General features: G+C 68.7%; 33 protein-coding genes and 1 riboswitch (1 of these 34 running past the window's edge). Of the genes, 21 read left to right on the forward strand and 12 right to left on the reverse strand.

Features of this window, described 5'->3' with window-relative positions:
* On the forward strand, window positions 1–823 hold the 3' portion of the coding sequence (locus tag ACTIL2_RS02265; RefSeq protein ID WP_442335828.1) for a zf-HC2 domain-containing protein. It extends 14 nt beyond the left edge of the window; the window shows 823 of its 837 coding nt (coding positions 15–837); its start codon lies beyond the left edge, outside the window; it ends in the stop codon at window positions 821–823.
* A gap of 32 nt (window positions 824–855) precedes the next feature.
* Here the strand turns inward: ACTIL2_RS02265 and ACTIL2_RS02270 are convergent, their stop codons facing one another.
* Complete coding sequence (locus tag ACTIL2_RS02270; RefSeq protein WP_442335829.1) at window positions 856–2,457, reverse strand: dolichyl-phosphate-mannose--protein mannosyltransferase; 1,602 nt, start codon at window positions 2,455–2,457, stop codon at window positions 856–858.
* Window positions 2,458–2,508: 51 nt separating this feature from the next.
* Between ACTIL2_RS02270 and rsmI the strand changes: the two genes are divergently transcribed.
* From rsmI to ACTIL2_RS02315, 9 genes are all read left to right on the forward strand, one after another.
* On the forward strand, window positions 2,509–3,423 hold the full coding sequence (gene rsmI / locus ACTIL2_RS02275) for a 16S rRNA (cytidine(1402)-2'-O)-methyltransferase (RefSeq protein WP_442335830.1): 915 nt from the start codon (window positions 2,509–2,511) through the stop codon (window positions 3,421–3,423).
* Between the two features lie 30 nt (window positions 3,424–3,453).
* Window positions 3,454–5,277, forward strand: a complete 1,824-nt coding sequence (locus ACTIL2_RS02280) for a BCCT family transporter (protein ID WP_442335831.1) — start codon at window positions 3,454–3,456, stop codon at window positions 5,275–5,277.
* Window positions 5,278–5,325: 48 nt separating this feature from the next.
* The gene (gene metG, locus ACTIL2_RS02285) at window positions 5,326–7,161 is read left to right on the forward strand and encodes a methionine--tRNA ligase (protein ID WP_442335832.1); all 1,836 of its coding nucleotides are present in this window, start codon (window positions 5,326–5,328) and stop codon (window positions 7,159–7,161) included.
* Window positions 7,162–7,174: 13 nt separating this feature from the next.
* Complete coding sequence (locus ACTIL2_RS02290; protein ID WP_442335833.1) at window positions 7,175–7,381, forward strand: PLDc N-terminal domain-containing protein; 207 nt, start codon at window positions 7,175–7,177, stop codon at window positions 7,379–7,381.
* 28 nt (window positions 7,382–7,409) lie between these two features.
* Window positions 7,410–8,273 (forward strand): TatD family hydrolase, encoded by an 864-nt coding sequence (locus ACTIL2_RS02295; protein ID WP_442335834.1) that lies wholly within the window; start codon window positions 7,410–7,412, stop codon window positions 8,271–8,273.
* A gap of 202 nt (window positions 8,274–8,475) precedes the next feature.
* Window positions 8,476–9,648: a transglycosylase family protein gene (locus ACTIL2_RS02300; protein ID WP_442335835.1), complete on the forward strand. Its 1,173-nt coding sequence runs from the start codon at window positions 8,476–8,478 to the stop codon at window positions 9,646–9,648.
* A 151-nt stretch (window positions 9,649–9,799) separates the two neighbouring features.
* Window positions 9,800–10,783 (forward strand): 16S rRNA (adenine(1518)-N(6)/adenine(1519)-N(6))-dimethyltransferase RsmA, encoded by a 984-nt coding sequence (gene rsmA / locus ACTIL2_RS02305; RefSeq protein ID WP_442335836.1) that lies wholly within the window; start codon window positions 9,800–9,802, stop codon window positions 10,781–10,783.
* Window positions 10,780–11,919: a 4-(cytidine 5'-diphospho)-2-C-methyl-D-erythritol kinase gene (locus tag ACTIL2_RS02310; RefSeq protein WP_442335837.1), complete on the forward strand. Its 1,140-nt coding sequence runs from the start codon at window positions 10,780–10,782 to the stop codon at window positions 11,917–11,919. The genes rsmA and ACTIL2_RS02310 overlap by 4 nt, the downstream gene beginning before the upstream one ends.
* A gap of 21 nt (window positions 11,920–11,940) precedes the next feature.
* Window positions 11,941–13,863 carry an ABC-F family ATP-binding cassette domain-containing protein gene (locus ACTIL2_RS02315; RefSeq protein WP_442335838.1) on the forward strand — a complete coding sequence of 641 codons (1,923 nt, stop codon included), beginning with the start codon at window positions 11,941–11,943 and terminating at the stop codon, window positions 13,861–13,863.
* A 10-nt stretch (window positions 13,864–13,873) separates the two neighbouring features.
* Here ACTIL2_RS02315 and ACTIL2_RS02320 read toward each other — a convergent pair whose 3' ends face one another.
* Entirely contained in the window at window positions 13,874–14,524 is a 651-nt protein-coding gene (locus tag ACTIL2_RS02320) for a TetR/AcrR family transcriptional regulator (RefSeq protein ID WP_442335839.1), read from the reverse strand.
* 103 nt (window positions 14,525–14,627) lie between these two features.
* Here ACTIL2_RS02320 and ACTIL2_RS02325 point away from each other — a divergent pair, with 103 nt between their 5' ends.
* The 4 genes from ACTIL2_RS02325 (at window position 14,628) to ACTIL2_RS02340 (ending at window position 19,291) form a co-directional block, all read left to right on the forward strand.
* Window positions 14,628–15,503 (forward strand): alpha/beta fold hydrolase, encoded by an 876-nt coding sequence (locus ACTIL2_RS02325; protein ID WP_442335840.1) that lies wholly within the window; start codon window positions 14,628–14,630, stop codon window positions 15,501–15,503.
* Window positions 15,504–15,613: 110 nt separating this feature from the next.
* The gene (locus tag ACTIL2_RS02330; protein ID WP_442335841.1) at window positions 15,614–17,476 is read left to right on the forward strand and encodes an alpha/beta hydrolase; all 1,863 of its coding nucleotides are present in this window, start codon (window positions 15,614–15,616) and stop codon (window positions 17,474–17,476) included.
* Between the two features lie 17 nt (window positions 17,477–17,493).
* Window positions 17,494–17,817: a putative quinol monooxygenase gene (locus ACTIL2_RS02335; RefSeq protein ID WP_442335842.1), complete on the forward strand. Its 324-nt coding sequence runs from the start codon at window positions 17,494–17,496 to the stop codon at window positions 17,815–17,817.
* 31 nt (window positions 17,818–17,848) lie between these two features.
* Window positions 17,849–19,291: an L-serine ammonia-lyase gene (locus tag ACTIL2_RS02340; protein ID WP_442335843.1), complete on the forward strand. Its 1,443-nt coding sequence runs from the start codon at window positions 17,849–17,851 to the stop codon at window positions 19,289–19,291.
* 54 nt (window positions 19,292–19,345) lie between these two features.
* Here the strand turns inward: ACTIL2_RS02340 and ACTIL2_RS02345 are convergent, their stop codons facing one another.
* Both ACTIL2_RS02345 and ACTIL2_RS02350 read right to left on the reverse strand, forming a co-directional pair.
* Window positions 19,346–20,716, reverse strand: a complete 1,371-nt coding sequence (locus tag ACTIL2_RS02345; protein ID WP_442335844.1) for a flavin reductase family protein — start codon at window positions 20,714–20,716, stop codon at window positions 19,346–19,348.
* Window positions 20,713–22,026: an aromatic ring-hydroxylating oxygenase subunit alpha gene (locus ACTIL2_RS02350; RefSeq protein WP_442335845.1), complete on the reverse strand. Its 1,314-nt coding sequence runs from the start codon at window positions 22,024–22,026 to the stop codon at window positions 20,713–20,715. The genes ACTIL2_RS02345 and ACTIL2_RS02350 overlap by 4 nt, the downstream gene beginning before the upstream one ends.
* A gap of 73 nt (window positions 22,027–22,099) precedes the next feature.
* Here ACTIL2_RS02350 and ACTIL2_RS02355 point away from each other — a divergent pair, with 73 nt between their 5' ends.
* Window positions 22,100–23,083, forward strand: a complete 984-nt coding sequence (locus ACTIL2_RS02355; RefSeq protein ID WP_442335846.1) for a LysR family transcriptional regulator — start codon at window positions 22,100–22,102, stop codon at window positions 23,081–23,083.
* Here the strand turns inward: ACTIL2_RS02355 and ACTIL2_RS02360 are convergent.
* A complete protein-coding gene (locus ACTIL2_RS02360) occupies window positions 23,037–25,673 on the reverse strand; it encodes a GcvT family protein (protein WP_442335847.1) in 2,637 nt (878 codons plus the stop codon). The genes ACTIL2_RS02355 and ACTIL2_RS02360 overlap by 47 nt on opposite strands.
* Before the next feature lie 62 nt (window positions 25,674–25,735).
* On the opposite strand from ACTIL2_RS02360, the gene ACTIL2_RS02365 reads away from it, so the two are divergent.
* Window positions 25,736–26,479 carry an IclR family transcriptional regulator gene (locus tag ACTIL2_RS02365; protein ID WP_442335848.1) on the forward strand — a complete coding sequence of 248 codons (744 nt, stop codon included), beginning with the start codon at window positions 25,736–25,738 and terminating at the stop codon, window positions 26,477–26,479.
* Window positions 26,480–26,502: 23 nt separating this feature from the next.
* Here the strand turns inward: ACTIL2_RS02365 and solA are convergent, their stop codons facing one another.
* Both solA and ACTIL2_RS02375 read right to left on the reverse strand, forming a co-directional pair.
* Window positions 26,503–27,675 (reverse strand): N-methyl-L-tryptophan oxidase, encoded by a 1,173-nt coding sequence (gene solA / locus ACTIL2_RS02370; RefSeq protein WP_442335849.1) that lies wholly within the window; start codon window positions 27,673–27,675, stop codon window positions 26,503–26,505.
* 147 nt (window positions 27,676–27,822) lie between these two features.
* A complete protein-coding gene (locus tag ACTIL2_RS02375; RefSeq protein WP_442335850.1) occupies window positions 27,823–29,310 on the reverse strand; it encodes a DUF222 domain-containing protein in 1,488 nt (495 codons plus the stop codon).
* A gap of 170 nt (window positions 29,311–29,480) precedes the next feature.
* Between ACTIL2_RS02375 and ppk2 the strand changes: the two genes are divergently transcribed.
* Entirely contained in the window at window positions 29,481–30,392 is a 912-nt protein-coding gene (gene ppk2 / locus ACTIL2_RS02380; RefSeq protein WP_442335851.1) for a polyphosphate kinase 2, read from the forward strand.
* A gap of 29 nt (window positions 30,393–30,421) precedes the next feature.
* Here the strand turns inward: ppk2 and ACTIL2_RS02385 are convergent, their stop codons facing one another.
* Window positions 30,422–32,296: an AMP-dependent synthetase/ligase gene (locus tag ACTIL2_RS02385; RefSeq protein WP_442335852.1), complete on the reverse strand. Its 1,875-nt coding sequence runs from the start codon at window positions 32,294–32,296 to the stop codon at window positions 30,422–30,424.
* A gap of 182 nt (window positions 32,297–32,478) precedes the next feature.
* On the opposite strand from ACTIL2_RS02385, the gene ACTIL2_RS02390 reads away from it, so the two are divergent.
* On the forward strand, window positions 32,479–33,600 hold the full coding sequence (locus tag ACTIL2_RS02390) for a 3-hydroxyisobutyryl-CoA hydrolase (RefSeq protein WP_442335853.1): 1,122 nt from the start codon (window positions 32,479–32,481) through the stop codon (window positions 33,598–33,600).
* A gap of 74 nt (window positions 33,601–33,674) precedes the next feature.
* On the opposite strand, the gene ACTIL2_RS02395 is transcribed toward ACTIL2_RS02390, so the two are convergent.
* A complete protein-coding gene (locus ACTIL2_RS02395; RefSeq protein WP_442335854.1) occupies window positions 33,675–34,496 on the reverse strand; it encodes a nicotinamide mononucleotide transporter family protein in 822 nt (273 codons plus the stop codon).
* Between the two features lie 9 nt (window positions 34,497–34,505).
* Window positions 34,506–34,638: riboswitch (FMN riboswitch) on the reverse strand.
* 60 nt (window positions 34,639–34,698) lie between these two features.
* On the opposite strand from ACTIL2_RS02395, the gene ACTIL2_RS02400 reads away from it, so the two are divergent.
* Window positions 34,699–35,520: a DUF1648 domain-containing protein gene (locus ACTIL2_RS02400; protein WP_442335855.1), complete on the forward strand. Its 822-nt coding sequence runs from the start codon at window positions 34,699–34,701 to the stop codon at window positions 35,518–35,520.
* Window positions 35,521–35,639: 119 nt separating this feature from the next.
* Here the strand turns inward: ACTIL2_RS02400 and ACTIL2_RS02405 are convergent, their stop codons facing one another.
* Window positions 35,640–36,305 (reverse strand): TetR/AcrR family transcriptional regulator, encoded by a 666-nt coding sequence (locus ACTIL2_RS02405; RefSeq protein ID WP_442335856.1) that lies wholly within the window; start codon window positions 36,303–36,305, stop codon window positions 35,640–35,642.
* A complete protein-coding gene (locus tag ACTIL2_RS02410; protein WP_442335857.1) occupies window positions 36,298–38,766 on the reverse strand; it encodes an MMPL family transporter in 2,469 nt (822 codons plus the stop codon). Before ACTIL2_RS02410 ends, ACTIL2_RS02405 begins: the two co-directional genes overlap by 8 nt.
* A 151-nt stretch (window positions 38,767–38,917) precedes the next feature.
* Here ACTIL2_RS02410 and ACTIL2_RS02415 point away from each other — a divergent pair, with 151 nt between their 5' ends.
* Both ACTIL2_RS02415 and ACTIL2_RS02420 read left to right on the forward strand, forming a co-directional pair.
* Window positions 38,918–39,610 carry a hypothetical protein gene (locus ACTIL2_RS02415; protein WP_442335858.1) on the forward strand — a complete coding sequence of 231 codons (693 nt, stop codon included), beginning with the start codon at window positions 38,918–38,920 and terminating at the stop codon, window positions 39,608–39,610.
* A gap of 12 nt (window positions 39,611–39,622) precedes the next feature.
* Complete coding sequence (locus ACTIL2_RS02420) at window positions 39,623–40,699, forward strand: enterochelin esterase domain-containing protein (RefSeq protein WP_442335859.1); 1,077 nt, start codon at window positions 39,623–39,625, stop codon at window positions 40,697–40,699.
* Here ACTIL2_RS02420 and ACTIL2_RS02425 read toward each other — a convergent pair.
* The coding region (locus ACTIL2_RS02425; RefSeq protein ID WP_442335860.1) for a GTP-binding protein at window positions 40,696–42,098 on the reverse strand (1,403 nt) is incomplete at its 5' end. The two genes, ACTIL2_RS02420 and ACTIL2_RS02425, sit on opposite strands and share 4 nt — an antisense overlap.

The following is a 42,098-nucleotide window of genomic DNA, read 5'->3' on the forward strand; positions in this document are numbered from 1 at the left end:
CGGACGCAACGGCAACGGCGGCCACGGGGACATTCACGGGGACGTCCGCGCGGCACTGTCCGCCCGGCTCGACAGGGAACCGTCGCCCACCGGGATCGACGACGACACCGTCGACGCGCACCTGGCCGCCTGCGGGGACTGCCAGGAGTGGTTCGCGGCCGCCAGTGACCTGAACCGGCGGCTGCGGATGAGTCTCGCCGTCGACGGGGGGACGGAAGAACCGTCCGACGGCCACGCGCTGGCCGAGCACATGGCCCGCATCGCGGACGAGACCCCGCAGCTGTCACACCGGCTGCGCAACAGGTCCCTGCCGCTGATCGCCAGCAGGATCGCCCTGGTGGTCATCGCCGTCTGCTACATCGTCTGGTCGGTCCTGCTGCTGACCGGGGTGGGTGGCGGTGGCGGGTCCGACAGTGGACCGGGCGGGGCGGTGGGCAATGCCGACGACCCCGACCTCGCCGGCCTGGCGGTGGATGCCGCCTCGGTCCGCTTCGCACTCGCCGCAGGCCTGCTGTGGGGAGCGGCGCGGCCCCGTTCCGCACCCGGGCTGCTCCCGGTGTTCCTGGCCCTGTGGGGTTTCGGCGCCGGGTTCGCGACCCGTGACGTTGTGCTGGGGATCGTCGGGGGAGGGGTGGACGTCCCCGCACTCCTCGGCCTGCTCCTGCACCTGGCGGCGTGCGCGGCGCTGATCGGGGTCTGGCTCGCCAGGAACCACGCCGTGGCACCGCTGCGGCAGTCGCTGCGTGTGCTGTCGGCCCGTCCGGTCGCCTACAGTCCAGGCGACGTGGAGCGGAACTCGTCCTGGCGCTCCGGGGACCACTGACCGGGATCCGTCTCAGGTGTGGGGACGGTCCGTCACGTCCACCCGGGTAGCCACATGCGCCAGCGCCATTCGTCGACGGTGATCGGCATGGCGGTGAAGATGGGCAGGAAGAACAGGAACATCCACACCACAAGCACCAGGTAGCCGGCCGAGATGAGCATGCCCGTCTTCGTGAGCAGCAGCGTCCGGAAGCGCCGTCCCGCGGAGGCACCGGGGCCGTCCCGGCCCTCGGAACCGTCGGAGGGTCCGGTGCCGCGGCGCAGCGCCCACCCGGACACCTGTCCGATGACGAGGGCGATCCCGATGATGAGGAAGGGCGCGAGGTTGGTGGCGTAGAACAGGTACATCTGCCGGTCGACGTTGAGCAGCCACGGCAGGAAACCGGCGAGGTAGCCGACCACCGGCACCAGCCACCGCATGTCACGGCGCCGGATCAGCCGCCACAGCCCCCACAGCAGCACGGGCACGGTGAGCCACCAGATCACCGGAGTCCCCAGCAGCAGGACGACCTGCTTGTTGCCCTCGGCGTCGTCGGAGGAGTGGTAGAGCAGGGCACGGGTGGTCGCCAGCCATTCCCACGGCTTCGACTCCCACGGGTGGTTGTGCCCGTTGGAGTTGGTCAGCTCCTCGTGGAAGCCCAGGACGGACACGTGGTAGTAGATGAAGTTCAGCCAGGAGTCCGGCAGCAGGCCCAGGCCCCATCCGCTGATCTGGTCGTTGCCGGACTCGATCTCGTGCCGGAAGACCCCGGTCTCCGACGCGAACCACGAGCGCCATGACAGCAGGTACACGACGGCGGGGACGATGACCAGGGAAGCGAAGGCCGGCACGCAGTCCCGGGCGAACGTCCCGAGGAACGGACGGCGCACCCCGTAACGGCGGCGGCGCCACCAGTCGACGCCCACGACGGCGAGTCCGAAGAAGGCGATGTAGTACAGACCCGACCACTTCACCGCGCTCGCGCACCCGAGGGCGACGCCGGCGGCGAACCTCCACCACCGGTAGCCGACCCGCGGGCCGAGGTCGAAGTCCCCGATGCGTCCCCCGGCGGCGATGCGGCCGAAGCGCCCCTCCATCTGACCGTGGTCCCGGATCAGGAGGTAGACCGCCAGGACGATGAAGAACACCTGGAAGTGGTCCAGCATCGCCGAACGCCCGGTGACGAACAGGATGCCGTCGCACAGGGCGATGACGCCCGCGGCCATACCCACCCAGTCCGAGCCGGTGAGACGGCGGGCGATCATCGCGGTCAGCAGAATGACACCGACCGCCAGGAGCGCGACGACGATGCGCCAACCCCAGGGGGTGTTGCCGAACACGGCCATGCCGAGCGCCTCGAGGTGCTTGGCCAGGGGAGGGTGCACGATCAGGCCGAAGCCGGGGTTGTCCTCGATTCCGCCGACCAGGAGTCCGCCGCCGCCGTCCGTGCCCCGCAGCACCTGCCAGGACTGCGGCACGTAGTGCTTCTCGTCGAAGACCGGCACGCCGTTGTCGGTGGGGTGGGACAGGAAGAGCAGGCGGCTGAGCAGACCCAGGACACCGAGTGTGCCGAGGATCCACCACCACCGGCGGGGGCGGGCGGCAGCTGTGCCGGAGCCGGGGGTGGCGCCCGGGAGCAGCGTCTGGAGTGTCACAACCGGCCATCCTATACGGCGCGGGCGGGGCACAGGTAGAGTCTGCAGGCCATGCACGAAAGCAATTCACCGGCACCCTTCGGCGACCTGGCGGCACGTGCGGCGGCGACCCGACCGAGCCCGGCCGGGGGGATCATCCTGGCGGCGACGCCGCTGGGGAATCCGCTGGACGCCTCGGTCCGTCTGATCGACGCCCTGTCCAGCGCCGATGTCATCGCCGCGGAGGACACCCGCCGGACGCGCACCCTGGCGGACACCCTCGGTGTGGCGATCACCGGACGGGTGGTGTCCAACTTCGACCACAACGAGGCCGACCGCGCCGCGGGGCTCGTGGAGCAGGCGGCGTCGGGGGCACGGGTGCTGGTGGTGACCGACGCAGGCATGCCGTCGGTCTCGGACCCCGGGTTCCCGCTGGTCCAGGCCGCCCAGGACGCCGGCGTCCCGGTCACCTGCCTGCCCGGCCCGTCGGCGGTGCCGACCGCGCTGGCGCTGTCCGGGGTCGGTGTCGGCCACTTCGCCTTCGACGGTTTCGCCCCGCGCAAGGACGGGGCCCGCCGGCAGTGGCTGGAACAGGTGCGGGATTCCCACCGGGCGGTGAGCTTCTTCGAGTCGCCGCACCGGATCGCCGCCACCCTGGCGACCGCCGCGGAGGTGTGCGGTGCCGACAGGGAGGCCGCGGTCTGCCGTGAACTGACGAAAACCCACGAGGAGGTCGTCCGCGGCCCCCTGGGTGAACTGGCCGACTGGGCGAAGGACGGGGTGCGCGGGGAGATCACCGTGGTCGTCTCGGCGTCGCCGGGGCCCGACGGTGGAGTCGACACCGACCCCGCCGACCTGGTCGGGGAGGTCGAGCGGAAGGTGGGGGACGGCCAACGGCTCAAGGACGCCTGCCGGGAGGTCGCCGCGCACCGCGCGGTGTCCCGCCGTGACCTCTATGAGGCGGTTCTGGACGCCCGGGGCAGGTAAGCGGGAACCAACTGTGGCACAGTAGACCGCATGTCTGTTTCTGAAGAGAATTACCGAGCTGACGATACTGACCCGTCGTCGCCGCCCGCTGATCCACATGACGCAGATCAGAGTGACGGGCTCACGCCGGAGGAGGTCGAGGGCCTCAACGATCCGGAGTTGAACCAGGAGAAGGTCGCTCCGGTCGCCATCGAGAGCATGCTGCCCCCGCCCGCGGAGGACGAGAACGCGAAGGTCGACAAGGCCGTCGTCTGGTTCGCGGCACTGATCGTCGGTGCCGTGGTGGTCTGGGCGCTCGCTTTCCCCGACAACTTCGAGAGCTTCTCGAGCGCCGCCCTGGACTTCGTGGTCGCAGACTTCGGCTGGGTGTACATCATCGCCGGCTCGATCTTCGTGTTCTTCATCCTCTGGGTGGCCCTGAGCAAGTACGGCCGCATCAGGCTGGGGCAGGACGACGAGCGCCCCGAGTTCAACGCCGCGAGCTGGATCGCCATGCTCTTCGCCGCCGGCATGGGCATCGGCCTGATGTTCTACGGTGTCGCCGAACCGCTCACCTTCTACGAGAACGGTGTTCCGGGCGAAGCCTCGCAGAGCGTTCCGGTGTCCATGTCCACCGCACTGTTCCACTGGACACTGCATCCCTGGGCGATCTACGCGATCGTCGGCCTCGCGATCGCCTACGGCACCTTCCGCCTGGGCCGCAAGCAGCTGATGAGCTCGGCCTTCATTCCCCTGATCGGCGTGCGCCGTGCTGAGGGCTGGCTGGGCAAGCTCATCGACGTCCTGTCGATCTTCGCCACGGTCTTCGGTACCGCCGCGTCCCTGGGCCTGGGTACCCTGCAGATCGCCGCAGGCATGAACGCCACCGACATGGTGCACGACCCGGGCACCGGCTGGCTGCTGCTGATCATCGGTGTGCTCGGTGTGGCCTACCTGATCTCCGCCTTCTCCGGCGTGAGCAAGGGCATCCAGTACCTGTCGAACTTCAACATGGTCCTGGCCGCGATCCTGGCGCTGTTCGTCCTGGTCGTGGGGCCGACGGTGGTCATCATGAACACCGTCCCGACGTCCGCGGGCAACTACCTGCAGGAGTTCTTCGGCATGGCCGGCCGCACGGCCGACTCCGCACCGGGCATGGCCGAGTGGCTGAGCGGCAACACCCTGTTCTACTGGGCCTGGTGGATCTCCTGGTCCCCGTTCGTGGGCACCTTCATCGCCCGTATCTCCCGTGGCCGTACGGTCCGCGAGTTCATCCTGGTGATCATGCTGGTCCCGACCGCGGTGTCGATCGTCTGGTTCTCCATCTTCGGTGGCAGCGCCATCCACGAGCAGGACGGCGGCACGGAGATCTTCGGCGACGGTACCTCGGAGAACATGCTGTTCAACCTGCTCCAGGAGCTGCCGATGGGTGCGATCAGCTCGATCATCGCCATGATCCTGCTGGTCACCTTCTTCATCACCTCGGGGGACTCGGCATCGACCGTGATGGGCACCATGAGCCAGAACGGCAAGCTGGTGGCCGACCGCAAGATCACCGTCCTGTGGGGTCTGATGACCGCCCTGATCGCGGTGGTCCTGCTGGTGACCGGCGGTTCGGACGCCCTGGACAGCCTGCAGACGGTGACGATCATCGCCGCCAGCCCGTTCGTGATCCTGATCCTGTTCCTGTGTGTGTCGATCCAGCGCGGTCTGTCGCGGGACCCGATGTTCCTGGACGAGAAGCAGCAGCGTGCCTTCGCCCTGAGGCTGGCACGTGAACGCCGCTACCAGGAGACCGCGGAAGCGCGGCAGGCCAGGGAGCAGCGTAAGCAGGAGAAGAAGAGCACGAAGCCGGAGAAGGCCAAGAAGAAGTAGCCGCCCCCTGTCGCGCGGCGTGTCCGTGCCATGGCCTAGTCTGTTGGCATGTCGAAACACGTCCTCACCGCTGTTGCCTGGCCGTACGCCAACGGCCCCCGTCACATCGGACACGTTGCCGGGTTCGGCGTCCCCTCGGACGTCTTCGCCCGGTACCAGCGAATGTCGGGCAACAAGGTGCTGATGATCTCCGGGACCGATGAGCACGGCACGCCGCTGCTCGTCCAGGCGGAGAAGGAGGGGGTCGGCGTCCAGGAGCTCGCCGACCGGTACAACCGCATCATCGTCGAGGACCTGGCGGGGCTGGGGCTGTCCTACGACCTGTTCACCCGCACCACCACCCGCAACCACTACGCCGTGGTGCAGGAACTGTTCCGCGGTCTCAACGACAACGGCTACATGGTGCGGCAGACGACCACCGGCGCGATCAGCCCCTCCACCGGCCGCACCCTGCCGGACCGTTTCATCGAGGGCACCTGCCCGATCTGCGGTGCGACCGACGCCCGCGGCGACCAGTGCGACAACTGCGGCAACCAGCTCGACCCCGCCGACCTCATCGACCCGCGGTCGAAGATCAACGGGGAAGCCCCGGACTTCGTGGACACCGAGCACTTCATGCTCGACCTGCCGGCGTTGGCCGAGGCTCTCGGCACATGGCTGCAGACCCGTGACGGCTGGCGCCCCAACGTCCTGAAGTTCTCGCTGAACCTGCTCAAGGACATGCGGCCGCGGGCGATGAGCCGTGACATCGACTGGGGTGTCCCGGTGCCGATCGAGGGCTGGCAGGACAACAACGCCAAGAAGCTCTACGTCTGGTTCGACGCGGTCGTCGGCTACCTCTCCGCGTCCATCGAGTGGGCGTTCCGCACGGGACAGCCGGACGCGTGGCGCGAGTGGTGGAATGAGCCGGAGACGCTGTCCTACTACTTCATGGGCAAGGACAACATCACCTTCCACTCCCAGATCTGGCCCGGCGAGCTGCTCGGCTACGCCGGCAAGGGCTCGAAGGGAGGGGAGACCGGTGAGCTGGGCGAGCTGAACCTGCCGCACGAGGTCGTGTCCTCGGAGTTCCTGACGATGTCCGGCTCGAAGTTCTCCTCCTCCAAGGGCGTGGTCATCTACGTCCGCGACTTCCTGGAGACCTTCGGTCCGGACGCGCTGCGCTACTTCATCGCGGTCGCCGGCCCGGAGAACATGGACACCGACTTCACCTGGGACGAGTTCGTCCGCCGGATCAACACCGAACTCGCCAACGGCTGGGGCAACCTGGTCAACCGCACGGTGTCGATGGCGCACAGGAACTTCGGCGAGATCCCGACCCCGGGCGAGTTCACGGAGGAGGACACGGACCTGCTGGAGGACGCCGCCGCGGCGTTCGCACGGGTCGCGGACAACCTGGAGCACTCCCGCTTCAAGGCGGGAATCGCCGAGGCGATGCGGATCGTGGACCGCGGCAACCAGTACATCGCCGCGCAGGAGCCGTGGAAGCTGGCGAAGGACGAGTCTCAGCGCGAGCGCCTGGCGACCGTCCTGTTCACCGCCCTGCAGGTGGTGTCGGACGCGAACACGCTGCTGACCCCCTACCTGCCGTTCTCCGCGCAGCAGGTCTTCGAGACCCTCGGTGGCACCGGTGTGTGGGCCGCACAGCCGAAGGTCGTTGAGGTCACCGACGATTCCCCGCGCACACCCGTCGGTACCGGCGTCCCGGAGGCGGGGCGCAGCTACCCGGTGATCATGGGCGACTACGACGCGCAGCAGGCCCATTGGGGGCGAACCGAACTGTCCCCGGGCACCGCGCTGACCAAGCCCTCCCCGTTGTTCACCAAGCTCGACCCGGAGCTGGCGGAGACCGGCCCGGAGTGGGCACGCGTCGACCCGGAGTAGGCCCGGAGCAGTCATGGACGTCCTAGGCGCCTCCCTCGTCATCATCCTCCTCGCCGCCGTGGCGGTGGCCTGGCTGGTGCTGATCATCGCCGCCCTGAACAGCATCTTCCGGCACCGCCGGTTGTCGGGCACCGCCAAGGCGGTCTGGACGCTGCTGGTGTTCGCCTTCCCCATCCTGGGCCCCTGCGCCTGGTTCATCTGGGGCCGCGAGGGGAGCTGACGGGGAGGCCCCGGCTACCCTGGCGCACATGTCGAAGAAGAAGCCGCGTCCCACCCCTGTCCCTCCCGAGCCCCTGCCCGAGCTCTTCGACGCGCACACCCACCTCGCGTCCTGCGGGGCAACCGGACCGGGAAAGGTCGCGGAGGTCATGGACCGGGCCGGGGCCGTCGGCGTGGGGCAGGTGTGCACCGTCGGGGACGATCTCGCGGAGTCCGTCCAGGCGCTGGACGCCGCCCACGCCGATCCCCGCGTGTTCGCGGCGTGCGCCGTCCACCCCACGAGGGCCGGGGAGGTCTTCGTGGACGGGGTGCAGGACAGGCTGCGGGAACTGGTCGCCGACCCGCGGTGCGTGGCGGTGGGGGAGACCGGCCTGGACACCTACTGGATCCGGCACGATCCGGAACGCACCGCCCCGCTGGATGTGCAGGAACGGGCGCTGCGCTGGCACATGGAGCTCGCCGCCGAGGTGGGCAAGCCCCTGATGATCCACAACCGGGAGGCGGACGCCGACCTGATGCGCGTCCTGGCTGATGCCCCGGAGTCGGTGACCGTGATGCTGCACTGCTTCTCCTCGCCGCTGGAGGTGGCGCAGGAGGCGATCCGGCGGGGCTACTACCTGAGCTTCTGCGGCAATGTGACCTTCAAGCGAAATGGGGAGCTCCGGGAGGCCGCACGCATCTGCCCGTCCGACCGGATCCTCGTGGAGACCGATGCACCGTTCATGACCCCGGAGCCCTTCCGCGGCGCGCGGAACGAGCCGGCCTTCGTGGGGTACACGGCACGCTGCGTGGCGGACGCCCGGGGGATGGACCCGTCGGAGCTGGGGGCACTGGTGACGGAGAACGCCCGGCGGCTCTACGGGATCCCGGCTCCACGGCAGGGGCGTGTGTGACGGGTGTGTGTCCTGTCACCGCATGTGACCGGCAATTGTGATCGTCGCGACATTTTCGGGGAAATTTGCCCGAAGACTTGGACGTGACCGTCTCGTTACCGTATCGTGATCAAAGTTACGAAACCGAGACAGTCTGAGAGTTCAGGCTTTCAGACATCGAGTGGGCGGCCACAGTCCAGAGCCGCCGGAGGTAAAAGAGCGAGTGTCCCCCAAGAACAAGTCCAACCTGCACCGCATCAACACCACGAATTCCGTGCCTCTGCGCATGGCGACAGGTGGCATGCTCGCCGTGCTGGTTGTCGGCGGTACCGTCGTGGCGACGAACCACAAGGACGTCACCCTCGACGTCAACGGCGAACGCATCGAGACCAGCGCATGGTCCGGTGACATCCGTTCCCTGCTCGAGGACAATGACGTCGAGTTCTTCGACGAGGACATGATCACCCCCGGCCTCGACGAGAGCGTGGACAACAACTCCGACGTCACCGTGCGGTCCGCCCGCCAGGTGGCCGTCACCATCGACGGCCAGGCCAAGGACGTCGACACCAACTCGCTGACCGTCTCCGAGCTCCTCGACGAACTGGGCTACGACGACAACGCCCTCGGCGTCTCCGCGGCCCAGGGCTCCTCCATCCCGGAGGACGGCATGGAGCTCGACATCACCACCCCGCGCGAGTTCACCCTGAAGGACGGCGCAGCCAACCACGACGAGCCGGCCCGGCTGACCATGGCCGCCAGCACCGTCGGCGAGATGCTTGAGGCGCGCGGCACCCCGCTCGGCAAGGATGACGTCGTCACCCCGCCCGCCGATGCCCCGCTGGAACAGGGCACCCACGTCGAGATCCACCGGGTGACCACCGACGAGCAGACCGAGGAGCGTCCGCTCGAGCCGAAGGAGACCGTCCGCGAGGACCCGGAGATGTCCGAGGGCGACGAAGAGGTCGTCGAGGAGGGCTCCGCCGGACGCGAGCGGGTGACCTTCCGGGTCACCGAGACCAACGGCGAGGAGACCGACCGCGAGATCATCGACCGCGAGGAGCTCGAGCCCGCCAGCGAGCGCATCGTCGTCCGGGGCACCAAGAAGGAGACCGGCGGATCCGGCGGATCCGACGCCCCCAGCGTGTCCGACGGTTCCGTCTGGGACGAGCTCGTCCAGTGCGAGGCCACCGGCGACTGGTCCGCCAACACCGGCAACGGCTTCTCCGGCGGCCTGCAGTTCACCCCGTCCACCTGGGCTGCCTTCGGCGGCACCGAGTACGCACCCGAGGCACACATGGCCTCCCGCGAGGAGCAGATCTCCGTGGCGGAGAAGGTCCAGGGCGCACAGGGCTGGGGCGCATGGCCGGCCTGCACCTCCAAGATGGGGCTGAGCTAGGCACGCAGTCGCCCGCACAGGGCGCGGACAGACCCCAGCCGGTGGAACCACGCAAGGTTTCCACCGGCTGGGGTCTTTCCCATGGGCGGGTGGGTCACGGTGGACGTGAGGTTTCGCTGCCGGGACGGTCGGGCGACTATCCTGGTCAATCGTGAACAATGACACGGGTACGAGCAGCACCGGCACCGGCAGCGCCGACGGCACCGACGTTCGGCTGCTCGGCCCCGGCGAGATCCGGCAGCTGGCGGCTGAGCTGGACGTCACGCCGACGAAGAAGCTCGGGCAGAACTTCGTCATCGATCCCAACACGGTCCGCCGCATCGTCTCGGCCGCCGAGATCACCCGGGACGACCACGTCATCGAGGTGGGCCCGGGGCTCGGCTCGCTGACCCTGGCGCTGCTGGAGAGGGCCGGGGACGTCACCGCCGTCGAGATCGACCCCCGCCTGGCCGGGCGCCTCGAACGCACCGTGGCGGAGTTCGCCCCGGCGACCTCGGAGAATCTGACGGTGGTGACCGCGGATGCCCTGGCACTGACCCCGGACGACACTGCCGCGGCAGGGGCTGAACCACCCACCGCCCTGGTGGCGAACCTGCCGTACAACGTGTCGGTCCCCGTCCTGCTGCACCTGCTGGAGGTCTTCCCGAGCATCACCCGCGTCCTGGTGATGGTGCAGCTCGAGGTCGCCGACCGGCTCGCCGCGCCCTCCGGCAGCCGGGTTTACGGCGTGCCCAGCGTGAAGGCCGGATTCCACGGCCGTGTGCGCAGGGCAGGGACGATCGGGAAGAACGTCTTCTGGCCCGCCCCGAAGATCGACTCGGGCCTGGTCCGGATCGACCGGTGGGACGACACCGACCGGCCCTGGCAGGGCGTCCTGGAGACCTGGGGGGCGGACGCGTTGCGCCGCGAGGTCTTCGCCGTGACCGATGCGGCGTTCCTGCAGCGCCGCAAGACCCTGCGCGCGGCACTGTCCGGGTACTTCGGTTGCGGGCCGGGTGCCGAGGAGGTCCTGGTGGCGGCCGGAATCGACCCGAGGGAACGGGGGGAGAAGCTGGACAGCGCGTCCTTCGTCGACCTCGCCGTCGCAGCCCTGGAGTCCCGTCGCGGCCGGCAGGCGCAGGAGCCGGCACCGTGACCGCCGCCGACACCGATGCCGTGCAGGATGCCTCGGCCGGGAGGGCGGTGACCGCCACCGCACCGGGCAAGGTGAATCTGCACCTGTCGGTCAGCGACGCCGGCGGTTCCGGCGGCAGGGACGACGGCTACCACGACCTGGAGACCGTCTTCCACGCCCTCGACCTCATCGAGACCGTCACCCTGCAGGTCGCCGGGTCTGTGCCGCCGGAGACCGCGGACGCCGCGGGGCCGTCCGGGATCCCGGACGCGGCGGACCTGGTCACCGGTGTCACCGTCACCGGCCGCGACTCCGGCAGGGTGCCCACCGGGGACCGGCAGACGGACAACCTGGCGGTCCGGGCCGTGCTGGCCGTCATGGAGCGTTACCGGAGGCACGCCCCGGGGTCGAAGCTGCCGCGGCTGGCGGTCACGATCGACAAGGGGGTACCCGTCGCCGGCGGGATGGCCGGTGGTTCGGCGGACGCCGCGGCCACCCTCGTCGCTGCCCGCGAGCTCCTCCACGGCCGGGGGGCGGCGGCCGCGGGGTTCGCCCTGGCGCCGCGTCCCGGTGACGGGGAGTTGTCGGCCATGGCCGCCGACCTGGGGGCGGACGTGCCCTTCTGCCTGGAGGGTGGCACCGCCCTGGGCCGCGGCAGGGGCGAGCAGCTGCTCCCGGTCATGGTCCGCGGCACCTACCACTGGGCGCTGGTGATGGATTCGCGTGGACTGTCTACGGCCGATGTCTTCGCCCGGCTCGACGAGCAGCGGGCGGCGGCCGCGCGTGGTGAGCGTCCCGATGTCCGTGCGGGCGGTCCCGAGGACGTCCAGCGCGCCCTGCTCTCCGGTGACCCGGAGGTGCTCGCTGTGCACCTGGGCACCGGTGGTGGGGGTGGCACCGGTGCAGTCAACGACCTGCAGGCACCCGCGATCAGTCTCAGCCCGGACCTGCGGCGTACCCTGGCTGCGGGACGGGATGCCGGTGCACTCGCGTGCCTGGTGTCCGGGTCCGGACCCACGGTGGCGATGCTGTGCCGGGACCGTGGGCATGCCGTGGACGTTGCGACGTCACTCGCGGCCGAGGGCGTCGGAGGACGCGCCGTCTCCACGGCGACCGCCGCCTCCTACCCGCACGGTGCACAGATTCTCGAACAGTAGATAGGACACGAACCACCCACCATGGCCGACACCAACCTGGTCAACTTCGAGAACGTCGACAAGTCCTACGGACTCAAGACCCTGCTGGACGGGGTGAGCCTCGGCGTGAACTCCGGCGACCGCATCGGCGTCGTCGGGCTCAACGGCGGCGGGAAGTCCACGCTGCTGCGTATCCTCTCCGGTGCCGACACCCCCGATTCCGGGCGGGTCTCCCGCAACAACGGGCTCCGCCTTGCGCGGGTCTCCCAGGACAGCGATCTCGTCGGCGAGACCGTCGGCACGTCCGTCCTGGCACCACTGGGGCTGGAGACCTACGAATGGGCCTCGGACCCCCGGGTGCGCGAGGTGCTCCATGGACTGGGGGTGACCGAGCTCGGGGGAACGGGCGGCAGTGGCCTCGACACCCCGGTGGCGGGACTGTCCGGCGGTGAGCGCCGTCGCGTGGGGCTGGCAGCCGCACTCGTCCGGGACCTCGACCTGCTCATCCTCGACGAGCCGACGAACCACCTCGACGTCGAGGGCGTCCAGTGGCTCGCCGCCCACCTGCTGTCGCGGCGCTGCGCGCTCGTCGTCGTCACACACGACCGCTGGTTCCTGGACACCGTGGCCAACCACACCTGGGAGGTCCACGACGGTGTCGTCGACGTCTACGAGGGCGGCTACAACGACTGGACGTTCGCCCGTGCCGAGCGTTCCCGGCAGGCCGACGCCGCCGAGCAGCGCCGCCAGAACCTCGCCCGCAAGGAGCTGGCCTGGCTGCGCCGGGGAGCTCCGGCGAGGACCTCGAAGCCGCGCTACCGTATCGAGGCGGCCGAGTCGCTGATCAAGGACGTGCCCGCGCCCCGCGACAGTGTGGAGCTGATGCGGTTCGCCACCCGCCGGCTGGGTAAGAAGGTCATCGAGCTGGAGGACGCCACGGTCACCACGCCGGGCGGTGAGGACGCCCGCGTGCTGGTCGAGGACCTGACCTGGCGGTTGAACCCGGGTGAGCGCATCGGCCTGGTCGGGGTCAACGGCTCCGGCAAGACCACACTGCTGCGTGCCCTGGCCGGGGAGTACCCGCTGGCCGCGGGCAGACGGGTCGAGGGGCGCACCGTCCAGATCGGCTGGCTGCGCCAGGAACTCGACGACCTTGACCCGTCGCGGCGGCTGCTGGACGCGGTGGAGGATGTGGCGAGCCGGGTGCAGATCGGTGACAGGGAACTCTCCGCGTCCCAGTTGGCCGAGCGGCTCGGCTTCTCACCGAAACGCCAGCGCACCCCGGTCGGGGACCTGTCCGGTGGCGAGCGCCGCCGGCTGCAGCTGACGCGGGTACTGATGGCTGAGCCCAATGTCCTGCTGCTCGACGAGCCGACCAACGACCTGGACATCGACACCCTGCAGGAGCTGGAGAGTCTGCTGGACGGCTGGGCGGGCACGATGGTCGTGATCTCGCACGACCGTTACCTGGTGGAGCGCATCTGTGACTCAACCTGGGCGTTGTTCGGCGACGGTCGGCTGACCAACCTGCCCGGCGGTATCCAGCAGTACCTGGACACACGGGCGGAGCTGGCGGCGTCGGGACAGAAGCATGCGGGGAACCTGGACCTGGGCGGCTCCACCGGCGGTGCCGGCGGAGGCGATGCACCGGCGTCGTCGGCACCGTCGGCATCAGGGACGCCTGCGGGGGCAGCCACCGTGCCGGCGTCCCCCGGGCTCTCCGCGCAGGAGGACCGGGCACTGGGCAAGGAAATGGGCGCACTGGAGCGCAAGATATCCAAACTCGACTCGACCATCGGGGACCTGAACCGGAGGATGGCGGACGCGGCCGCTCCGGCGGACGGCAACGTGGACACCGCACTGCTCGCCGACCTCGACCGGAAACTGTCCGCGGCCAGGGAGGAGCACGGGGAGCTCGAGATGTCCTGGCTGGAGGTCGCGGAGCGCCGGGAGGACGGGAGCTGACGGGGACCGGCTAGGGGAGCAGGAGACAGAGCAGCCGTTCGACGACAACCCGTGCGTCGCGCGGGGTGAGATGCTCCGCCAGGACGGACTGTGTGAGGCCGACAAGGGTACTGAGCAGTAGTTCGGCGTCGAGGCGGTGGTCCGCGGCGTCACCCGGGGGCGCAGCAGGGGACGCGTCCGGGGAATCGGGGGGCACTGCCGAGCGTGCGTTCCCGAGCTGGTGGGAGATGACGTCGACGAGAAGCCGTGGCGCGGAGGAGGGTCCGTCCCCTTCCGCGCTGTCGCCGTTGAGGGAGGCGGACTGGAAGGCGTTCAGGACGAGCGCGTCGGAGCGACGGTCGTCGTCGAGGGGGAGGACTGCGTACGCCACGGTCTCCAGGACCGCTTTCGGTGACTCCTGCACTGTCTCCCCGTTCCGGTCGTCCCCGTCGTCGGACCCCGGGCGGAAGCGGGCAGCGGCCGATTCGATGACCGCACGGTGCGTCGCCTGGAGCAGGGCGTCCTTGTTCCCGAAGTAGTACTGGACGAGCCGGACCGAGATCCCCGCTTCGGCGGCGACGGCCTGGAAGGTCGTGGCGCCCAGTCCGTCCCGGACGATGACCCGTCGTGTCGCATCCGTGATCGTGGTGCGTCGCTCGCTGTGGTCCACCTGCCGTGGCATAGCCGGGCCTCCTTTGTCCGTGGGGTTGACGGGTATCCGTCGTGTTGGTACGTTCATATCATAGTTATGGTATGGACATACCATAAAAATGACAGGAGGAATCGTGGCACAGCAGAGAATCGGGGACTTCACCGGTGACCGGGCCCGCGCGACGTACCGGCAGGCGTACGCCAGGCTCGCTGAACGATGGCCCGTGGAGGCCGAGGAACTGACGGTGGACACCTCGTACGGGCCGACGCATGTCCGGCGGTCGGGATCCGGGACGAAGACGCCCCTGGTCCTGATGCACGGACTGAACGGCAGTGGGCTGAGCTGGCACAGTACTGTCGGCGAGTTGGCGCGCGACCGGGTCGTCTACGCCCCCGACGTGATCGGAACGGCCGGGAAGAGCCGCCAGACGGCCCCGATGGAATCCGGCGACGACTACGCGGCATGGGGTGCCGAGCTGCTGGAGGGTATCGGTCACGAACGGGTCCATCTGTTCGGCTACTCCGAGGGATCGTGGTTCTCCGCCCTGACCGCCGGGCGGGCGGTCGACCGGGTGGCGAGCGTGACCCTGGGGGAGGGGATCACGACCTTCGTCCCCGCGTCGAAGAAGGTCGTCAGGAAAATGATCACGACGGCGATGTGGCCGACCCGGCGGAACTTCGCCCGGCTGGACGAATGGCTCACCCCCGGTGCCGAACTCACCGCCGAGGACAAGGACCTGGCGAAGGCCGCAATGAAGTACCGGCGACGGTCACCGTGGCCGTCGCCGCTCAGTGACACCCAGCTCCGGGCCATCACGGCACCGGTGCTCGCGATCTTCGGCGAGCAGACCCGGCTGGGGGACCCGCATGCCGCGGCTGCCCGGATCAACGACCTCATTCCCCGCGCGACCGTCGAGATGGTTCCGGACGGCGGGCACAGCGTGCTCTGGCAGTACCCCGGTGTGGTGCTGCCGATGATCGGGGGCTTCATCGACCGGGAGGACGGCTGAAAAGGCGTCTGGGGACGCCGGTGCGTCCGACCCCGTTGATACACTCTGGTGCAGCGCTGTGGTGACACAGCACAGGAGAGCGCAGCACAGGAGAGACGGGCGGAGGACACGTGGCAGCGGAACAGCAGGGTCAGCAGATCCGCGCGGCCGCCGGGGAGCGGGACGGTGCCTCCCCCCGGGTCATCCGCCAGCGCGACGGGGTGATCGTGCGTCAGCCGCATCCGGAGCGGCGCCACTTCCTCCGGCGTCTGCTGGAGCCCAGCCCCTGGGGCCTGATCTTCGGGGCGATGATGTTCGCCCTGTCGCTGACACCGTCGCTGCTGCCGCGTGACTGGTTGTTCCAGGGTGTCGCCGCGGGACTGTCGGCGGCGACCGGACACCTGATCGGTGTGCTGCTGGAGTGGGTCTGGCTGCTGTGGATCCGCGACCTCGTCGAACCGGTGATCGTGTCCGTGACGAGGGGGAGGAAGGTTCCCGCGAAATGGCGGCCGTGGCTGCGGATCATCCTGCTGTCGGTGATCGTCGTGGCACTGGTGGTCTGGGTGCTGATCGCCGTGCGGTGGCAGCAGCAGATCGCCGACATCATGGGCGACCAGGCGTACACCGCCGCACAGTTCCTGCTGGTCCTGCCCGTCGGTCTGGTGCTCTGGGCGTTGCTCTACCTGCTGGGCAACACCGTGGGACGGCTGACCACCCTGCTCGCGCGGGCCGTGCCCGGCCAGCACACCCGCTACGGCCTCAAGCTCATCCTGTCCTGGGGTGCGGTCGGGTTGGTCACGGTCGTCGCCGCCGACCAGCTGCTGCCGGGCACCATTGTGCGGGTCAGCGAGAACGTCTTCTCCGTGCGCGACGAGGAGATCCGTCCCGACCTGGTCAAACCCCACGTCAGTGAACGCAGTGGCGGGCCCGGCTCACCGAACGAGTGGGAGGACCTCGGGGCGTACGGCACCAGGTTCACCGCACTGGGGATGTACCGGGACGAACTCGAGGAGTTGACGGGACGTCCCGCCCGCGAACCGGTCCGCGTCTACGCCGGGCTGAACAACGGCGACAACGACCGCGAGCGTGCGCTCAACGTCGTCGATGAGCTCGAACGCACCGATGCGCAGGACCGCGAGGCGCTGATGATCGCGCCGACGACGGGCACCGGGTGGGTCAACCCGACCGCCGCGCAGGCCTTCGAGCTGATGTTCGGCGGTGACACCGCCATCGCCGCCGACCAGTACTCCTACCTGCCCAGTGCGGTGCAGTTCATTTCCGACCGCGACCAGGTCCGCGAGGCGGGCAAGGAACTGGTGACCGCGGTCGTCGACTGGTGGCACACCCTGCCGGAGGACGACCGGCCGAGGATCTACGTCTACGGCGAATCCCTCGGCACCTCCGCCGGCGAGGGTGCGTTCTCGGGGATCCGCGACATCGCGTCCTCGGTCGACGGGGTGCTGTGGCTCGGGCCGCCGAACAGCAATGAGCTCTGGAGTGACCTGGTCACCCGCCGCGATCCGGGGACCAGGGAGGTCGATCCGGAGTACTCCGGCGGGATGATGACCAGGTTCGCCGAGAACGAGGAGGACATCCAGGAGTGGATCGACGACCCGGAGGCGCAGGGCACGGCGTGGAACTCCCCGCGGGTGCTGTACGTCCAGCACCCGTCCGACCCGGTGGTGTGGTGGTCGCCGGACCTGCTGTTCCGTGAGCCGGACTGGTTGAAGGAGACGCCCGGATTCGACCGCTCACCCGAGATGCGCTGGATGCCGTTCATCACGTTCTGGCAGGTCACCCTCGACCTTCCGCGTGCCGGTAATGTGCCGGACGGCCACGGTCACAACTACGGCACGACCGTGCTCGACGGTCTGGTCGCCGTCGCCGGCGAGGACCGGTTCTCGGTGGCGGACGTGGAACGCATGCGTGTGCAGCTCGAAACCGCGATGGAGGACCAGGGCCCGGAGAAGGAGGTCGGCGTCGACAACGAGTGACGACTAGCATGGTCCCCATGATTCTCATCAATGTCCGCTTCCGTCCGCTGCCCGAGTACGTCGAGAACTTCCGGGAGGTTGTGGCTGATTTCACCGACGCCTGCCGTGCGGAGGACGGGAACCTGTGTTTCGATTGGTTCCGCGGCACCGACGATCCGTCCGAGTACTTCCTCGTCGAGGCGTTCGAGGACGGTACCGACGGGACGCACGTCCAGAGCGACCACTTCAAGGCGGCCTGCGAACTTCTTCCCACGGTGCTGAAGGAGACACCGCAGATCATCAACACCTCCATCCCCGGTAAGACGGAATGGGACCGGATGGCGGAGTTCTCCGTGGACTAGCCGCCCGGGACACACCTGAAATGAGGTCACGTTGACCGTCAGTGTTTTCGACCTGTTCTCCATAGGCGTCGGACCGTCGAGTTCGCACACGGTCGGGCCAATGCGCGCCGGCCTGGCGTTCGCCGCGGACCTCCATGAACGGTGGACCGGCAGCAGGTACGGCGTCGCGGATCAGGACCCTGCGCCGTCCGGGACCCTCGCCGACGGTGCGGTCAGCCGTGGCACGGGGGTCACGGTCATCCTCTACGGCTCACTGGCCGCGACCGGAGTGGGGCACGGGACGCTGGGGGCCTGCCTGATGGGTCTGGACGGGGCGGACCCCTCCACAGTGGACCCCGACTTCATGGTCGACCGCCTCAACCGGATCCGCCGCGACCGGACGGTCAACCTCTACGGCGACCGGACCATGCCCGTCATCTGCGGGTTCGAGGACATCATCCTGCGTCCCGCGGTGAGGCGTACCATCCACACGAATGCGGTGACCTTCTCCGCCCTGGACCCCGACGGCACCGAGTTCAAACGGACCTACTACTCCATCGGCGGCGGATTCATCCGCACCGCCGAGCAGGAACCGGTGATCGGGAAGCTCACGGGGGAACACACCTTCACCTCCGCGGACGGGCTGACGCAGCTGGCGGAGTCCTCGGGTGGGGTCGCCGCCGTGCAGCGGGAAAGCGAGCGTTCCCTGCGCAGCGACGCCGAGATCGACGACTACCTGGATTCCGTGGTCGATGTCATGGACAGCTGCGTGAAACGTGGCGTCACCTCGGAGGGCACGCTCCCCGGCGGTCTGCTCGTCCGGCGGCGTGCGGAGAAATGGTACCGCCAGCTGCTGGTCGACGACCCGGATCACAGCCGGGAGTTCGCCACGGACTGGGTGAACCTGGTGGCCATGGCGGTCAACGAGGAGAACGCCGGCGGGGGCCGTGTAGTCACCGCGCCCACCAACGGGGCAGCGGGGATCATTCCCGCCGTCCTGTACTACGCGCGTGAGTACACCGACGCCGGGCAGGAGGACCCCCGGGCGGCCTGGCGCCGGTTCCTCCTGGCCGCGGGGGCGGTCGGGTCCCTGTACAAGGAGCGGGCGAGCATCTCCGGAGCGGAGGTCGGCTGCCAGGGGGAGGTGGGGTCGGCCTCGTCGATGGCGGCCGCCGGTCTGGCGGAGGTGCTCGGCGGGACGCCCCGGCAGGTGTGCAATGCCGCGGAGATCGCCATGGAGCACCTGCTGGGCCTGACCTGTGATCCGGTGGGGGGCCTGGTGCAGGTCCCGTGCATTGAACGCAACGCCATCTCAGCGAACACCGCCGTCAACGCCGCACGGATGGCGATGCGCGGCGACGGCACCCACCGGGTCAGCCTCGACGAGGTCATCGAGACGATGCGGCAGACCGGCGTCGACATGTCCGACCGCTACAAGGAGACCGCGGGGGCGGGACTGGCCATCAACGTGGCGGTGAATGTCCCGGAGTGCTGAGTCCGTCAGTGCTGAGCCCGGGAGCGCTGCCTTTCCCGCCCCGCCCCGGACATGTCAGGCGTCCACCACGATGCCTGCGCCCGCGGTTCCACCGGTGCCGTCGTGTGCCGTCACCGGACGTGAGCAGCAGGCGAGGATTCTCCCCGCGTCGATGTCCCGCTGACGCAGGCCCCCCTGGTGCCGCATGTCGACCTCCCCCGAGATCTTCTGCACCGCACAGGAACCGCACACCCCGGTGCCGCAGTTCGAGCGCAGCGCCACCCCGGCACGCCTCCCCGCCTCCAGGATTGTCTCGCCGACGGCGACGGGAGCGACGATCCCGGACCGTGCGAACGTCACGGCGGGTTGCCCGGGCTGCTCTGCGGGGACGGGAGCCACGGTGTCCGGGACGTTGCCCGCACCAGTGCCAGCCGTGCCCGGTACGTCCTCCGCACGGGGTCCCGCGGTGTCGTCGAATGACTCCTCGTGGAATGCGTTCGGCGGGACGCCGACCGACTCGGCGACCTCCCGTGCCCCGGCCAGGTAACCGGACGGGCCGCAGGCGAACACCCTGCGGCCGCAGGCGTCCTCGGCCAGGGACTCCAGGACATCGGGGCACAGTCTTCCCACCGGACCGGTCCACCGGGAAACCGCCCGGGCGCCGCGCCGGGAACCCGCCGACCCCAGAGACAGGCTCACACGGATGCCGGGGTGAGCCTCGGCGATGGCCGTGAGCTCGGTGGCGAAGGCGAAGTCGCCGGGACGCCGGCAGTGGTAGATGACGACGGCGTCCGGGGCGCGTCGGCCGTGTGCCCCGGCGTGGGCGGAGAGTGCGGCGAGACTGCGCACCATGGACAGTACCGGGGTGATTCCCGCGCCGGCGGCCAGCAGCAGGTAGCGTGCGCGGCGGTCGACGTCCGGCAGGTGGAAACCCCCGAGGGGCCCCTGTGCCTCGAGGACGGTGCCGACCGTGAGGTTCCTGTGGATCCAGGGGGAGACGCGGCCGTCGGCGACCTTCTTCACGCAGACGGTGAAGGTCGGTCCGTCCCCGCCGCTGTCGAAGGGGCTCGAGGAGATCGAGTAGGCGCGGTCCACCGTCGCGGCGTAGGGCCCGTCCGCGGGGAAGTACAGCCGGACGAACTGTCCTGGCCGGTGTCCCAGCGGCTGCCCGTCGGTGCGCCGCAGGACCAGGGTGCGCAGGGAGGGGGTCTCCTGCCTGATCCCCACGACCTCGACGGAGAATTCCGTGGGCCCGTCGGGGGACGGGACGTCCGCGAAGTCACGGGTCAGCTCGGCCGCGCGCGTCCCGGAGGATGTGCCGGCGGCCCAGGGCATCACCAGGGCGCGGGTGTCGGGGCGGTGGCCCCGCCAGCCGGACGGGAACCGTGCGGGGGAACCGGTGGCGATGGCGTCCGGAATGTACTGGTCGACGATGACACTGGTCATGAGGTGCGCTCCCGGGGGAATCGTGTGGAGGCGGGGAACCGTGTGCCGGTGTCCCCGAGGTGGTTGAGCATGCGCTGCGAGTACCAGCTGATGAACGACTCCACCTGGTCCTCACTGCGCATGTAGGGTCCCGGGACGTAGCCGGGGCTGGCGACACCCTGCTGGGCGAGTTCGACGAAGTCGGCGTCCTGCGCGTTGGTGTGGCGCCACACGTGGGTCAGTTCGTCGATGTCGTAGTCCTCACCGGCGGTCGCGTCCTCGGCGACGAGCCAGGTCGTCCGCACCAGGGTCTGGTGCTCGTTGACGGGGTAGGCGGCGAAGGTCAGGACGTGGTCGGACAGGCCGTGGACCCAGCAGTTCGGCTGGACGTGCATCGAGGTGCGGCCCAGACGGAAGTCGGGCAGGTCACCCATCAGTTTCTGGGACAGGCGTCTACCGGTGACCGAAAAGGTTTCCCCGGCCTTGTCGAGCGCCTCGCGTGAGATGCGGAAGCCGGTGGGACGGCCGACGAGATCCTCGACGACCCGCCACGGCAGTCCATGGCGTTCGCAGCGTTGCCGCAGGACGCTGTCCGCCGCGACCGCCCGCTCCCAGTCGGCGGCGAGTTCCGGGGGCACGATGTCGGCGGTGAGTCCCCAGGTGGCGAACAGGGAGCAGGCGAGTTCCGGGTGTCCGCCGCAGTGGTAGCACTCGCGGTTGTTCTCCATGGTGAGTTTCCAGTTCCCCTCCTCCAGCAGGTCGATCTGCGCGGCGACCTTCGCGTTGGCGATGTCGAAGCCCTCGAGGTACGGGGTGACGGTGGTCGCCATGCCGGGACGCCCCGGGGCGTCGTCGAGGTCATCGGGGGGTTCGGCGGCGGCGCAGACGAAGATCAGCCCCGCGATGCTGCGGACGTGCAGACGGCGCAGGGCGAAGCAGTCCCGGTCGAGGGATTCGCCGGGGGCGGAGGCGTGTTTCAGTGTGCCGTCGGTGGCGTAGGTCCAGGAGTGGTAGCCACAGACCAGGTTGGCGGAGTTCCCGCGGCGTTCGGTGACCACGCGGGCGCCGCGGTGGCGGCAGACATTGTGCAGGACGTTGATTTCGCCGTCCTCACCCCGGACGATGATCAGCGACATTGACCCGAAGGCCACGGTGACGCGGTCGCCTGGATCGGGGATCTCGGCCTCGGTGGCGGCGAAGATCCAGTGGCCCCCGAATATCCCCTCCATGTCCAGGGTGAAGATGTCGGGGTCGGTGTAGAGCGGGGCCTCCAGGGACGTGCTGGGCGGCCGACGGTGGAGGAGGTCGGTCATGCGCTGCGCCGTGGTCATGGTGTCGAATCTAGAACCACATTCCTTCAATGAAAAGCGCAGATTGCAGCATAATATCATGTACTATTTTCGCATGATTGATCATCGGCTCACTGTGTTCCGGACGTTCGCCGCCTGCGGCACCGTCACGGCGGCGGCGGATGCACTGGGCTATTCACCGTCGGCGGTGTCCGCGCAGCTGCGCGAGTACCAGCGTGCGCTGGGGGTCCACCTCGTCACCAGGGCAGGACGGGGCCTCGAGCTCACCGCCGCCGGAGCCGAACTCGCCGCCCGTTCCGACGAGCTGACCGAACTCTGGGACCGCATCCACGGCTCCGTGCGGAGGACCGACCCGGACAGTGAACCCGTTCTGCTGCGTCTCGGCGGATTCTCCACCGCGACCGGGTCACTGCTGTCACCGGTGGCCGCCCGCCTGCACGGTGCGCACCCCGACCTCGACATCACCATCACCGAGGCCGACCCCGAACGGTGCATTGACCTGCTCACCGCCGAACGGCTCGACATCGCCGTGACCGTCGCCATGCAGGCCGAGCCGGACGTCGACAACCGCAGGATCGAGCAGTTGCCTCTGCTGGACGATCCGCTGGACGTCCTGCTGCCGGCGAACCACCCCCTGGCAGGGCGTGCATCGGTGGACCTGGGGGAACTCGCGGGGGACCCGTGGGTGGCGGACCACCCGGGCACGACCTACCGCGCCCTGTTCACCACCGCCTTCACCGCCGCCGGGGCCACGCCGCGGGTCGTGCACGAGGTGTCGGACTGGATCACCACGGTGTCGATCGTCTCCGGGGGGCTGGGCGTGGGACTGGTCCCGCGGCTGGTGCGCCTGGACCCGAACCGCGATGTGGTGCGCATGCCGTTGCAGGGGCCGTCCGCCCCGAGCCGGCGCATCCTGGTGATGCTGCGGCGCAGTTCCCGGTCCCACCGGATCTTCGAGGAGGCCGTCGACGCCCTGCAGACGGTGGCCGGAGGGTTCGGGGGTGGAGCCGGGGGCGACGTCGGCAACGACGTCAGCGGCGGATCCGGGAACCCTCCGGATCATACAGCGGAGCAGTGACGACGACGGCGTCCAGCATCCGGCCGAAACGACGGATGGTCAGCGCGGAACCGGCGGTGGTGAGACCCTCCACCCCCGCCCCGCCGTCGACCCAGGCGGTGCCCACGACCTGGCCGGTGACGTAGCCGGTGTCCGCGCCGGTCACCCAGCCGACCACCCCGGGGTCGCCGGCACGGTAGACCGGCGACCCTGCACCGGGGATCCCGGCGTCCGACCGCGAGACGAACGTGACCAGGGTCCGCCCGCGCGACGGCGAGCGCAGCAGGGCGTCCTTCCCCACGAAGCCCGACGGTTTGACGGCCCCGTCCATCTTCACCGCGAATCCGAGTCCGGCGTCCTGCGGCGTGTTCTCCCGCGACATGTCCGCGGCCCACGACAGGTAGCCCTTCTCGGTGCGCAGGCTGTTGAAGGCAAGGCGCCCGGCGGGCACGATCCCGTGCGTCCGCCCGGCGGAGAGGATCCCGTCCCACAGGTGCAGGCCGTGGGCGGCGGGGGCGTAGATCTCCCAGCCGAGTTCCCCGACGTAGCTGACCCGTTGGATCAGCACCGGCACCCCGGCGACGAACATCCGGGCAGCCCGGAAGTACATGAGCCCTCCGTCGGAGACGTCTCCTTCCGCCAGCGGGGTCAGGACGTCCCGCGCCCGCGGCCCCCAGAGGCCGATGCAGCAGGTGGACGTGGTGATGTCGTCGACGGTGACCCCCGGCGCCGCCTCCTGCGCCGCCCGTCGCAGCCGCGAGACGTCCAGCGCCCCGTTGACGCCCAGCATGTACTCCTCGTCCGCGGTGCGGGTGACGGTCACGTCGGAGAGGATGCCACCCTGCTCATCGAGCAGCAGCGAGTAGACCACCGGATGCGTCCGGCCGATCGGCTTGTCGATGAGGTTCGTGCACTGCGACTCCAGGAACGCGGTGGCACCCGTGCCGCGGACGGTGACCCTCGTCAGCGAGGTCATGTCGTACACGGCGACCCGGTTCCGGGTGGCCCACGCTTCCGCGGCGGCGACGGGGGACCAGTTCACCCGGTCCCAGGCGTCGCGGCGGGGGATGGAGACCGGGACGGTCGGTGGGGTGCCGGGGAGTTCGACGGGGCCCGGGGTGACCCGCGCCTCGACCGTGGTGAACGCCGGGTCACTGAACAGCGCCGTGTTCGACTCGTGCCACAGCGGCCGCTCCCACCCGTTGTGCTCGGCGAACACCCCTCCGGCCTGTTCGGTACGCGTGTGGAACGGGCTGGTCTTCAAACCCCGCGTCACGGCGGTGGACTGGTGCGGGAAGTGGATGTCGTAGATTTCGTCGTAGTTCTCCGCGGCGCGGCCACGGATCCAGGCGTCGCTGAGCACGGCGGGGTCGAAGCGGGTGTGGTCCAGTTCGTGGGTGTCGATCCCGGGGTCACCGGTCAGCATCCAGTCCGCCACGACCTGCGCGCAGCCGGCGGACTGGGTGACCCACACCGCCTGGGCACACCAGAATCCGGCGACGCTGGGGGAGGGGCCGAGCATGGGACCACCGTCTGGTGTGAAGGAGAAGACGCCGTTGAACTCGTCCTGCAGTTCCAGGTCCCTGACCGGTGGCAGGATGCGTCCGAGCTCCGCCTTCGTGAAGGCGAAGTCTGCCGGGGTGAACGTGCGTTTCGCCGGGTGCTCACCGGTGGCGAGCATGTGGGGGGTGTCAGTGAGTTCCGCCGGGGGCAGGGGGATCGGCCGGTGCTCGTAGGCGCCGATGCCGATGCGCCCCCCGAACTCACGGAAGTAGATGCCGGCGCCCTGGTGGCGGACGATGGGGCGGGACGGCTCGTCGTCCGGGAGTGGGGTGCCGTCCGGCCTGGTGCCGGGGAGGGAGGGGACGGGTTCGGTGAACGCGAAACCGTGCTCCATGGGGTGCATGGGCACGCGCAGGCCGCCGAGCTTCGCCAGTGGATGGCCCCAGATGCCGCCGGCGGAGACCACGGTGTCGGCGGGGATGGTGCGGGGTGCCTCGCGCGCGTCCCCCGCGTCACCGGCGTCCTCGACGACGACGCCGGTGACGCGCCCCTCCTCCGTGAGGACGTCGGTCACCCGGGTCAGGCCCAGAACCGTCGCTCCGCCGGCTTCCGCCCGACGGGCCTGGAACTCGACCGCACGGGCGGCGTGGACGACCCCGTCGGTGGGGGTGTGCAGGGCGGCGAGGACCAGGGAGGTGTCCAGGTCGGGCCAGAGGTCCTTCACCCGGTCGGGGCCGATGATCTCGGCGGGGAGTCCGTTGGCGTGGGCGAATCCGAGTCGCCGCGTGAGTTCGGTGAGCTGTGTGTCGGTGGTGGCGATCTCGAGGCCGCCGACACGGGACACCAGCGGGGCCCCGTCGAGGTCGAGTCCGTCCAACTTGTCCATGGTTCGCTGGGCCAGGGCGCACATCGCGCGGGACGCGTTGGTCTGGAACACGAAACCGGGGGCGTGCGATGATGATCCGCCGGTGGAGTAGAGCGGGCCCTGGTCGATGAGGGTGACGTCGGACGCGCCCCGCAGAACGAGCTCGTCGGCGAGGGCGGCACCGACCACGCCGGCTCCGATGATGACGATGCGGTCCGTGGGGGAGACTGGCTGTGAGGTCATGGTGGCTCCTGTGGCTGTGGCTGTGGTTGCGTTGTGCGCAACGCGGACGTACTGTGCGGGACGTGGGTAGTCAGGGAGTGCAGTCAGTGGACCGGGCCGTCGCGGCACTGGAGGTGCTCGCCGACCTCGGTGAGGCGGGCACGGGTGCGATCGCCGGGAAGCTGGGGGTGCACAAGTCCAGCGCGACCAGACTGCTGACGTCGCTGGCATCGCACGGCCTCGTGGAACAGGACGGCCAGGGCGGGACGTGGCGGCTCGGGTTCGGACTGGTACGGCTGGCCGGGGCGGTCACCTCGCGGGTGGGGTTCTCCCAGTCCGCGCAGCATCTGTGCGGTGAGGTCGCCGGCGACCTGGGGCTGACCGCGAACGTTGCGGTGCTGGACGAGGGCTACGCGGTGAATGTCTCGCAGGCGGTCGGTTCGGGCCTGCTGGCGCCACGCCACTACGTGGGGCTGCGGACGCCGGGTCACGCCACGAGTTCGGGGAAGCTGCTGCTCGCGTACGCGGTGGACGGTTCGGCCGCGGCGGGCGACGGGCCGCTGGAGAAGTTCACCGCACGCACGATCCTGACCCGTGCCGACCTGGAGCGTGGACTGGAGCTGGTAAGGGAGCGCGGGTGGGCGTCCTCGGACGAGGAGTGGGAGGACCACATCACTGCCGTGGCTGTACCGCTGCGCCGGCCGGACGGGACGGTCGAGGCGGCTCTCACGGTCACCGGCCCGAACCACCGGCTGCCGTCCGGCGACTTCGCTGCGGTGGCGGCGCGGTTGTCGGACCTGGCAGGGGCGTCCGGGCACTGGGTGTGACGGTGCTGTACGTCGTAGCGCGGTCATGACATGAACCTCCTCGGGTCGAACAGTCCCACCGGGTGCGCGGTCGTCCCTTCGGTGACGTGGTCGGCGAGGATCTCGCCGACGACGGGCACGAACTTGAAGCCGTGACCGCTGAACCCGCAGGCAATGAGGACCTGGTGGTGCAGCGGATGGGGGCCGATCACGAAATTCTCGTCGGGGGTGACCGAGTACAGGCAGGTCTTCGCCTGGACCAGGTCGCCGGTGAGGTCGGGGAAGAGCTGGACGGCCCGCCGACGCATGTCGGCTATCTCGTGGTCGTGGACGGTGCGGTCGATGGTCGGGGCGGTGGTCGGGGTCCCTTTTCGGAAGAAGCCGAGTTTGAAACCGCCGCCGGGTCCGTCGGTGGCGGGGAAGCCGTAGATCTGGCCGTTGGCGTGGGTGTCCTCGACGTAGATGGGGTGGTTGTCCTCGCTCCACGCGTCGAAGGGGACGGCATCGGTGCAGCGGGGACTGAACCAGTAGAAGATCATGCGCTCGATGGAGAGGGGAAGCTGCAGTTCAGGCAGCATCTGTGGTGCCCACGCGCCGGGGGTCACGATGAGCTTGTCCGCACCGTAGGTCCTCTGTGGGGTGGTGACCTCCACTCCTCCGCCCGGTGTGGCGGACCAGTGGGTGACCGGCTCATGGAAGCGGAGCGTCGCCCCCTTCTTCCCCGCCACCTCGGCGTTGGCGATGGTGGTCTCCTCGGGTCGGACGTAGCCGGCGTTGGCCTCGTAGAGACCGAGGGCGTCGTCGGCGGGGTGCATGGTGGGGAAGCGTGCGCGGATCTCCGCGGCGGTGAGGACGTCGTGGTCGAGCCCGTGCTGCTCGGCGGCCCGGCGTGAGCCGGCGAACGTGGGGCTGGCGGGATCACCGATGTAGATACCGCCGCACAGCTTCATGAGGTCGCGCCCGGATTCCTCCTCGAGCTTCCGGAAGAGTTCGTAGGAACGACGGAGGAGGGGGACGTAGTCGGGGCTCTCGAAGTATGCCTGGCGGATGATGCGGGTTCCGCCGTGTGCGGAGCCTTGGTCATGGCCGGGTTCGAAGGCCTCGAGCGCGAGGACGCTCACCCCGCGTTCCGCGAGCGAGTTTGCGGCGGCTCCTCCCATGGACCCGGTTCCGAGGACAATGACGTCGAAGTGCTGGACTGCCGTCGTGGTGGTCATGGTGGTGGTCTCCCTGCAGTGAATCTGTCACACATCCGGCATAGGTTGCGTACTGCGCAATCATCTGTCTATTACGCAACAGATTAGGGCGAGGTGAGTCGCCGGACAACCGCTCGGAGTGGCCCACGGGAAGAATTCACGCAGGTGTTACGTGACGGGAGGATCGTCACCTTCGGAGGAGGGGTGGCCCCGGCTGTTACTCCGGGATCTGCCACCCTGCCCCTTTCCGTCCCGGTGGGTCCTGCGGTGGGCTGCACCGGGATGACGCCAGGTGGTGGGATGGTCGTTGTGGATCGGCGTGCGGTCCGGGTCGATGGAGACAGGGGGAACCCAGTCGACCCGTCGGCCCGAGCCGCGGTCACTCACCTCCGTCCACCAGCGGTCCTCGTCCTGCCGGGAGTCGTCCACGAGGGCGTGCATGTCAGGGGAGGCGAAGGTGAGGTTGTCGATATCCGTCATCCCGCCGTTGTGCCAGTCATCGATGTGGTGGATGTGGCAGTGTGCTGGCGGGGCATCGGAGCCGGGAGCGGAACTCATGCCCTCCTCACCGACCAGGGCGAGGTACTGGTCCAGCGACCCGAGCCTGCGTGACCTACCGAGGTACAGTGTCCTGCCCTCGAAGTCGAGGATCTGCAGGTAGGCGTTCAGGTTCTCCGGGGCACTCAGTAGCGTCGCGGCGGGAACGTGGGTCCCGGTGTCCGTCAGCACGCTCCCGGCCCCCGACGCCACCTGGTCAACCGACATCACGGCCACGATCGTCGTCGCCCCGCGGCTGGTCGACAGCTCCTTTCCCGGCCCGTAGCCGCTGTTCAGGACGGCTCCCAGTGCGTCATGCCGACGCTGCTCCGGAGTGCGGTCGTCCTCCCTCCGGTCATCGGGTGCCCACAGGTCACCGGTCTTCGCGTGGTCCGCCATGAGCCGCTGCATGACGGCGGTGACCTCCGGTGTCAGGACGCCGCGGACCTGTGTCATTCCGTCGGTGCCCTGCTTTCCCAGCGTCAGTGACCGCATGCGCTGGTGGTCCTTCTCGGTGTACGGCTCCTCGGCGCCCACCAGGTCGAGCAGGAAGGGTCGGAGCTTGTCCAGGACGTCCGGCCCCTGCTTCCGGGTGAGGTCGGAGATGGGTCCATCGGCGATTCTCGTGATCTCCGTCTGCACCTGTTCCGGGAGGTCGCGGATCTGCTTGTCCACCTTCGCGACCGCCGCGTGGTCCATCTCGCCACGGGCCACCTGCGCGGCGACGCACGGCATGTGTTCGGGGTGGGGTGCTGACGGATCTGCACTCCACGGGTCGGTCCGTTCGCTGATCCGGGTGCAGGAGGAATGGCGGACCCGGGCCTCCCGCACGCCGACGTTCCAGATGCGGCTGAGCAGCCTGATGCGGCGCTGCGGGCCGACGGGGAAATGCGGTTCGTAACCGGTGATGAACGCGGCGTCCGCGACGCCGAGCATCTTACGTGCCCTCTCGATCTTCGCTGTTGCCCCTTGCGCATCGTGGGGACTGAGCCGGTCCCAGGTGTCCGGACCGTGTGAGATGATGTCCTCCGCGGCGGTGAGGAGGCGGTTGATGGCGTCAAGAAGGTCGACCCTGCTGCCCACGGATGGTGTGACGTTGTCCGTTACGCTGTCCTCCACACCCACCACTACCCCTCCACAGTTGTTCGACCACCAGTACGAATATGTCCCCGACAAGTGTATTTAGTTTGTATCCACGACAATACAGATCGAACAGGTGATCGTCAAGAGTTTACTGGCAAAACCTGTTGTCGGGCCAGGGACGCCCACCGCCGGTAGAATTGTCGGGCATGTCCACCAATGCCCCGGAACCCAAGGCGAAAGCCCGCGCCGACTTTCCCGCGGAGGCTCCCGCCGAGCACCGCACCGCACCGCCCAAGCTCGACAAGAAGGCCTACGAGAAGGAGCTGAAGAGTCTCCAGGCGGACCTGGTGGACCTTCAGCAGTGGCTGCGCGAGACCGGTGCGCGGATCGTGATCATCATGGAGGGGCGCGACGCGGCAGGCAAAGGATCGGCGATCAAGCGCATCACCCAGTACCTCAACCCCCGGTTCTGCCGGGTGGAGGCACTGCCCGCCCCGACGTCCCGCGAGCAGGGGGAGTGGTACTTCCAGCGCTACATCGAGAAGCTGCCCACCGCCGGCGAGATCGTGATTTTCGACCGCTCCTGGTACAACCGTGCCGGGGTCGAACGTGTGATGGGTTTCTGCACGTCCCAGCAGTACCGCCGGTTCCTTCATCAGGCACCGATCTTCGAGCGTCTCCTGGTGGAGGACGGCATCATGCTGCGCAAGTACTGGTTCTCCGTGTCCGACGACGAGCAGATCCGCAGGTTCACCTCCCGGCGCGAGGATCCGTTGAGGCAGTGGAAGCTGTCGCCGATGGACCTGCAGTCGATCACCAGGTGGGAGGACTACTCGCGGGCGAAGGACGAGATGTTCGCGCACACCGACACCCCCACCGCCCCCTGGTACACGGTGGAGAGCGAGGACAAGAAGCGCTCCCGGATCAACGTGATCAACCATCTGCTCAATTCGGTGCAGTGGGAGAAGGTGGAGCACACCCCGCCGCGCATACCGGAGCGTCCCGAGGAGACCAGTGGGTACGAGCGTCCTCCCCGGGCGGAGTTCCGCTACGTCCCCGATCTCGCCGCCGGGCTGGAGAAGGATGCGGTGAAGGCGAAGAAGAAAAAGAAGAAGTAGGACGCGCCCCGGCGCCCCAACGCCCGGGGTCAGCTGTCCTTGTAGTGTGCCTCGATCTCACGCCCGAAGTGCTCGGCGATGACCTTGCGCTTCAGCTTCAGCGACGGGGTGATCTCCTGGTACTCCACCGTGAGGTCGCGGTTCAGGATGGTGAACTGCTTGACCTGCTCCCACTTGTTGAGCTGCTCGTTGAGCTGGCCGATGTAGCCCTCCAGCAGCGCGCGGACCTGGGGGGTGGCGACGATGCTGCTGTAGTCGCCCTCGATGTTGTTGCGTTCCGCCCAGGAGGTGATCGCGTCCTCGTCCAGGGTGACGAGGGCGGACACGAAGTTCCGGTCGTTTCCGACGACCACCATCTGGCTGGCGACCGGGCAGAGGCCCTTGAACCGGGCCTCGATCTGCGCGGGGGCGACGTACTTGCCGTTGGAGGTCTTGAACAGTTCCTTCTTGCGGTCGGTGATCCTGATCCGGCCCTCGTCGTCCATCTCGCCGATGTCGCCGGTGTGGAACCATCCGTCCGGCTCGAGCACCTCGGCGGTGGCCTCGGGGTTGTTGTGGTACCCGTCCATCACGCCGGGGCCGCGCAGGAGCACCTCTCCGTCCTCGGCGATGCGTCCCTCGATGCCCTCCAGGGGACGTCCGACGTAGCCGGCGCGGTAGATCTCAGGGCGGGTCAGGCAGGACGCCGCGCTTGTCTCGGTCAGTCCGTACCCCTCCAGGATCGGCATCCCGGCCGCGCCGAACCAGCGGGCGATGTAGGTGTTCAGTGCGGCGGAGCCGGAGATGAAGTAGCGGACGTTGTCGCCGAAACGGGCGCGGATCTTCGACATCACCAACTTGTCGCCGATCTTCGCCTGGAGGCGGACCCAGCCGCCGGCGGTGCCCACGCCGTTGTCGGCGTCGAAGACCTGGATACCGACCCTGCTGGCCCAGTGGAACAGCTTCTCCTTGATGCCGCCGTCGGTGGCCATCATGGTGGCGACTCCGTTGTAGGCCTTCTCGAAGATGCGCGGCGCCGAGCCCATGAACGTCGGTTTCACCGTCCCGATGTTCTCGACGATCTTGTCGATGCGTCCGTCGATCGCGGTCTCGAAACCGAAGTGGACCGGCAGGACGAGGAGCAGCTTGCCCATCACGTGGGCCAGGGGGAGCCACAGGAACTGCTTGTCGTCGATGGTCAGCAGCTTCCTGTCGCCCGAGTTCGACGTCACGTCGGTGGCGTGTGCCTCGAAGACCCACACCCGGTGGGGCAGCCTCACACCCTTGGGCCGCCCGGTGGTGCCCGAGGTGTAGATCAGGGTCGCGAGGTGCTCCAGGCGGGTGGCGTCGATGCGCTCGTCGATGATGCCCGGGTTCTCCTCCAGATGCCTGATCCCACGGGCACGGAGGTCGTCGAGGCCGATGACCCACTCCCGGTCGGCCCAGTCGGGCAGGGTGCCGGTGAGGAGGACCACCGTCGTCACCTTGGGGAGTTCGCCGCGTAGCCCGGTGATCTTCTCGAGCTGCGCCTCGTCCTCGGCGAAGACGACCCGGGAGTCCGAGTCGTCCAGGATGAACTGGACGTCCTCCGCGATGGTGGTGGGGTACACGGTGACCGTGGCCGCTGAGGCGTACATGATGCCGTAGTTCGCCAGGGCCCACTCGTAGCGGGTCGCGCAGGCGATCGCGACACGCTGCTCGGCCTCGACCCCGAGCGACATCAGTCCGGCACCGACCTCGGACGCCTGCTGGCCGAGCTCGGCCCAGGTGACCGCCTGCCAGACCTCGTTCTCGTCCGGGAAGCTGTACGCGCGGCGGTCGGGGGTGTCGCCGATCCGTCGCCGGAGCATATGCCCCACGGACTGCATGTCGGGGTCGAGTTCGACCTTCTGGGACGGGGTGCTCTCGGCGGGCGCGCTGGTCATTGTCTCTCCATCCAAGGGGTGTCGCCGGTGTCTCTCGTACCGGTGAATGTGCTTTGCTTTACAGTAGCAAATATACAGTGACCGAGATCACCCATGCACGGCATTCACCAACTCGGTGCAGGGTTCCCGGGCGGCCACCCCCTTTCTGCGGCGCCGCGGGAATCCGTGCCACCATGGCGTACATGAGTGACAGAGAACACCATGACCGGCAGGCGGACGCGAGCGTCAGCGCAGACAGCGGTATCCGTACGGAGGTGGCCAATGGCACGGGAGTCATCACCCTCGACCGGCCCAAGGCGTTGAATGCCCTGAACAAGGCCATGATCAGCGCGATCGCCGGGGCGCTGGCACAGTTCGCCGACGATGACGGCGTCCAGCGCGTCCTGCTGCGGTCGGCGGGGGAGAAGGCGTACTGCTCCGGCGGGGACGTCCGCTCGGTCCGGGAGACCGACCTGTCCGGTGACTACGGCCCCGGCGATGAATTCTTCCGCGAGGAGTACGACATGAACCATGCCCTCGCCAGCTTCCCGAAGCCGACGGTCGCACTGGTCGACGGGATCACCATGGGCGGTGGACTTGGTGTGTCCGCGCACGCCGACTACCGGGTCATCACCCCGCGCACCTGGCAGTCGATGCCGGAGATGGCGATCGGCTTCGCCACCGACGTCGGCATCTCGCACGCCTTCACCCACCTGCCGCACGTCCCGGAGGGGGCGCGCACGGCCCTCGGCCTGTTCCTGGCGACGACCGCGTACCGGTTGACCACCGATGACCTGCTGTGGACCGGTCTGGCCACGCATCTCGTGCAGGACGCCGCGGCGTTCGAGCACGCGTTGACCGGCGACGCGGGGACGGACGCCACGGTTGACGCCGCCCTGTCTGATGCGGTCACCGCCACACCCGGGACGCCGGAGTACGAGGGGGTCGCTGAGCGGTCCGTCCTGGCGCAGAACCTGGCGTGGATCAGTGAGGTGTTCGCCGGGGACGCCTGGGCGACCATCGCCGTACGGCTGGAATCGGCGTCCGGCGACTTCGCCGACACCGTCCGTGGGCTGCTGGAGCCGGCCAACCCGCTGTCGCTGGTCGCCGCGACCGCACTGCTGAACCATTCGGCGGGCAGCACCCTGCGTGAGGCGCTGGACGCGGAGTTCGCCATCGGCAGCCTGCTGCGCCGTCAGCCCAATTTCGCCGAGGGTGTGCGTGCCGTGCTGGTGGACAAGGACCGTGACGCGCACTTCACCCCGGCGACCCTGGCGGAGGTCACCGATGGCCAGGTGGGGGAGTTCCGGGCGACGCTGGGGTAGCGGACCCGTCGGGCCGCTGAGTCACCCGCGGCATCGGCGTAGCTGGTGCAGCGTACCTCCTACTGTGGGGAATGCTAGTGCGGGGAATGGAGGGAGCCGCCGTCGGCGGTGTCATGCGACGGGGTGGTCGACGGACCGTCCCCGGTGGGCCCGGATTCGACCCGGTCCCTGGCGGCGGTCTCCCGCTGGACCTTGAGCCAGACGGCGAACCCCCACGCGACGAATGCCGCGTACACGAGGTACAGGACGGCGCTGGGGTAGTAACCCGCCGTGAACAGCAGTGGCACGCCCACAACGTCCACGGCGATCCAGATGAGCCAGAACTCCGTCCACCCCTTCGCCATGCCGAAGGTGGCGAGCAGGGAACCGGTGAAGATCCAGGCGTCGGCCCACGGGCCCCACGACCCGAGGGCGCTGAAGACCCAGGCGAATCCGCAGGTGCCGACGACGGCGACGGCCAGCATGAACAGCCGCTCACGTCCTGTCGCCCAGCGGGGCTGGACGGCGGCGTAGGACTCCGCCGGCTCGGTGATGATGGAGCGGGACGGGTCGGTCTCCCCGGGTTCGCGCATGCCGGCGGTCTTCGCCCGGTGCCACTGCCACCAGCCGTAGACACTGACGATGAGGAACATGACCTGGCGTCCGGCCTGGCCGTAGAGGTCGAGGTCCTGCGGGGTGTGGAACATTCCGCCGAGGAACACGGTGAACAGCAGGACGTTGCCCACGATGCCGACCGGCCAGGCCCACACGACGCGGCGCATCCCGCCGACCGCCGAGGCGATGCCGAAGCCGTTGCCGATGACCTCGCGCCAGAGGATCGCGGAGTCGCCGATGGACCACTGCGCGTTGAGGACTGTGGTGAGGACGTCCTGGACGGACGTCAACAATGCGGACATGAGGTGTCCAGCCTTTCTCTCCCGTCCGGACTGTGACCGTCGGCCCCGGAATCACACCGGATCTGCTGGACCCACCTGGTGGAGGTGGCGCTCGCGGGCTTTCACCGCCGGTGGGGACTTCCACCCCGCCCTGAGAATGCTTACGTGGCATGACTTTACACCGCGGCAGGGGCCTGCACACCGTTCTGTACCCTGTGAAACTATGGGAGGCAGGCGCGGTGACCGCGATGGCAATGGTGAGAACCCGGAGAGCATCGACGCCGAATGGGAACGCCTGACGACCGACGGCAAACTTCCGGCGGTGAAGATTCCGTGGCGGGTCCATGGGCTGGCGCTGGTGGTGCCCGTCGTCGCGGTGGTGGCGCTGTGGCTGTCCTATGACTCGATCCCGGATCCGATGCCGACCCATTGGGGAGCCTCGGGGGAGCCGGACGCATGGGCAGAAAAGTCGATGTCCCGGATCCTGGGCAATCTCTTGCTGGGGCCGGGAATCGTGATTCTGACCTGCGTGGGGGCGGGCGGATTCCTCAGCATGACGTCCGCTGCGCTGCATGAACCCGGTGGGGCGAAGACCCGGACGGATGCCCTGCGTACCTGGCACGAGTTCGACATGATGCAGGACCTGCTCGCGTGGTTCAGCGTGGGCCTGTCGGTGTTCATCACGGCGATGATGGTCGGCGGTGTCGGGCCATGGGATGCCGCCCGTGGAGATGTGGTGATGGGGATCGGGATGTTCGGCATCCTGGGTGTGACAGTCTGGCTGCTCGTCGAGGGGGTACGCCGCGGCGACCCGATCCTGCGGAGATACCCGCATTCCGACGGGCGCCGTCGCAAGTGGTTGATGTTCGTGGAAATCACTGAGGGGCCGGACCGGGACCGTGTCATGATCGATACGGGATCCGGCACCAACTTCACCTTCAACGTGGCAACCAGGGGAGGACGCATCGGTGCGATCGTCCTGATGGTGCTGCTGGCGGCCACCGTGGTCCTGCTGCTGTGGTTGGGTATGTCGCTGATGCTGTAGGTGCGGACAGAGAGAAATCCCCACCATCCGGGGGCACGCATTCCATGCATTCTGCAGTGGAAGTGTGCCCCCCAGGATGGTGGGGATTCTGGGTGGGGCGGAGGCGCACCCCGGTCAAGCTACCCGCCGAAGCCGCCCCGGAGCAGGGCGAAGCCGTCCTCGAGGGCGCGCTTCGGGTTCTTTCCGTCGACCGCGGCCCACGACGGGCACAGTCCGCGCTTCTCGGCGGTCGCCGTTCCCCGGGGGGCATGGGGAAGCGCCTCGACAGCGATCGCACCCGCAGCAAGGCAGGAGATCATCATCAACGCGGTACCCTGACGGCTCAGGTTCCCGCTCGTACGGCGGTAGAGCGCATCCAGCAGTCCATCGGCGAGGTGGACGACCCGTTCCTTGTCCTCCGGCCCGGCAATGTAGCCGAGGTGGTCGCCGATGGACATCAGGTTCAGCAGCGTTCCCGGGTCCTGGGAGGAATCGTCGCTGTCGGACACCCGGTCGGAGATCAACCGGTGCATCGTGTCCAGCGGGTGCTCGTCCTGCGGTGCCTCCTCCACAAGGACGCGCCATTCATCGATGGTGACATCAATGAAGTACAGCAGTGCGTCCTCCCGGCGCGGGAAGTAGTTGTGGAACGTCCTGGCGGACACCCCGGCACGCTCGGCGACGGCGGCGACGGTCATTCCGTCGCTGCCTTCGCTGAGCAGGAGCTCCGCCGCGGCTGTCGCCAGCGCACGCCGGGTGCCCTCCTTCTTCTGCTCCCGCAGGGACGTCTGATCCGAGCTAACCATTGGACTTCGGGGTGTCATTGTCCTCGGCACCGGCCTCGTGCTTGCCGGACGCGTCGTCCTGGTCGCTGACGTTTCCGGCCTCGTGCTTTCCGGATCCGCCGCCAACGGTGACCAGTTCCTTCTCGGATGACTCCTCGGCGGGATCCTCCAGGCCCTCGAGGGTGGTTCCCTCGACGTCGACGGACGGGATGATCTTGTCCAGCCACTTCGGAAGCTTCCACGCACGGTCGCCCAGCAGGAACAGGACGGCCGGGACGATGGTCATGCGGACCACGAAGGCGTCGAACAGGACGGCCATGGCCAGGGCGGAGCCCATCACGGCGATGAACGGCTCGTCCATCAGGATGAACGCGGCGAACACCGACATCATGATCAGCGCGGCTGCGGTGACCACACGGGCACCGTGCTTGAAGCCGTTGGACACGGCGTTGCCCGCGGTCTTTCCGTGGACGTAGCCCTCGCGCATTCGTGTCACCAGGAACACCTGGTAGTCCATCGCCAACCCGAAGACGATACCGATGAGCATGATCGGCAGGAAGGAGATGATCGGCTGCGGATCGTCGGTGATGCCGAGCCAGCCCCACTGCCAGACGGCAACGGTGACACCGAAGGTGGCGGCGACCGACAGGGCGAAGCCCAGGGCGGCGATCAGCGGGACCCACAGGGACCGGAACACGATGACCAGCAGGATGAACGCCAGCACCACCACGATGGCGATGTAGGGGATCAGGACATCGGAGAGCCGGTCGGAGATGTCTTCGAAGATCGGGGTGACACCGGTGATCGAGTAGGAGCCGCCGGTTTCGGAGGCGAAGTCCGACTGGGCGTCGCGGATGGACTGCAGGGTATCCGCGGTGGCCTCGTCATTGCCGCCGGTGGTCGGGGTGATCAGGACCTGGGCGGCTGACCCGTCCTCGGTCACCTGGGCGATCTGTGCGTTCTCGACACCCTCGACACCACTGATCTCGGTGACAGCCTCACCGAAGGTCGCCTGCCCCTGCTGCGGATCGTCGGACTTGACCAGAGCGATCATCGGGGCGTTCTTGCCTGCGCCGAAGTCCTCGTTGACCCATTCGGAGGCGGTGCGCTGCGGGCTCCCGAGCTTGGCGGAGTCGTCCGTGGGCATGGCCAGCGACAGGTTGAGTGCAGGGATCGCCAGGACGATGAGCAGCAGCACGGAGCTGATTGCGAAGACGACGGGGCGCTTGCGGATCTGGCGGACCCACTTCAGGCCCATGGTGGGCTTCTCGTCCTCGGGGTCCGGGGCCTTGACCACCGGAGCGCGTCCGGCGAAGGACTTGGTGCCGAAGAGGCCGAGGATGGCCGGCAGCAGGGTGACGGCGACCAGCACGGCGACGATCACGGTGAATGCGGCGGCGAACGCCATGGCGGTGAGGAACGGGATGTTGATGATCCACAAAGCGGCCAGTGCGATCACCACAGTAAGGCCTGCGAAGCAGACCGCGGACCCGGCCTTGCCGACGGCGAGTCCGGCGAGGTGCGCACGTTCCCTGTGGGCGGTCTTCTTCACCGCCTCCGCCAGTTCCTTCGGCGTCATGTTGTTGCCGCCGGAGAAGGCGACCAACTCGTTTCTGAATCTGGAGACGATGAACAGGGCGTAGTCGATACCGACGGCCAGCCCGATCATGGAGGCCAGGGTCGGGGTCATGCTGTTGATGTTGTCCGTCAGGGCCGTGGCGGCCATGATCAGCATGATCCCGGTGCCGAGACCGACGATGGCGGTGATCAGCGGCAGGCCGGCGGCCACGAAGGAACCGAAGGTGACGATCAGCACGATGGCGGCGACGGCCAGGCCGATGATCTCCGCGGCTCCGCCGATCTCCTGCATCTGGAAGACATTGCCGTTGTAGGCGGTGTCGAGGTTCTGGGTCTCGGCATCGTCGATGATGTCGGTGACCGCGGTGATGTCCCCGGCGTCGACGTCCATGGAGCTGTCGCCCGCGAAGGTTATGGAGATGGTGCCGGTGCGGTCGTTCTCACTCAGCGGGGAGAGGGCCTGGATGTCCTCCTGGATCTGCTCCTCCGGCAGGCCCTGCTGGGCCTTGGCCCCGGCCATCTGCTGCTCCATGGCACCGGCGGCAGTGACCGGGTCCGCGATGGCGTCGGTGTCGACCAGCGCGTCCTGGGACTGCAGTTCGGTGACGAGCTTGTCGACGTCGGCCTTGGTGTCCTCATCGGTCAGCGAACCGCCGTCCGGTGCCTTGACGACGACGGTGCCGGTCGGGGCCTCGGCGTCGTCACTGCCGCCGGGGAAGAGATCGCCCATCTCCTCCTGGGTCTCGACGGAATCGAGACCGGGGATGGTGAAGCTCATGGACGTGGACTTCGCCATGGTGCCCATCAGGGTGCCGGCGCCGATGAGCACCAGCAGCCAGACAGCCAGGAAGCGCCACCTGTACAAGTATGCGGATCGTCCGATCCGGTAGAGGAATTTAGCCATGCGGAGGATTATTGCACAGGCGGTGCAATGTTGCACAGCCAGTGCATAGGTATGTTTCCAGCATCACACTCGACTGGCATCCAACGGTCCCGACGTTGGTTCCCCGTGTAGGCTGTCCCGGGTGAAAGCCTACACTCCGGAGGTGCCGTAAGTGCTGTACGCATTGAGCTTCGCGCTGGCGGACACCCTCAACTTCCTCCTCATCGGGGTGCTGATCGCGGTCGGGGTCGCCCAGCGCCCCGCGCGGGAGGGGGGACGCTACGGTGCGGTCGCGGCGCTGCTCGTGGCCGGCGACTGGTTGGGTGTCTTCCTGTTGGCGTTGCTGGTGCTGCTGGTCTTCGACGGCCTGGGCGACGTGATCGCCACGCTCCTGGAGTCCCCGGTGTTCGGGATCCTGCTGATCCTCACCGGTGTGGTCAGCGCGGTACTCGCGTGGCGCAGCGGACGGAAGGAGGGGACGGGGGACAGTGACGGCCAGCAGGCGCTGATCCAGCGGATCCTCACGCCCCTGAAGTCCCCGTCGGTCACCACGGTGGGCGCGGGGTTCCTCCTCGGCGTGGTGCAGTCGATCACCTCGGTGCCCTTCTTCGCCGGCATCGCGGTGATCAGCGCCGGTGACTTCGCGGTGGCCACCCGCTACCTCAGCATGATCGCCTATGCCTCGGTGGCGTTGAGCCTTCCGTTCCTGGTTGCCGTGGTCGTCGGCTACATACGCATGCACCCGTACAGCGCGGTCGGCCGGGGTTTCGGGACCCTGCGTGACAACCAGGGGACCGTCGCCCGGATCGGCGGCTACATCGTTGCCGTGCTGCTGATCGTCCTCGGCACCTCCCAGATCATCTAGGACACCCCAACAATGGACATCACCTTCACCTGGCGGCAGGACGCCCCGGAGGACATCGAGCGCGTGTACCTGCACATCACCGGTGTCCACGACCACCATGTCCCGGATCTCCACGAGATGGAGCAGGGGATCGGGCAGGACGCGGCAATCTGGGCGTCCACGGTGGATGTCCCGGATGACCTCACCGCGTCCTACCTGGTACTGCCCCTGACCGCGGAGGAGGCCGCGGCGTTCGACGCCGAGGAGGATTCCCGCGCGCGGTGGGTGCGGCTGGTGGGGAACGCCGTCCCGCACACGCTCGACCACCCGGGGTGGCGTCCACCCATGGACGCCGGATTCACCGGAACGGCCTCCGGACGCCTCATCATGCCGGACGCGCCGGAGCGTCCCGGGTGGGAGGAGGCGGACGTGCCCTCCTGGGAGCGGGGTTCCCTCGGAGGTCACACGCTCTGGACGTCCGGGCTGCGTACCGCCGAGTACCTGCTGGTCATCAGCGACGGGGTGAACTGGGCGGGGACGGCCCTCCCCGCCGCCCTCGACCGTCTCCACGGGTCGGGACGCCTGCCGCGCATCGGCGTGGTCGCCGTTGACACGCAGGAGGACCGAGTCGCGCTGCTGTCCCGCTCGACCGTGTACCGGGACCTGGTCGCCGACCGGGTGATCCCGTGGGCGTGGGAGCGGATGCCGGGTGGATTCTCGGCCGGCCGGACCGTCGTGACCGGGGAGAGCCTGGGCGGGCTGGCAGCCGTCGACCTGGTGCTCACACGGCCGGACGCGGCGCTGTCGGCGGTGAGCACGTCCGGCTCGTTCTGGTTCCCGGACTGGAGGGACGGGCGCATCGGCGGCGAGGTCGCCGCGGAGATCCGGGAAGGCTCTGTCCCGCGCGGCACCAGGGTGCACCTCAGCGCCGGACACGGCGAGAGTTCGGGGGAGAACTCCATGGTCGCCCACTCCCGCGCCGTCCATGCCGCGCTGTGCGACGCAGGTGCCTACGCCACCATCGACACCGCCAACCACGGCCACGAGATGGCCGGGTGGACCGGGGCGCTGACCCGCGGGCTCATCGCCCTGCTGGGGGACCGAACCTAGTCCGCGACCATCGGCTGCATCGTCAGCTCCGGGTGCTCCTTCTCCACGAAGGCGAGCTTCCACTTGTCGCCGAACAGGGCGATGAGCTCGCCATCGGTCCGGGTGAAGATCTCGACCCCGCGCTGACGCCCCAGCTCATGGACCGAGGCGGCGTCGGTGCGCCGGGCCACGGAGTAGGGGACCGGCTCGGTGACGGTCTCCACGTTGTACTCGGCCATCATCCTGGCCTGCATCACCTCGAACTGCATGGGGCCGACCGCGGCCATCACCGGGGCGGCGTCGCCGCGGGCGTCGTTCTTCAGGACCTGAACCACCCCCTCGGAGTCCAGCTGCTCCAGGGCCTTGCGGAACTGCTTGTACTTGCCCAGGGTCTTCGCGCGCAGCGTCCGGAAGTTCTCCGGGGCGAACTGCGGCATCGGGCGGAACTGGACCTTGCGTCCCGCGTAGATCGTGTCACCGGGGGCCAGTGTCCCGGCGTTCACCAGGCCGACGATATCGCCGGGGTAGGCGGCCTCGACGGTGTTGCGGTCGCGCCCGAACACGGTCAGCGCGTACTTCGTGGAGAAGGACCGGCCCGACTGGGCGTGGTGGACCTGCATGCCGCGGGTGAACTCGCCGGAGACCACGCGCATGAACGCCAGCTTGTCGCGGTGGTGGGTGTCCATGCCCGCCTGGACCTTGAAGACCACACCGGCGAAGGCGTCGGTGACCCCGCGGGTACCGTCGATCGCGCTGCCTGCGGTGGACGCCGCGGCCGCCACGGCCTTCGGGTCGGAGTCGCGCGGGCCCGGTTCCGGTGCCAGGGCGCACAGGGTGTCCAGGATCTGGTGCACACCGAAGTTCAGCATCGCCGAGGCGAAGATCATCGGGGAGGTGGTGCACTCCATGAACAGCTCCTGGTCGTGCACGGCACCGTCGGCGGCGAGCAGCTCGGCCTCCTCGGCGGCGGTGGCCCACTCGGCCGCGTCCGATTCCCGTCCGGCAGCTTCACCGGGGGAGTAGTGCTCCTCGGGTGCGATCGTGGAGCCACCCGCGGTGCGCAGGAAGTGGATGTACTCCTCCGGCTCGCCCCCGGCGGACAGCCGGGCCAGGCCGCGGAAGTCACCCGCCTCTCCCACCGGCCAGAACAGCGGGGTGGGCTGCAGGCCGATCTCGGAGACGATCTCGTCGACGAGTTCCAGCGGCTCCTTGCCGGGGCGGTCCCACTTGTTCACCACGGTGATGATCGGCAGGCCGCGCGCCTTGCACACCCGGAACAGTTTCAGGGTCTGCGGCTCCAGACCCTTCGCACCGTCGACGAGCATCACCGCGGCGTCGACGGCGGTGAGCACCCGGTAGGTGTCCTCGGAGAAGTCGGCGTGGCCGGGGGTGTCGACCAGGTTGATCATGTACGGCTGGC

The sequence above is a fragment of the Corynebacterium sp. genome, from assembly GCF_052107835.1.
In the GTDB taxonomy this organism is placed as follows: domain Bacteria; phylum Actinomycetota; class Actinomycetes; order Mycobacteriales; family Mycobacteriaceae; genus Corynebacterium.

Coding starts and splice junctions, on each gene's coding strand:
- ACTIL2_RS02290 (WP_442335833.1), top strand. CDS start 7,175: ATGGACGTCCTAGGCGCCTCCCTCGTCATCATCCTCCTCGCCGCCGTG.
- ACTIL2_RS02405 (WP_442335856.1), bottom strand. CDS start 36,305: ATGGTTAGCTCGGATCAGACGTCCCTGCGGGAGCAGAAGAAGGAGGGC.
- ACTIL2_RS02345 (WP_442335844.1), bottom strand. CDS start 20,716: ATGACCAGTGTCATCGTCGACCAGTACATTCCGGACGCCATCGCCACC.
- ACTIL2_RS02360 (WP_442335847.1), bottom strand. CDS start 25,673: ATGACCTCACAGCCAGTCTCCCCCACGGACCGCATCGTCATCATCGGA.
- ACTIL2_RS02410 (WP_442335857.1), bottom strand. CDS start 38,766: ATGGCTAAATTCCTCTACCGGATCGGACGATCCGCATACTTGTACAGG.
- ppk2 (WP_442335851.1), top strand. CDS start 29,481: ATGTCCACCAATGCCCCGGAACCCAAGGCGAAAGCCCGCGCCGACTTT.
- ACTIL2_RS02295 (WP_442335834.1), top strand. CDS start 7,410: ATGTCGAAGAAGAAGCCGCGTCCCACCCCTGTCCCTCCCGAGCCCCTG.
- ACTIL2_RS02320 (WP_442335839.1), bottom strand. CDS start 14,524: ATGCCACGGCAGGTGGACCACAGCGAGCGACGCACCACGATCACGGAT.
- ACTIL2_RS02335 (WP_442335842.1), top strand. CDS start 17,494: ATGATTCTCATCAATGTCCGCTTCCGTCCGCTGCCCGAGTACGTCGAG.
- rsmI (WP_442335830.1), top strand. CDS start 2,509: ATGCACGAAAGCAATTCACCGGCACCCTTCGGCGACCTGGCGGCACGT.
- ACTIL2_RS02350 (WP_442335845.1), bottom strand. CDS start 22,026: ATGACCACGGCGCAGCGCATGACCGACCTCCTCCACCGTCGGCCGCCC.
- solA (WP_442335849.1), bottom strand. CDS start 27,675: ATGACCACCACGACGGCAGTCCAGCACTTCGACGTCATTGTCCTCGGA.
- ACTIL2_RS02395 (WP_442335854.1), bottom strand. CDS start 34,496: ATGTCCGCATTGTTGACGTCCGTCCAGGACGTCCTCACCACAGTCCTC.
- ACTIL2_RS02400 (WP_442335855.1), top strand. CDS start 34,699: ATGGGAGGCAGGCGCGGTGACCGCGATGGCAATGGTGAGAACCCGGAG.
- ACTIL2_RS02385 (WP_442335852.1), bottom strand. CDS start 32,296: ATGACCAGCGCGCCCGCCGAGAGCACCCCGTCCCAGAAGGTCGAACTC.
- ACTIL2_RS02280 (WP_442335831.1), top strand. CDS start 3,454: ATGTCTGTTTCTGAAGAGAATTACCGAGCTGACGATACTGACCCGTCG.
- ACTIL2_RS02420 (WP_442335859.1), top strand. CDS start 39,623: ATGGACATCACCTTCACCTGGCGGCAGGACGCCCCGGAGGACATCGAG.
- ACTIL2_RS02390 (WP_442335853.1), top strand. CDS start 32,479: ATGAGTGACAGAGAACACCATGACCGGCAGGCGGACGCGAGCGTCAGC.
- ACTIL2_RS02355 (WP_442335846.1), top strand. CDS start 22,100: ATGATTGATCATCGGCTCACTGTGTTCCGGACGTTCGCCGCCTGCGGC.
- ACTIL2_RS02315 (WP_442335838.1), top strand. CDS start 11,941: ATGGCCGACACCAACCTGGTCAACTTCGAGAACGTCGACAAGTCCTAC.
- metG (WP_442335832.1), top strand. CDS start 5,326: ATGTCGAAACACGTCCTCACCGCTGTTGCCTGGCCGTACGCCAACGGC.